This is a genomic window from Microtetraspora sp. NBRC 16547, from assembly GCF_030268965.1.
GTDB lineage: Bacteria > Actinomycetota > Actinomycetes > Streptosporangiales > Streptosporangiaceae > Microtetraspora.
This window is the reverse complement of the sequence record NZ_BSSE01000038.1, coordinates 1-57,671: the sequence shown is the minus strand read 5'-3', so window position 1 is coordinate 57,671 and position 57,671 is coordinate 1. Positions and strand designations below refer to the sequence as shown.

The 57,671-nt window shown below is 70.6% G+C and carries 46 protein-coding genes and 1 pseudogene (1 of these 47 running past the window's edge); 16 read left to right on the top strand and 31 right to left on the bottom strand.

Translation table 11 applies throughout. From position 1 onward, the window contains the following. A protein-coding gene (locus QSK17_RS32655; protein ID WP_285709830.1) for a Uma2 family endonuclease crosses the window boundary here: on the top strand, window positions 1–451 show its 3' portion. Its footprint begins 137 nt before the window's first position; only the last 451 of its 588 coding nucleotides appear in the window; its start codon lies beyond the left edge, outside the window; its stop codon occupies window positions 449–451. 82 nt (window positions 452–533) lie between these two features. Here QSK17_RS32655 and QSK17_RS32650 read toward each other — a convergent pair whose 3' ends face one another. The 3 genes from QSK17_RS32650 to QSK17_RS32640 all read right to left on the bottom strand — a co-directional run bounded on the left by QSK17_RS32650 (window position 534) and on the right by QSK17_RS32640 (window position 3,795). Beyond that, window positions 534–1,625: a branched-chain amino acid aminotransferase gene (locus QSK17_RS32650; protein ID WP_285709828.1), complete on the bottom strand. Its 1,092-nt coding sequence runs from the start codon at window positions 1,623–1,625 to the stop codon at window positions 534–536. A gap of 138 nt (window positions 1,626–1,763) precedes the next feature. After that, window positions 1,764–2,810 (bottom strand): 3-isopropylmalate dehydrogenase, encoded by a 1,047-nt coding sequence (locus QSK17_RS32645; protein WP_285709826.1) that lies wholly within the window; start codon window positions 2,808–2,810, stop codon window positions 1,764–1,766. Between the two features lie 46 nt (window positions 2,811–2,856). Continuing rightward, entirely contained in the window at window positions 2,857–3,795 is a 939-nt protein-coding gene (locus QSK17_RS32640; protein ID WP_502889335.1) for an ROK family protein, read from the bottom strand. A gap of 434 nt (window positions 3,796–4,229) precedes the next feature. Between QSK17_RS32640 and QSK17_RS32635 the strand changes: the two genes are divergently transcribed. The 3 genes from QSK17_RS32635 to QSK17_RS32625 are packed head-to-tail and all read left to right on the top strand — an operon-like array spanning window position 4,230 to window position 7,231. After that, a complete protein-coding gene (locus tag QSK17_RS32635; protein WP_285709820.1) occupies window positions 4,230–5,324 on the top strand; it encodes a sugar ABC transporter substrate-binding protein in 1,095 nt (364 codons plus the stop codon). Then, the gene (locus QSK17_RS32630; RefSeq protein ID WP_285709818.1) at window positions 5,325–6,044 is read left to right on the top strand and encodes an ATP-binding cassette domain-containing protein; all 720 of its coding nucleotides are present in this window, start codon (window positions 5,325–5,327) and stop codon (window positions 6,042–6,044) included. It begins immediately after the preceding gene. Beyond that, window positions 6,041–7,231, top strand: coding sequence for a sugar ABC transporter permease (locus tag QSK17_RS32625; protein ID WP_285709816.1), 1,191 nt, complete (start codon window positions 6,041–6,043; stop codon window positions 7,229–7,231). Before QSK17_RS32630 ends, QSK17_RS32625 begins: the two co-directional genes overlap by 4 nt. Before the next feature lie 474 nt (window positions 7,232–7,705). Here QSK17_RS32625 and serA read toward each other — a convergent pair whose 3' ends face one another. After that, window positions 7,706–9,295, bottom strand: a complete 1,590-nt coding sequence (serA, locus tag QSK17_RS32620) for a phosphoglycerate dehydrogenase (RefSeq protein WP_285709814.1) — start codon at window positions 9,293–9,295, stop codon at window positions 7,706–7,708. A gap of 261 nt (window positions 9,296–9,556) precedes the next feature. On the opposite strand from serA, the gene QSK17_RS32615 reads away from it, so the two are divergent. The 3 genes from QSK17_RS32615 (at window position 9,557) to QSK17_RS32605 (ending at window position 13,073) form a co-directional block, all read left to right on the top strand. After that, the gene (locus QSK17_RS32615) at window positions 9,557–10,459 is read left to right on the top strand and encodes a hypothetical protein (protein ID WP_285709812.1); all 903 of its coding nucleotides are present in this window, start codon (window positions 9,557–9,559) and stop codon (window positions 10,457–10,459) included. Between the two features lie 307 nt (window positions 10,460–10,766). Continuing rightward, complete coding sequence (locus tag QSK17_RS32610) at window positions 10,767–12,122, top strand: MFS transporter (RefSeq protein ID WP_285709810.1); 1,356 nt, start codon at window positions 10,767–10,769, stop codon at window positions 12,120–12,122. 156 nt (window positions 12,123–12,278) lie between these two features. Continuing rightward, window positions 12,279–13,073, top strand: coding sequence for a class I SAM-dependent DNA methyltransferase (locus tag QSK17_RS32605; protein WP_285709809.1), 795 nt, complete (start codon window positions 12,279–12,281; stop codon window positions 13,071–13,073). A gap of 63 nt (window positions 13,074–13,136) precedes the next feature. Here the strand turns inward: QSK17_RS32605 and QSK17_RS32600 are convergent, their stop codons facing one another. Genes QSK17_RS32600 through QSK17_RS32590 form a run of 3 tightly spaced genes read right to left on the bottom strand, consistent with a single transcriptional unit; the run spans window position 13,137 to window position 17,004 of the window. Further along, entirely contained in the window at window positions 13,137–15,758 is a 2,622-nt protein-coding gene (locus QSK17_RS32600; RefSeq protein WP_285709806.1) for an FtsX-like permease family protein, read from the bottom strand. After that, window positions 15,755–16,492, bottom strand: coding sequence for an ABC transporter ATP-binding protein (locus QSK17_RS32595; RefSeq protein ID WP_285709804.1), 738 nt, complete (start codon window positions 16,490–16,492; stop codon window positions 15,755–15,757). The genes QSK17_RS32600 and QSK17_RS32595 overlap by 4 nt, the downstream gene beginning before the upstream one ends. Continuing rightward, the gene (locus tag QSK17_RS32590) at window positions 16,489–17,004 is read right to left on the bottom strand and encodes a PadR family transcriptional regulator (RefSeq protein WP_285709802.1); all 516 of its coding nucleotides are present in this window, start codon (window positions 17,002–17,004) and stop codon (window positions 16,489–16,491) included. The genes QSK17_RS32595 and QSK17_RS32590 overlap by 4 nt, the downstream gene beginning before the upstream one ends. A 267-nt stretch (window positions 17,005–17,271) precedes the next feature. Here QSK17_RS32590 and QSK17_RS32585 point away from each other — a divergent pair, with 267 nt between their 5' ends. Together QSK17_RS32585 and dacB are read left to right on the top strand one after the other, a co-directional pair. Next, window positions 17,272–17,811: an FHA domain-containing protein gene (locus tag QSK17_RS32585; RefSeq protein WP_285709800.1), complete on the top strand. Its 540-nt coding sequence runs from the start codon at window positions 17,272–17,274 to the stop codon at window positions 17,809–17,811. A 294-nt stretch (window positions 17,812–18,105) separates the two neighbouring features. Continuing rightward, complete coding sequence (gene dacB, locus QSK17_RS32580; RefSeq protein ID WP_285709798.1) at window positions 18,106–19,653, top strand: D-alanyl-D-alanine carboxypeptidase/D-alanyl-D-alanine endopeptidase; 1,548 nt, start codon at window positions 18,106–18,108, stop codon at window positions 19,651–19,653. Between the two features lie 172 nt (window positions 19,654–19,825). Here the strand turns inward: dacB and ilvC are convergent, their stop codons facing one another. The 3 genes and pseudogenes from ilvC to QSK17_RS32565 form a co-directional block, all read right to left on the bottom strand. Beyond that, on the bottom strand, window positions 19,826–20,812 hold the full coding sequence (gene ilvC / locus QSK17_RS32575; protein ID WP_285709837.1) for a ketol-acid reductoisomerase: 987 nt from the start codon (window positions 20,810–20,812) through the stop codon (window positions 19,826–19,828). Window positions 20,813–20,847: 35 nt separating this feature from the next. Continuing rightward, the gene (gene ilvN, locus QSK17_RS32570; RefSeq protein WP_285709796.1) at window positions 20,848–21,372 is read right to left on the bottom strand and encodes an acetolactate synthase small subunit; all 525 of its coding nucleotides are present in this window, start codon (window positions 21,370–21,372) and stop codon (window positions 20,848–20,850) included. Further along, a pseudogene (locus QSK17_RS32565) lies at window positions 21,372–23,138 on the bottom strand (acetolactate synthase large subunit); the annotation flags it as partial. The gene ilvN and the pseudogene QSK17_RS32565, both read right to left, overlap by 1 nt. Before the next feature lie 286 nt (window positions 23,139–23,424). Here QSK17_RS32565 and QSK17_RS32560 point away from each other — a divergent pair. Next, entirely contained in the window at window positions 23,425–23,655 is a 231-nt protein-coding gene (locus QSK17_RS32560; RefSeq protein ID WP_285709835.1) for a hypothetical protein, read from the top strand. A gap of 3 nt (window positions 23,656–23,658) precedes the next feature. Here the strand turns inward: QSK17_RS32560 and QSK17_RS32555 are convergent, their stop codons facing one another. Both QSK17_RS32555 and QSK17_RS32550 read right to left on the bottom strand, forming a co-directional pair. Further along, entirely contained in the window at window positions 23,659–26,292 is a 2,634-nt protein-coding gene (locus QSK17_RS32555; RefSeq protein ID WP_285709793.1) for a putative bifunctional diguanylate cyclase/phosphodiesterase, read from the bottom strand. 181 nt (window positions 26,293–26,473) lie between these two features. Next, entirely contained in the window at window positions 26,474–27,382 is a 909-nt protein-coding gene (locus tag QSK17_RS32550; RefSeq protein ID WP_285709792.1) for a 2-hydroxyacid dehydrogenase, read from the bottom strand. Between the two features lie 60 nt (window positions 27,383–27,442). On the opposite strand from QSK17_RS32550, the gene QSK17_RS32545 reads away from it, so the two are divergent. After that, window positions 27,443–28,573, top strand: a complete 1,131-nt coding sequence (locus tag QSK17_RS32545; protein ID WP_285709790.1) for a PQQ-dependent sugar dehydrogenase — start codon at window positions 27,443–27,445, stop codon at window positions 28,571–28,573. Here QSK17_RS32545 and QSK17_RS32540 read toward each other — a convergent pair. From QSK17_RS32540 to QSK17_RS32505, 8 genes are all read right to left on the bottom strand, one after another. Continuing rightward, on the bottom strand, window positions 28,562–30,535 hold the full coding sequence (locus QSK17_RS32540; RefSeq protein WP_285709787.1) for a VanW family protein: 1,974 nt from the start codon (window positions 30,533–30,535) through the stop codon (window positions 28,562–28,564). The genes QSK17_RS32545 and QSK17_RS32540 overlap by 12 nt on opposite strands. Before the next feature lie 200 nt (window positions 30,536–30,735). After that, entirely contained in the window at window positions 30,736–32,241 is a 1,506-nt protein-coding gene (gatB, locus tag QSK17_RS32535; protein WP_285709785.1) for an Asp-tRNA(Asn)/Glu-tRNA(Gln) amidotransferase subunit GatB, read from the bottom strand. A 30-nt stretch (window positions 32,242–32,271) separates the two neighbouring features. Beyond that, a complete protein-coding gene (locus QSK17_RS32530; RefSeq protein WP_285709783.1) occupies window positions 32,272–32,421 on the bottom strand; it encodes a hypothetical protein in 150 nt (49 codons plus the stop codon). A gap of 40 nt (window positions 32,422–32,461) precedes the next feature. Further along, entirely contained in the window at window positions 32,462–33,955 is a 1,494-nt protein-coding gene (gene gatA, locus QSK17_RS32525; protein ID WP_285709781.1) for an Asp-tRNA(Asn)/Glu-tRNA(Gln) amidotransferase subunit GatA, read from the bottom strand. Further along, window positions 33,952–34,251, bottom strand: coding sequence for an Asp-tRNA(Asn)/Glu-tRNA(Gln) amidotransferase subunit GatC (gene gatC, locus QSK17_RS32520; RefSeq protein WP_285709778.1), 300 nt, complete (start codon window positions 34,249–34,251; stop codon window positions 33,952–33,954). Before gatC ends, gatA begins: the two co-directional genes overlap by 4 nt. A 110-nt stretch (window positions 34,252–34,361) precedes the next feature. Continuing rightward, the gene (locus tag QSK17_RS32515; protein ID WP_502889334.1) at window positions 34,362–36,485 is read right to left on the bottom strand and encodes a putative bifunctional diguanylate cyclase/phosphodiesterase; all 2,124 of its coding nucleotides are present in this window, start codon (window positions 36,483–36,485) and stop codon (window positions 34,362–34,364) included. A 335-nt stretch (window positions 36,486–36,820) separates the two neighbouring features. After that, window positions 36,821–39,001 (bottom strand): NAD-dependent DNA ligase LigA, encoded by a 2,181-nt coding sequence (gene ligA / locus QSK17_RS32510; RefSeq protein WP_285709773.1) that lies wholly within the window; start codon window positions 38,999–39,001, stop codon window positions 36,821–36,823. Between the two features lie 109 nt (window positions 39,002–39,110). Further along, entirely contained in the window at window positions 39,111–40,142 is a 1,032-nt protein-coding gene (locus QSK17_RS32505; RefSeq protein WP_285709771.1) for a methionine synthase, read from the bottom strand. An 18-nt stretch (window positions 40,143–40,160) separates the two neighbouring features. Here QSK17_RS32505 and QSK17_RS32500 point away from each other — a divergent pair, with 18 nt between their 5' ends. Then, on the top strand, window positions 40,161–40,793 hold the full coding sequence (locus tag QSK17_RS32500; protein WP_285709769.1) for an MBL fold metallo-hydrolase: 633 nt from the start codon (window positions 40,161–40,163) through the stop codon (window positions 40,791–40,793). 112 nt (window positions 40,794–40,905) lie between these two features. Here QSK17_RS32500 and mnmA read toward each other — a convergent pair whose 3' ends face one another. Then, window positions 40,906–41,979 (bottom strand): tRNA 2-thiouridine(34) synthase MnmA, encoded by a 1,074-nt coding sequence (gene mnmA, locus QSK17_RS32495; RefSeq protein ID WP_285709766.1) that lies wholly within the window; start codon window positions 41,977–41,979, stop codon window positions 40,906–40,908. A 384-nt stretch (window positions 41,980–42,363) separates the two neighbouring features. Here mnmA and QSK17_RS32490 point away from each other — a divergent pair, with 384 nt between their 5' ends. After that, on the top strand, window positions 42,364–43,401 hold the full coding sequence (locus QSK17_RS32490) for a DUF695 domain-containing protein (RefSeq protein ID WP_285709764.1): 1,038 nt from the start codon (window positions 42,364–42,366) through the stop codon (window positions 43,399–43,401). Between the two features lie 20 nt (window positions 43,402–43,421). Here QSK17_RS32490 and QSK17_RS32485 read toward each other — a convergent pair whose 3' ends face one another. Continuing rightward, window positions 43,422–44,576 (bottom strand): cysteine desulfurase family protein, encoded by a 1,155-nt coding sequence (locus QSK17_RS32485; protein WP_285709761.1) that lies wholly within the window; start codon window positions 44,574–44,576, stop codon window positions 43,422–43,424. 103 nt (window positions 44,577–44,679) lie between these two features. Here QSK17_RS32485 and QSK17_RS32480 point away from each other — a divergent pair, with 103 nt between their 5' ends. The 3 genes from QSK17_RS32480 (at window position 44,680) to QSK17_RS32470 (ending at window position 47,394) form a co-directional block, all read left to right on the top strand. Next, the gene (locus QSK17_RS32480) at window positions 44,680–45,171 is read left to right on the top strand and encodes a TetR/AcrR family transcriptional regulator (RefSeq protein ID WP_285709758.1); all 492 of its coding nucleotides are present in this window, start codon (window positions 44,680–44,682) and stop codon (window positions 45,169–45,171) included. Between the two features lie 284 nt (window positions 45,172–45,455). Then, window positions 45,456–46,643 carry an MFS transporter gene (locus QSK17_RS32475; protein ID WP_285709756.1) on the top strand — a complete coding sequence of 396 codons (1,188 nt, stop codon included), beginning with the start codon at window positions 45,456–45,458 and terminating at the stop codon, window positions 46,641–46,643. Between the two features lie 73 nt (window positions 46,644–46,716). Then, window positions 46,717–47,394 carry a rhomboid family intramembrane serine protease gene (locus QSK17_RS32470; RefSeq protein WP_285709754.1) on the top strand — a complete coding sequence of 226 codons (678 nt, stop codon included), beginning with the start codon at window positions 46,717–46,719 and terminating at the stop codon, window positions 47,392–47,394. A 109-nt stretch (window positions 47,395–47,503) separates the two neighbouring features. Here QSK17_RS32470 and QSK17_RS32465 read toward each other — a convergent pair whose 3' ends face one another. From QSK17_RS32465 to QSK17_RS32430, 9 genes are all read right to left on the bottom strand, one after another. Beyond that, window positions 47,504–48,457 (bottom strand): electron transfer flavoprotein subunit alpha/FixB family protein, encoded by a 954-nt coding sequence (locus QSK17_RS32465; protein ID WP_285709751.1) that lies wholly within the window; start codon window positions 48,455–48,457, stop codon window positions 47,504–47,506. 10 nt (window positions 48,458–48,467) lie between these two features. After that, window positions 48,468–49,247 carry an electron transfer flavoprotein subunit beta/FixA family protein gene (locus QSK17_RS32460; RefSeq protein WP_285709749.1) on the bottom strand — a complete coding sequence of 260 codons (780 nt, stop codon included), beginning with the start codon at window positions 49,245–49,247 and terminating at the stop codon, window positions 48,468–48,470. A 566-nt stretch (window positions 49,248–49,813) separates the two neighbouring features. Then, window positions 49,814–51,091 carry a serine/threonine-protein kinase gene (locus QSK17_RS32455; RefSeq protein WP_285709747.1) on the bottom strand — a complete coding sequence of 426 codons (1,278 nt, stop codon included), beginning with the start codon at window positions 51,089–51,091 and terminating at the stop codon, window positions 49,814–49,816. A gap of 70 nt (window positions 51,092–51,161) precedes the next feature. Further along, window positions 51,162–53,135 (bottom strand): serine/threonine-protein kinase, encoded by a 1,974-nt coding sequence (locus QSK17_RS32450; protein ID WP_285709745.1) that lies wholly within the window; start codon window positions 53,133–53,135, stop codon window positions 51,162–51,164. Window positions 53,136–53,147: 12 nt separating this feature from the next. Then, window positions 53,148–55,340 carry a serine/threonine-protein kinase gene (locus QSK17_RS32445; protein ID WP_285709743.1) on the bottom strand — a complete coding sequence of 731 codons (2,193 nt, stop codon included), beginning with the start codon at window positions 55,338–55,340 and terminating at the stop codon, window positions 53,148–53,150. A gap of 106 nt (window positions 55,341–55,446) precedes the next feature. Then, on the bottom strand, window positions 55,447–55,959 hold the full coding sequence (locus QSK17_RS32440) for a YbaK/EbsC family protein (RefSeq protein WP_285709742.1): 513 nt from the start codon (window positions 55,957–55,959) through the stop codon (window positions 55,447–55,449). A 127-nt stretch (window positions 55,960–56,086) separates the two neighbouring features. Continuing rightward, complete coding sequence (locus tag QSK17_RS32435) at window positions 56,087–56,941, bottom strand: M55 family metallopeptidase (protein WP_285709741.1); 855 nt, start codon at window positions 56,939–56,941, stop codon at window positions 56,087–56,089. After that, window positions 56,926–57,027, bottom strand: coding sequence for a hypothetical protein (locus QSK17_RS36340; protein ID WP_352231884.1), 102 nt, complete (start codon window positions 57,025–57,027; stop codon window positions 56,926–56,928). Before QSK17_RS36340 ends, QSK17_RS32435 begins: the two co-directional genes overlap by 16 nt. Window positions 57,028–57,100: 73 nt before the next feature. Then, window positions 57,101–57,466, bottom strand: a complete 366-nt coding sequence (locus QSK17_RS32430; protein ID WP_285709740.1) for a hypothetical protein — start codon at window positions 57,464–57,466, stop codon at window positions 57,101–57,103. Window positions 57,467–57,671: the final 205 nt, after the last annotated feature.

Genomic DNA, 57,671 nt, shown 5'->3' with positions numbered 1-57,671 from the left:
GGTGCCCACAGGAGAGCACAACGACGTCATATCCCGTCTGATCCTTCAGATCGCAAGCATCGTCGCCGACCGCGGCTGGGGCCTGTGGACCAACATCAAACTGTTCCTCGGCGCCCAGGTCGACCGCTACGTCCCGGACCTGACGATCGTCCCGAAGAACCGCCGCATGTGGGGTGACGACGAGGTCTACGGGGACAGCACGCTGCTCATCGTGGAAGTGGTCTCCAAGAGCAGCGTCCGGGACGACCATGTCGTCAAGCCGCGGAACTGCGCTTTGGCGGGGGTTCCGCTCTATCTGGTGATCGACACGTTCAAGGGCGTCGCCAGGCTGATGAGCGAGCCGGGCGAGAAGGGCTACCAGCACCAGGTGGAGGTGACGCTGGGTAAGCCGTTGCCGCTGCCTGAGCCGTGGGATCTCGCCATCGACACCGCCAAGCTTGTCGAGGCGTGAGCGTGCGATCCGCTGCCCCCGACCGTAGGAACGCGTAGGAGCCCGGCGAAGGCGAGGTCGCCGGGCTCCTGTCGTGCGCGCGTCAGCAGATCTTGTGGATCCAGTTGTGGGTGTCGGGACGGCTGCCGAACTGGATGCCCATCAGCTCCTCGCGGATCTTCTGGGTGACCGCGCCGGGGGTGCCGTCACCGATCGTCCAGGCGCGGTCCACACCCTTGACGAAGCCCACCGGGGTGACCACGGCCGCGGTGCCGCAGGCGAAGACCTCGGTGATCTCACCCGACTCGCACCCGGCCTGCCACTCCTCGATCGAGATCCGGCCCTCCTCGGCCCGCAGGCCCAGGTCGGCGGCGAAGGCGAGGATCGAGTCGCGGGTCACACCGGGCAGGAGCGTCCCGGTCAGGGCGGGGGTGAGCAGGCGGTCGCCGAAGACGAAGAACAGGTTCATCCCGCCCATCTCCTCGACGTAGCGGTGTTCGTTCGCATCCAGCCAGACCACCTGGTCACAGCCCTGTTCGACGGCCTGGCGCTGGGCGACGAAGGCCGCCGCGTAGTTGCCGCCGCACTTGGCGAAGCCGGTGCCCCCGGGAGCGGCCCGGGTGTACTCCGTGGACAGCCACACGGAGACCGGCTTGATGCCACCCGAGAAGTACGACCCCGCCGGAGAGGCGATCACCATGTAGCGGTACGTCTTGGACGGGTAGTTCACGCCGAGCCCGACCTGGGTGGCGATGATGAACGGCCGCAGGTAGAGGCTGTGCCCCTCGGTCGTCGGCACCCACTCCTTGTCCGTCTGGACGAGCAGCTCCAGCGACTCGACGAACGCCTCCTCGGGCAGCTCGGGCATCGCCATGCGCTCCGCGGACTTGTTGAACCTGGCGGCGTTGGCGTACGGCCGGAACGACACGATCGAGCCGCCCGCCTGGCGGTACGCCTTGAGCCCCTCGAACAGCTCCTGCGCGTAGTGGAACACCGCCGTCGCCGGGTCCAGGACCAGCGGCCCGTACGGCTCCAGCCGTGCGTCGTGCCAACCGCGGCCCTCGGTGTAGTCGATGGAGATCATGTGATCTGTGAAGATCTGCCCGAAGCCGGGGTTCGCCAGTACCTGCGCACGCTCGGCCGCGGTGCGGGCCTGCTGGTTGAGCTGCACGTCGAAGCTGAGCTGGCTGGTCATTTGCCGCGATCCTTCTCTCTACGTCATCACATTCATTGTGCGACCTATGGGAAACCTAAGGCATGCAAGAGGGTATGAAAAAGCGCATGGCGGCCCGAGTCGGGCCGCCATGCGCAAAGACGGGGTGAGCGGCCCGGCTCAGCCGGCTACTCGGGCGGCGATGTCGTCGCCGATTTCGCGGGTCTTCCTGGCCGTCCGCGCGCCCTGGCGCTCGGCGAGGTCCTCGGCAACCGCCTGCTCGACCTTCTGCGCGGCCTCGGTGAAGCCGATGTGGTCGAGGAGCATGGCGATGGACAGGATGGTGGCGGTCGGGTCGGCCTTGCCCTGGCCCGCGATGTCGGGGGCGCTGCCGTGGACCGGCTCGAACATCGACGGCGCGGTCCGGTCCGGGTTGATGTTGCCACTGGCGGCCAGGCCGATGCCGCCGGCGACCGCCGCGCCGATGTCGGTGATGATGTCGCCGAAGAGGTTGTCGGTGACGATCACGTCGAACCGCTCGGGCTGGGTGATGAAGAACATCGACGCCGCGTCGATGTGGCAGTAGTCGGTCTCGACCTGCGGGAACTCCAGGCCGACCCGGGCGACCGTGCGGGCCCACAGGTCACCGGCGTAGGTCAGCACGTTGGTCTTGTGGACCAGGGTGAGCTTCTTCCGCGGCCGCTGGGCCGCCTTCTCGAACGCGTACCGGACGACCCGCTCGACGCCGAAGGCGGTGTTGAGCGACTCCTGGGTCGCGATCTCGTGCGGCGTGCCGCGGCGCAGCGTGCCGCCGGCCCCGGCGTACAGCCCCTCGGTGCCCTCACGGACGACGACCATGTCGATGTCCTCGGGGCTGGACTTGCCGAGCGGGGTCTCCACACCGGGGAAGAGCTTGACCGGGCGCAGGTTCACGTAGTGGTCGAGTTCGAACCGGAGCCGGAGCAGCAGGTCGCGCTCCAGGATGCCCGGGGGGACGCTGGGGTCGCCGACGGCGCCGAGCACGATGGCGTCATAGCCGCGCAACTCGTCCAGCACAGCGTCGGGAAGGACCTCACCGGTCGCGTGGTAGCGCTTCGCGCCCAGGTCGTACTCGGTGGTCTCAACCTTGACACCGGCCGCGTTGAGGACCTTGAGTCCTTCGGCGACGACCTCGGTGCCGATCCCGTCACCGGGGATCACTGCCAGACGGATGTTGCTCGAATCCATGCATGTACCTTACCGGTCCGTCTCGTAGATCGAACGCACGGTCTCACTATCCGGGCGGTGTCACGGCGACCGCGCGCTCGAAAACCAGATCGCGGGCCGTGGCGAGGCCGAACGCGAGCGCTCCGAGCAGGACGGCGTCCACCCCCAGTGTGGACGCCTCGATCCGGGGCGGCCGCAACGCCACGAGTCCGGGAAGGCGCTCGGTCACGGGACCGATGAGCAGGTCGGCCGCCTGCGCTCCGATGCCGCCGCCCAGCACGACCAGCTCGGGATCGAGCACGGCGACGATCCCGGCGAGCGCGTGCGCCACGTGGTCGGCCTCGGCGGAGACGACCTTGAGCGCGGTCTCGTCGCCCGCCCTGGCCGCGTCGAAGACGTCCTTGGCGGTGGCCGCGATCATACCCAGGCGGGCGGCCGCGGCGATCACGCCGTCGGCCGAGGCGACCGACTCGAACATGCCGCGTCCGGGGTCGGCACGGGGGTCGCCCTCGCCGACCGGGAGATAGGAGATCTCACCGGCCGCTCCGCGCGAGCCCCGGTAGAGCTTGCCGTCGATCACGACGCCCATGCCGATGCCGGTGCCGACGGAGACATAGACGAAGTGCGGGACGCCCTCGCCCAGACCGTACGCGCCCTCCCCCACCGCGGCGAGGTCCACGTCGTTCTCCAGGATGTACGGAGATCCGGTGACGTCGGCGAGCCGTTCCACCGCGCCGGGCAGCTCCCATCCGGGCAGGTTGTGGGCGAGCCGCAGCACGCCCGTCTCCTTGTCGTGAATGCCCGGCGTCCCGAAAACCGTGAGTGTGATGTCCCCAGGGGAGAGACCGGCCTCGGTGGTGAGCTTGTCCGCCAGATCGGAGAGCTGGGCGAGCACCGCGTCGTAGCTCTCGGCCCGGGACGGCTCGTCCTTGCGTGCGACGATCTCGCCCACCAGGTCGGCCAGCGCCAGCCGCACGTAGGCGCGGCCGATGTCGACGGCCAGCACCCAGCCGGCCTGCGGGCGGATCTCGTAGAGCAGAGCGGCACGGCCCGCGTTGCCCGTACGCAACCCGACCGGGCGGACCAGCCTGGCACGCTCCAGATCCGCCAGGGCGACGGAGATCGTCGGCTTGGACAGGCCGGTGGCCTGCGCCAGCTCCGGCCGGGAGACCTTACCGAGGCGGAAGATCTCCGCGAACACCGCACGCTCGTTCATGACCCGGAGCAGGCTGGTCGTGTTGGCGGTCCCGCCGCCCATGCTCACCACATTCCCCAGAGTGGCATAGACGCTACGGAAGGCGGGCCAGTTGATCAGCGGTGGATCGCCCCGCACCATCAGCCCCTCCATGATGTGATCTCTCTCACCCTCTGGTCATACAGCTGATAGTAAATTACCTTTCTTATCAACCCTCGGGGTCATGAGAAAGGAAACGTGTGCCGATGCGACGAGGAATGCTGGCTGTCTCCGTCGCGGCGCTTCTGTTCGGCGCCGCCTGCGGTAACGGCTCCACGACGGAGGCGAAGCCTTCCGAGTCCGGAGCGGGTGACGGCGGCGGCAAGACCATCGCCCTGTTCCTGCCCGAGTCGAAGACGACGCGCTACGAGGCGTTCGACCGTCCGCTGTTCGAGGCCAAGGTCGGGCAGCTCTGCCCGGACTGCAAGCTCCTCTACTCCAACGCCGACCAGGACGCCGCCAAGCAACAGCAGCAGGTCGAGGCCGCTCTCACCCAGGGCGCCGACGTACTCGTGCTCGACGCCGTGGACGCCGCGGCCGTCGCGCCACTGGTCAACAAGGCCAAGCAGAAGAAGGTCCCGGTGATCGCCTACGACCGGCTGATCTCCGGCATCGGCTACGAGTACTACGTCTCGTTCAACAACGTACGCGTGGGCGAGATGCAGGGGCAGGCGCTGCTGGACGCGCTGAACGCCGACGGCACGGCGAGCAAGGGGGAGATCGTGATGATCCACGGCTCGCCCACCGACCCCAGCTCGGCCGACTACAAGAAGGGCGCGCACAACGTCCTCGACGGCAAGGTCAAGATCGGGCGGGAGTTCGACACGCCCGACTGGAGCCCGGACAAGGCCCAGCAGGAGATGGAGCAGGCGATCACGGCGATCGGCCGCGACAACATCGTGGGCGTGCTGTCCGCCAACGACGGCATGGCCAGCGGCGCCATCGCGGCGATGAAGCGGGCCGGTTACAAGACCATGCCGCCGATCACCGGGCAGGACTCCGAGCTGGCGGCCGTGCAGCGCATCCTCAGCGGCGAGCAGTACATGACGATCTACCTCGACATCCGGGCCGAGGCGGAGAAGTCGGCGGAGCTCGCCGTCGCGCTGGCCAAGGGCGAGAAGCCGGCGGCGCCCGACAAGGCGAACAACGGCACGGCCGACATCCCGGCGTTCCTGCTCGATCCCATCGCGGTCACCGCGGACAAGATCGCGGGCACCATCATCAAGGACGGCTTCTACAAGGCGTCCGACGTCTGCACGCCCGAACTCAAGGACGCGTGCGCCAAGGCGGGCATCCAGTAGATGATCTCGGCGAGAGACATATCCAAGCGATACGGCGCGGTCCAGGCTCTCCAAGGGGTGAGCCTGGACCTCCCACCCGGCGAGGTGGTCGCCCTGGTCGGGGACAACGGAGCGGGGAAGTCGACCCTGGTCAAGGTCATCGCGGGCGCCGTCAGCCCCGACTCGGGGGGAATCGTCATCGACGGCCGTCCGGTGCACATCGGCAACCCGCACGACGCCCAGCGGCTGGGCATCTCGACCGTCTACCAGGACCTCGCGCTGTGCGAGAACCTCGACGTCGTGGCCAATCTCTTCCTCGGCTCCGAACGACGGAGGTTCTCGGTCCTGCGCCACATCCGGATGGAACGATCCGCACGGGATCTGCTCACCTCGCTCGATGTGCGCATCCGCGACATCCGGGTGCCGGTGGCCATGCTCTCCGGCGGCCAGCGCCAGTCGGTGGCCATCGCCCGCGCGCTGATCGGCGAGCCGCGGCTCGTCATCCTCGATGAGCCGACCGCCGCCCTGGGCGTCGAGCAGACCGCCCAGGTCCTCGATCTCATCAGGCGGCTGCGCGAACGCGGCCTGGCGGTGCTGCTCATCTCCCACAACCTCGCCGACGTACGCGCGGTCAGCGACCGCGTCGTTGTCCTGCGCCTGGGCCGCAACGCCGGCGAGTTCCGTACGGCCGACACCTCGCAGGAGTCGATCGTGGCCGCGATCACTGGAGCCGCCGCATGATGAACGCCGCCACATCGGTGCGTGAGCCGTACACGCCGAAGGAGGCCGTCGAACGACTGCGGCACGGAGACCTCGGCGCGTGGCCGGTGGTCGGCGGGCTGATCGCGATCGCGATCGTCTTCGGATCGCTCAACGAGCACTTCCTGTCGCCGGAGAACCTCACCAACCTGGCCCTCCAGATGGCGGCGACCGGGACGATCTCGCTCGGCATCATCATGGTGCTGCTGCTCGGCGAGATCGACCTGTCCGCGGGCTCCGTCAGCGGCCTGTGCGCGGTGATCATGGCCATCTTGTCCGAACGACTGCACTGGAACCCGCTCCTGGCGATCCTCGTCGCCCTGGTCGCGGGCGCCCTCATCGGGTCGCTGCACGGGCTGATGTTCACCCGGCTCCGGATGCCGTCGTTCGTGGTGACGCTGGCGGGACTGATCGGCTGGCAGGGCCTGCTGCTCTACCTGCTGGGCTCGGGCGGCATCATCAACCTGCCCTTCGACGGATTCGTCGCGAAACTGAGCGACACGTGGCTGCCCTCGTGGGCGGCCTGGGCCGTCACCGCGGTGCTGGTGGCCGTCTACGCGGCGTCAGGGTTGATCGGCCGGCGGCGGAGGATCGCCGCGGAGCTCCCGGTGACCGCCGCATGGTGGCTGGCCACCAAGGTGGGGGGCCTCGCGGTCGTGCTGGCAGGAGCCGTGCTCGTGATGTCGGCGGACCGGGGCGTTCCGCTCCTGCTGGTCATCTTCGGCACGCTGGTGGTGGCCCTCGACCTGGTCCTGCGGCACACGACCTTCGGCCGGTGGATGTACGCCGTGGGAGGCAACGTCGAGGCGGCCCGCCGGGCGGGCATCAGTGTGACGCGGATCCGCGTGCTGGCGTTCGTGCTGTCGTCGGTGCTGGCTGCCTTCGGCGGCATCCTTTCGGCCAGCCGGCTGTCGGCGGTCAACCAGGGTTCGGGCGGCAGCGACATCCTGCTCATGGCCATCGCCGCGGCGGTCATCGGCGGCACGTCCCTGTTCGGCGGCCGAGGGCGGACGTACGCGGCGCTGCTCGGCATCCTGGTCATCCAGTCGATCACCAATGGCATGTACCTGCTGAGCGTGGACTCCTCCGTGCGGTACATGGTGACCGCCGCGGTCCTCGCCCTCGCCGTCGCCATCGACTCCCTGGCCAGACGCGGCAGCGCCACGTGAACGGGGGCGGGGGCCGCGTCAGCGCTCCGGCGATCCCCCGTTGTCACGCCGGTCGAGCGCGGTCTGCAACGCGTCGGCGGCCTCGTCTCGGACGTCCTCGGAGCTGTTCCAGGGATACATGTCGTACATGAGCGATCTCATTCGTGCGTACGGAAGACGGAACGGAACGGGATCCGGTCGTGGATCCGGAAGACAGGGCGCCGCCGAAGGCGCGGATCGCACGCCCATGGGCAACAGGGAAGCTCACGACCGGCACGACGCCGGGTCGGCCGGCCTTCCCTTGGTCTGGCCCCGTCGCGGCAGGTGATGAGTACGGACACCTGGCGCCATCAGCGCAAGGCTACCCCAGAATCTCGTAGGACGACCTAGTATCTCAATATTCGAGACGCTGAATGCCGTGCCTTCGGCACGGCAAAAGAAGAGGCCCGCTCCACCAGTGGAGCGGGCCTCTTCGACGCGTGATCGGAAGACGGATCAGTCCTCGAGGTCGACCGTACGGCCGCTGTCGGCGCCGATCTCGTTCACGATCTGGTCGATGACGTCACCCGGGATGGCCGAGTCGACGGTCAGCGCGGTCAGCGCCTTGCCGCCCTTCTCGCCGCGGGCGACCTGCATGGACGCGATGTTGACGCCGTGCTGGCCGAGCACCCGGCCGACGATGCCGACGATGCCGGGACGGTCGGTGTAGGTGAAGAACGCCAGGTGGTCGGTGGGCTCGATCTCCATCGCGAAGCCGTTGACCTCGACGATCTTCATGACCTGCCGGGGGCCCGAGAGCGTACCGGAGACCGAGACGGTGCGGCCGTCGGCCAGCACGCCGCGCACGGTGATGACGTTGCGCCAGTCGGGGCTCTCGCCGCTGGTGACCAGCTCGACCACGGTGCCGCGGTCCTTGGCGAGGAGCGGAGCGTTGACGTAGGTCACCGTGTCCTCGACGACGTCGGTGAAGACGCCCTTGAGCGCGGCCAGTTCGAGCACGCGCACGTCGTGACCCGCGATCTCGCCGCGCACCTCGACGTCGAGCTTGGTGGCGACCTCGCCGGCCAGGGCCGTGAAGATGCGGCCGAGCTTCTCGGTGAGCGGCAGGCCCGGCTTGACGTCCTCGGCGACGGCGCCGCCCTGGACGTTGACGGCGTCCGGCACGAACTCGCCGGCCAGGGCCAGCTTGACGCTGCGCGCGACCTGGGTGCCGGCCTTCTCCTGGGCCTCGTGCGTGGACGCGCCGAGGTGCGGGGTGGCCACGACCTGGTCGAACTCGAACAGCGGGCTGTCGGTGCAGGGCTCCTTGGCGAAGACGTCGATGCCGGCGCCCGCGACGCGACCCTCCTTGAGCGCGGAGTACAGCGCGTTCTCATCGATGATGCCGCCGCGCGCGACGTTGATCAGCCGGACGGACGGCTTGACCATGTGGAGCTCGCGGTCGCCGATGAGGCCGACGGTCTCCTTCGACTTGGGCAGGTGCACCGTGATGAAGTCGGCCTGCCGGAGCACCTCCTCCAGCGACTCCAGCTTGACGCCCATCTGGGCGGCGCGGGCCGGCTGCAGGTAGGGGTCATAGGCGATCAGCTCGACACCGAACGGCTGCAGGCGCTGGGCGACCAGCTGACCGATCTTTCCGAGGCCGAGGATGCCGACGACCTTCTGGTCGAGCTCGACACCGGTGTACTTGGAACGCTTCCACTCGCCGCCCTTGAGAGCGGTGTGGCCCTGGGCGACGTTGCGGGCACTGGCCAGGATCAGCGCGACCGTGTGCTCGGCGGCGCTGGTGATGTTGGATGTCGGAGCGTTGACGACCATGACACCGGCCTTGGTGGCGGCCTCGACGTCGACGTTGTCCAGGCCGACCCCGGCGCGGGCCACGACGCGCAGCTTGGGCGCGTGCGCGATCGCCTCGGCGTCCACCTGCGTGGCGCTGCGGACGATCACCGCGTCCACGTCGGCGAGCGCGGGCAGCAGCTGGGATCGGTCGGCTCCGTCGGTGTGACGGACCTCGAAGTCCGCGCCGAGCACGGCCAGACCGGCTTCGGACAGCTCCTCTGCGACAAGGACGACGGGCTTGTTCACTGGCGATCCTTAGAAGTGCGGCTGCACGGACACGCGTGAGTCTATCCGCCGCTTGTGAAAGCTCTCACGAGCGACCGGCATGCGAGACACGCGGCTTTCGGACTCATCACGAAATCGTGAGATTCACTCACATGTTCGCTAACTGATGGCATTACCCAAGATGGACCGGTCCCATCCAGAGAGGCTCTATCTTGGTATTGATTGCACGCATTCTTCACGATTAGCCTGATAAGCCATGGTTCGCTACCTATCGTTCAGCCTATGAGCATCGGGAACCCTTCTCTCGGCGACGTGCTCGCGCAGCACGGTAGCCCGCAACGTCTGCTCGCGGCCCTTGCCGAATGGGGAATCCTGGTGGCCGTCCGGCCTGACCGTTCCGTCGTGCTCGGCACGACGCAGAGCGGCGAGCGCGTGTTGCTCGGTTACACCGCACCGGCGACCTACGCCCGGCATCGGGGCAGCCACTCCCTCTCGGCCTGCGACGCCGAGACCATCCTCGACATCCAGCGCGTCACCGGCGTGCGCGAGATCGTGATCGACGCGGCCGGCCCGTCGGCGGCCGCCGTGCCGATCGAGGATCTCCAGCGCTATCTCACGTCGGCGCGAAGCGGAGCCGCCCACGCCCTGTCCGCGCCGAGATCCGCCCCGGCCCCCACCGCGTACGCCACGGGCGCGATGGCCACCGTCGCGCGGGCGCAGGTGACCCAGGCGCCTCCGACTCCGGCGCGCGCTCCCGCCCCGGCCGCCACGCCCTCCCCCTCGCCCGGCCCCCTGCCGCCGGCCTGGATTCCGGCGCCGCGGCAGCACCTGTCGGGCGCCATGCAGGTGGTCGATCCCGGGTACCGCCGGACGCACCATCCGATCCTGCCCGCGCTGCGGGTGGCGCTCGCGGAGATCCTTGGCGACCTGCCGCTCGTCCACCACGTGTGGATCTCGGAGGCGCGCACCGTCTCCGGCTCGTCCGGCCTCATGCTGCACGTCAAGGTGCACACGTCGGCGGCCGAGGACATCGTGCGGGACATCCACCGCGGGGTCCGCGCCCGGCTGCCGCAGCTCGCGGCCAGCGAGGCGCCCGTCCTCATGGCACGGGTGGCGGACGCCCACACGGAACGCCGGATGATCGAGATCGGCGCGCACGTCGTCTGCGCGGACGTCCGCGGTTAGCCCGGACGTCCAGCCCATCCAGCGCAGACGTCCAGCCCGGACGTCCAGCCCGGACGTCCAGCCTGGACGTCCGGGGTGGACGTCCGGGGTGGGACTCCGCGGGCGCCCTGCGTTTGCCCATGCATCCTTGTGCGTTCGCGTGTGTTCGCGTGTGTTCGCGTGTGTTCGGTGTACGCCTTCCGGCGGCTTCCGGCGGCGCGCTCTCGCGGTTGACGGGACCGTTTACGGCATCGGTTGTCGCACCTGAGGCTTCATCGTTCCCCGCGCGTGTCTTTCGGCCGGGCGCTTGCTCGGCTTGAATGTCGCCATGGTCTTCCCGGCGGCGACGCCCTCCCCCCTGACCGTGTCCCGTGGCGTTCGGCTCGGCTATGCCGTCGGGTCGTTCTGCACCGCCAACTTCTCCGCGATCCCCGGCCTACTCCTGCTGATCTACATGACCGACGTGCTGGCGGTGCCCGCGCTGCTGGCGGGGGTCATCGTCTTCCTGCCCAAAGCATGGGATCTCGTCATCAACACCCTGGTCGGCCAGTGGTCGGACCGTACGGTCTCGCGCTGGGGGCCGCGCCGCCCGTGGATGCTCGCCGGGTCGATCATCCTGCCGCTTTCCTTCGCGCTGATGTTCATCGGGCCGCCGCTGACCGGCACCGCCGCCGCACTCTTCGTGGGGGTGACGTTCCTGGTCGCCGCCACCGGATACGCGCTGTACGAGGTGCCGTACAAGGCGATGCCGGCCGAGATGACCACGGACTACCACGAGCGGACGTCGCTGCTGCAGTGGCGGATGGTCTTCATCGCGATCGCGATCGCGATGAGCGGGATCCTCGCGCCCGCCCTCGCCGGGAAGTCGATCGAGGGCTACCGGCAGATGGGCCTGATCTTCGCCGCCGTCCTGCTGGTCTCCATGTTCGGCTCGTTCTTCGGCACCGCGCGCGCCCCGTTCACCGGGCCGCAGAAGGCCGAGGGCACGCTGCGCGGCCAACTCGCCGCCGCGCGCACGTCGAAGCCGTTCCTGTGGCTGCTCGCCCTGTGCAGCGCGCAGACCCTCGCGGCGGGCGTGATGCTCGCGGGCGCGCCCTACTTCGCCGCGTACACGCTGGGCGACACCGGTGCCACCAGCACCCTGTTCGCCGCGCTCGTCGGCCCGATGCTGGTCACGATGCCGCTGTGGGTGTGGCTCGCCCGCAGGCTGGACAAGCGCGGCGCCATGATCCTCTCCGGCGCGCTGTTCACCGTCGGCGCGCTGCTCGCCGTGGCCACCCCGCTACTCGGCTCGCTGTACGCGCACCTGTGCGTGGTGATGGTCGGTGTGGGTTACGCGGGGCTGCAGCTGCTGGGGTTCTCCATGCTCGCCGACGTCATCGCGTACGACGGCGCGGTCAGCGGCAAGCGCCGCGGCGGCGTGTTCACCGGCCTGTGGACGGCGGTGGAGAGCGCGGTGCAGGCGTTCGGCGTGACGATCTACGGCGTGGTGCTCACCGTCGGCGGCTTCATCTCCTCCGACCCGGCGAACCCTGTCACTCAGCCGGACAGCGCGTACACCGCGGTGATCGTCGGTCTGACCGTCGTCCCTGCGCTGATCACGCTGGCCGGCGTGCTGATGACGCTGAAGTACGACCTGACCGCCGAGCGCATGGCGCGCGCGACCGCTCTCTCGGCCACCTGATGCCCGACCGCCCGCGTCACGGCGCGCCACCCGACCGGCGGCGGCGGTCCGGGAAGGTCGTCCGATCCGTCCCGTCCGGTAACCGTGCGTGACCGGTCGATTACTGACATCCTCGACGGGACCAGCGCGACCACGCCGAGCCAAACGGAAACCACGGTGCACAACAAGGATCGTTCAAGTCTCGTCCGCCAGGCCGTCTACGCCATCCGGCACCCGGGCAGGGTCCCGCGCCACGTCCGCCGCCTGGCGAGAGACACCTGGCTGCGCCTGCGCAGCCCCGACCACACGAGCTACTACCGGGCCGTGATGCGGTCGGACACCGCGCGCAGCCCTTACTCGGCGGTGGGCAGCAGGTCACGCGAACGCTGGATCAAGATGGGGCGCACGCAGTTCGACTACCTGCTCAAGCACGGCCTGCGGCCGGAGCACCATGTCCTGGAGATCGGCTGCGGCAACCTGCGCGCGGGCCGGTTGCTGATCGACTATCTGGACACGGGCCACTACTTCGGCATCGACATCTCGCCCGACATCCTCGTCGCGGCACAGAACACGATCGTGGAGTACGGCCTGCGGGAGAAGCTCCCCCACCTCACGCCGGTCAGGGACCTGAAGTTCACGTTCCTGCCGGACCAGCACTTCGACGTGGTCCACGCGCACAGCGTGTTCTCCCACTCTCCGCTGCACGTGATCGAGGAGTGCCTGGCGCACGTGGGGCGTGTCCTCAAGCCCGGCGGCTGGTTCGACTTCACCTTCGACCGCACCGAGGGCAAGGAGCACCAGGTGCTCCGCGAGGACTTCTACTACCACACCGAGACGCTGGTGGATCTGGCCGCGCGGCACGGCCTGGTGGCGACGTTCATGGAGGACTGGGAACGGCTCCCGCCCAAGCAGTCCAAGATCCGTGTCACCCTGCCGGGCGGCAACGGCCACGCCAGGCCGCGCACGCGGTGAACAGGGGGACGCCGACTCTCGCGGCGTCCCCCGTATCCGCCGAAGGGCGGCGTCATCCCAGGCTCATGCCACCCGGCGGGAGAGCCGCACGCGGGTGCGGGCGAACGCGCCGGCCACGAGAGCGGCCACCAGCGGCAGCCCCACGGCCACGACGGCGAAAGTCAGCCACGGCACGGTGACCCCGATCTCCAGGGGCGGCAGCCGGTAGCCGTTGAGTGCCATGTCAGGAGGCAGTCCTCCGAGCTGGATCGCGGTCCGCGTGGCGAGGGCCGCCCCGGGCGCCAGCCCGGCGACCAGGCCGGCCGGGACACCGAGACCGGCGATGAACGCGGCCTGCCCGGCGACCACCGCCCGGCGGGTCCGCGGCCGCGCGCCCGTGGCGGATAGCGTGTCCAGATCCCTTCGCGAGTCCGCCGCCGCGAGAGCCGTCGCGGTGAAGGTCGCGCCGAGCACGATCACGCCCGTCGCGATCGCGTACACCAGCAGGGCAGGTGGCGTTCCCGGATCCCGACTCTCCATGATCTTCACCTTCGACGTCACCGGCAGGACGGAGTCGTGCAGCCGCTGCTCGTCGGTCGGCGTCAGCCGCTTGACCCGTGGGTCGACGAGGAGGTGCGTGAGCTTCACCCCGTACCCGCGCGAGGTGAAGGCGGACGCTGGAGCCACCCCGGCTACCACCGTGGGGCCGTCCACCCGCACGAGCGTCGCGGGCAAGGACACCGGAACCGGCTCCTCGTCCGTGAGTGGGTTCGCGGTGATCAGGGTGAGCCGCACCTCGTCGTTCCTGACGGCCGCGGGGTTGAACACGACGGCCCGACCCGCGGCCAGCGCCGCCTCAGCACCCGGGTCCGTGCGGCCCAGCACATAGCGCAGCAGATCGGAACCGCCCAGGGGGAGTTCGCCCAGCGGGCTTCCCAGCACGCGACATTCGTCGCATCCCCGGTCCGGCAATTGGATGGACAGCGGACCCCTCTTGACGTCCACGGGCACGAGGGCCTCAACCAGCGGCACGCCCGGCAGGGTCTTCTCCACGACGGGTCGGATCGCGCGCCACGACTCCTCGGTCACGTCGTCTCCATAGACGGCGGTCGTAACCGGCACGTGCGCACGGCCAGAGATTTGCACCCAGAGGGCGACCTCGCTGGCCATCGCGACCGAGACCGTGCTGAACGCGGCGGTCGCCGCCATGACCGCCACGACGGCGGGTGCCGTACGGCCGCGGTTGCGGACACCGTCGCGGACGGCCAGCCGGAGCGGCAGTGGGAGGCGCCCGGCCACGGGACCGATGCGGCTGATCAGCCATGGCGTGACCATGATGAGGCCGAGCTGGCCGAGCAGCGCCCCTGCGAGGACGGCGTTGTACCCCTTCCAGGTGCCGTACGTGAGGGCCGCGAGGCCCACCATGACGAGGAGCGTTCCCAGCAGGGGCCGCCCGGCGCGGTCACGACGCCTGTCGTGCCGTCCGGCCAGGGTCGCGGCCACGTCCCAGCGGGCCGCCTGTACGGCCGGCACGACTGCGGCGGCCAGCCCGCTCAGCGTGCCCAGCACGACGACGAGGGCGACCTGACCGACGGGCACATCGAACGGCCCCAAGTCGCCGCCGGGCCACTGGCCGAGAACGGAGACGACGACGCGGGCCACGCCCACGCCCAGAACCGCTCCGAGCACGGAGGCGCCTGCTCCCAGGACCAGGCCGTCGAAGATCACGATCAGCTTCAGCTGGCGGGCCGACCCGCCCTGGGCGGCGATCAGCGCCAGTTCCCGGCGCCGACGCCGCAGCCCGACCGCGAAGGCCGGCCCGGCGAGCAGGACGACCTCGATCACAAGGATCGCGGTGAGCAGTGCCGCCGCCTGGGCGTTCTGCAAGTCGGGGCCGGCCCCCTCCAGCGCGTCGTCCGGCCGGGCTCCGGTCGGCGGCGGATCGTCGAGTACGGCCCTCGACAGCACGGTGAGCCCTTTCAGGTTCGCCTGGCGCACCTGGTCCCACGTCACGGGCCCCGGGGAGTCGACGAGCCAGCGGCTCTGGCGGCCGGGATCGTCCATGCTGCCCAGCAACGTCCCTGGCAGGGCGATGATCTGGCGGCGCTCATAGCCGGCGGCGGAGGGGAAGGCCGCCACGACGCCGACCACCTGCTTCGCGACGCCGGCCCTGGTGACGCGCAGCGTGCTTCCCACCGGCACGCCGACGCTGTCGCTCACCGCGACCTCACCGGGCTCCTGTGGGAACCGGCCGCTGAGCAGGTGGAACATGCCCCGCGTCATGGGATCGCGCGCGTCCACCTCGAGAACCAGCGCCCCCAAGTAGCCGTCGCGATCCTGATAGTCCACGTATCCCTGCGACAACGGGATCACGCGGGCGCCCGGGCCGAGCACGGCCTCGATCTCGGCCTTCGTCATCGGAGGCCGGTCATTTGGCTCGGCCTTGTCGGGCACGAACCAGACGGGCTGCGTGGCGCTCTGCCTGATGGAGTCGGCCAGGCCCGTGTCGGTCACCAACGCGGCGGCTGAGCCCATGTCCCAGGCGAGCCGCTCGCGCGGATCCAGCTCACTGGTCGCCCAGTACGTGCTCGCGACAGTGACGGCGAGCACCGGCAACCCGATCATGATCATGATGAGGAGGCTGCGGCCCTTCGCCCGCCAGGCGTCGCGGCGGGCGATCCGCAACGCGGCGCGAAGCGAGCTCATCTGGCGCTCACCAACCCGGTCTCGGCGGAGTCGACGATCTCCCCGTCTTTCAGGAACACCACCCGGTCGGCCCAGGCGGCGTACCTGGGCTCGTGGGTGACGACCAGGACGGCGGCTCCGGCGTCCGCCCGTCCCCGGAGAAGCTTCAGGATCTCGTCACCGATGAGAGTGTCGACCGCGCCGGTCGGCTCATCGGCGAGGAGCAGCCGCCGCTCCCCCACGAGCGCCCGGGCGATCGCCACCCGCTGCCGCTGGCCGCCGGACATCTCCTCCGGGAACCGGTCCGCCAGGTCGCCCGCGCCGACCTCCTCCAGTACGGCCAGGGCCTCCTTGCGCGCCCTCGCCGTACGGACCCCGTCCAGCTCGCGGGGAAGCATGACATTCTCCACGGCGGTCAGCGACGGGATGAGGTTGAGGTCCTGGAACACGTATCCGACGCTCCGCCTGCGCAGCGCGGCCAGGCCGGCGGCGGACAGCTCTCCGAGTTCGACGCCTTCGACCTGGACGGTTCCCGACGTCGGGCGGTCGAGGCCGCCGGCGAGGTTGAGGAGGGTGGACTTGCCCGATCCGGACGGTCCCATCACCGCGACCAGCTCTCCCGCCGCGACGTCGAGGCTCACCCCCTTCAGCGCGTGCACGGCTCCGGCGCCCTCGCCGTGCACGCGGCTCACCTCGATGAGCCGCGCCACGACGACGGCGGCGGCCGTATCCGAATCTGGATCGTGTGGTGTCATGTGCCCTCCTTGGGGGACGCGGCGAGGACGGCCTCGCAGTGCGCGAGCCAGCGTTGCTCGGCCTCGGCCTGGAAGATCATGGAGTCGAGGACGAGCCGCTGGGCGATGGCCGCACCGCGCTTGGCCCGCGTGAGCTCCTGCAGGGTCCGCATGGTCGCGGAACGCTGGGCCTGCACGACCCGCGCGACGTCGACCCCCGGAGCGGTGATGGCCATGGCGAGCTTGATGACCAGCTCGTCACGCGGCCGGTCGGCCTGGGCGACCGGTGTGGCGAACCATCGGTCGAGCTCGGCCCGGCCCTTCTCGGTGATGGCGTAGACCACGCGGCCCTGATCGTCCTGCTCACCGGGGGCGACCAGCCCGTCCCGCTCCATGCGCGAGAGCGTCGTGTAGACCTGGCCGATGTTGAGCGGCCAGGTCGCCCCTGTGGACGCCTCGAACTCCGCGCGTAGCTGGTACCCGTACCGAGGCCCCTGGGTGAGCAGCGCCAGCAGGCCGTGCCGGATCGTCATGAATACTGAGTATGCATACTCAGTATGCTCTCGGCAACTCGCGATTTTTCCCGGCAAATCGGGATCGATCCACAGTGGAGAGCCCGGGACACCTGCAGAACAGGCTGAACTGCGCCTACGCGCACATCGGCGCCGGCCACGCGGCGGCGGGCGGGCCGTACTGGACCCAGGACTTCGTCAGTGGCTGACAGGTACGAGTAATCCCAAACGGCGAGGAATGTGCCGGTCGGCTGGACACCCTATGTTTCCCCATCGGATACTCCTGACATGAGCTCGTCGCACCCTCCGGTTCGCGCATCCGACGGGGACCGCGAGCGCGCGCTCAGCGAGCTCCGCGACCGCGCCGCCGAGGGGCGGCTCTCCATGGAGACCTTCGTCGGGCGCGTTGACATGGCGCTGCGCGCGCGCAGCAGGGGCGAGCTCGACGAACTCATCTCCGACCTGCCCCAGCGCGGCCGCTGGCGCCGGCGCATCACCGAGGCCGTCTCCTCGGTGTCGGACCTCACCACCAAGATCGAGGCCGCCTGGCGCCGCCCCCGGCTGCCCCGCCTGGCCCTCCCGGCCGACAGCCGGATCCGGTACGTCGTCGGCCGTGGCTCCGCCTGCGACCTGGTGCTGTCGGACGTGACGGTCTCCCGCGTGCACGCCGAGCTACGCCGCGAGGACGACTCGTGGCTCCTGGTCGATCTGGGCTCGCTCAACGGCACCCGGCTGAACGGCTGGCGGCTGGTCGGACCCGCGCGGGTGCGTCCCGGAGACGAGATCGCCTTCGGTGACTGCACGTTCCTGGTGTCCAGCCCCGTCTGACGTCCCCGTCTGGCGTCCTGCCCTGGATCCCCACCCGACGTCCTGCCTCAGGCGCTGACGTCCTGCCCTGGATCCCCGCCCGACGTCCTGTCTGACGTCCTGCCCGGGACCCCCGCCGTACGTCCTGCCCATGGCCTCAGGGCCCCACCTGACGCGCTTCCCCCAGCACGCCACCACATATACGCACATTTCCGTATTGATGCTGCCGCTCCGGTTCCCCATGATCGCGGAAAGCCCACTCATGCTGGAGCGACTGTGCGCTTATCACGACGAACCTCGATCATGCTGGCCTCCATGGTCCTGATCAGCGGGGTCGCGGGCTCGGGAATCCCCGCCCACGCACTCGACCCCGCCCCCGGCGTCACCGACCTGATCCACGACATCGACCAGATCCTCAGCGACTCCCGGCTCACGATGGCGCGCGCGGGCGTGGTCGTGCGGAATGCCGACACCGGGGAGGAGCTGTACACACTCGACGGGGGCAAGCTGTTCGCCCCCGCCTCCAACACCAAGCTGCTCACCTCAGCCGCCGCGATGGAGACGCTGGGCGCGGACTACCGGTTCACGACCGATGTCCTCTCCAAGGGCAAGGACCTCTACCTCAGGGGTACCGGCGACCCGACCATGCTCACCGCCGACTACGACGCGCTCGCCGCCAAGGTGGCCGCGTCCGGAGTCAAGGTGGTCACCGGGCGGCTGATCGCCGACGACACCTGGTTCGACGACGTACGGCTCGGCACGGACTGGGCGTGGGACGACGAGCCGTACTACTACGCGGCCCAGATCTCGGCGCTGACGGCGTCACCCGACACGGACTACGACGCGGGAACGGTCAAAGTCTCGGTCGCTCCCGGCGACGGCCCCGGCAAACCGGCCAAGGTCACGACGACCCCCGACACGGACTACCTGAAGATCGTCAACAAGGCGGTGACCGGGGACGACACCGACGTGCTGGTGGAGCGGGAGCACGGTGGCAACACCGTCGTGATCACCGGGACCGTGGCCGACCCGTACAACGAATGGGTGACGGTGTGGGACCCGACGCTCTACGCGGCCTCGCTCTTCCGGAAGGGGCTGGCCGCCCACGGCGTGCGCGTCATCGGCCCGACCGCCCACGGCGCCACCCCGTCCGAGGCGAAAACGGTGGCCACCCGCGAGTCCATGCCGCTCAGCCAGCTGCTGACCCCCTTCATGAAGCTGAGCAACAACATGCACGCCGAGATCCTCACCAAGGCGATGGGCCGGAAGGTCTCCGGCGAGGGCAGCTGGTCCTCCGGGCTCGCCGTGACCAAGTCCTTCGCCAAGGCCAACGGCGTGCAGACGCTGAGCCTCCGGGACGGCTCGGGCCTGTCCAGGATGGACGGGCTCACACCGTCGGGCATCGCGTCACTGCTCGTCGCCGCGAAGGGCAAGCCGTGGTTCCCGGCCTGGTACGACGCGTTGCCGGTCGCGGGGCAGGCGGACCGGATGGTCGGCGGGACCCTGCGCAGCCGCATGCGCGGCACTCCGGCCGCCGGGAACGTGCACGCCAAGACCGGCTCGCTGACCGGCGTCACCGCGCTGTCGGGCTATGTGACGAGCGCCGAGGGCGAACCGCTGGTCTTCTCGATCCTGACCAATGGCTACCTCTCCGGGGCTCCCCGGGATCTGGAGGACCGGATCGCGGTCAGGCTCGCCCAGTTCACCCGCTCCGCCCCGGCGGACGTCGCGGCGGACGCCGGGGCCGGGACGCCCGACGCCGAAACCCTCCGTACCGAAACCCCCAGTGCCGAAACCCCCAGTGCGGAGACACCACAGGGCGACGACCTCGAATGCTCCTGGCGCAAGCCGGCGGAGTGCTGAGCCTCTCGAAATGCGGACCGCCTCGCTGATCCGCACGAGAGGCGACGCGCTGACCAGCGCGTGAAGGACACGCTGATCCGCGCGAGATGCGGCACGGCCCGCCGGACCGTGTGAGAACGCGAATCGGCGCCGTCCCCGGTGACGGGGGCGGCGCCGATTCGTGTGCTGAGGACTACTGGGACTTGAGCCAGCTCATCATCGGACGGAGCTTGGCACCGGTCTGCTCGATCGGGTGGCCGGCGAGCTCCTCGCGGTACTTGTTGAAGTCGGCCTGGCCGGAGTCGAACTCCTCGACAAGCTCGCGGGCGTACTGGCCGTTCTGGATCTCGTCCAGGATGCGGCGCATCTCCTGCTTGGTCTCCTGGTTGACCACGCGCGGGCCGCGGGTGTAGCCGCCGTACTCCGCGTTGTCGGAGACCGACCAGTACATCTTCGAGATGCCGCCCTCGTACATCAGGTCGACGATCAGCTTCATCTCGTGCAGGCACTCGAAGTACGCGACCTCGGGCTGGTAGCCCGCCTCGATCAGCGTCTCGAAGCCCGCCTTGATCAGCTCGGAGACGCCACCGCAGAGGACGGCCTGCTCACCGAACAGGTCGGTCTCGGTCTCCTCGGTGAAGGTCGTCTTCAGCGCGCCGGCCCGGGTGCCGCCGATGCCCTTGGCGTACGACAGGACGAGCGGCCAGGCGTTGCCGGTCGCGTCCTTCTCGACGGCGACCAGACACGGCACGCCGCGCCCGGCCGAGAACTGACGGCGGACCAGGTGGCCCGGGCCCTTCGGGGCGACCATGGCGACGTCGACGCCCTCGGGCGCCTCGATCAGGCCGTAGCGGATGTTGAAGCCGTGGCCGAAGAACAGGGCGTCGCCCGCGACCAGGTTCGGCTGCACGTGCTGGGCGTAAAGGTCACGCTGGACGTGGTCCGGCGCCAGGATCATGGTGAGGTCGGCCTCTTCCACGGCCTCCGACGGCGTGAGCACGCGCAGCCCGTCGGCCTCGGCCTTCTCCCGGCTCTTGGAGCCCTCGAGCAGGCCGACGCGCACGTCCACACCGGAGTCGCGCAGGCTCAGCGCGTGCGCGTGACCCTGGCTGCCGTAACCCAGCACGGCCACGTGCCGCCCCTGGATGATCGACAGGTCGGCATCGTCGTCGTAGAAGATCTCAGTCACTTGCTTGCCTTTCAGTGATTTTTCGGCTACGCGGTGCGGTCCAGCGCACGGAGCGAGCGATCGGTGATGGAGCGGGCACCGCGGCCGATGGCCACCATGCCGGACTGCACGAGTTCCTTGATGCCGTACGGCTCCAGAACCCGCACGAAGGCCTCCAACTTGTCCATCGTGCCGGTGACCTCGATGGTCACCGCGTCCGGCGCCACGTCGACGCACCGCGCGCGGAACAGATTGACCAGTTCGAGGACATGCGACCGGCTGTCCGCGTCGGTCCTCACCTTGATCAGCATCAGCTCGCGCTGCACCGACTGTGCGGTGTCCAGCTCCACGATCTTGAGGACGTTCACCAGCTTGTTGAGCTGTTTGGTGACCTGCTCCAGCGGGAGTTCTTCCACGCTGACCACGATGGTCATCCGGGAGATGTCGTCGTGCTCTGTCGGCCCGACGGCCAGCGAGTCGATGTTGAAGCCTCGCCGGGAGAACAGGCTGGCGACTCTGGCCAGCACACCGGGCTTGTTCTCGACCAGCACCGACAGCGTGTGCGTGCTCATCAGTCCTCGATCTCCCACTTCGGCGCCATGTCTCGGGCGTACTTGATGTCGTCGTTGCTGGTGCCCGCGGCGACCATCGGCCAGACCATCGCGTCCTGGTGGACGACGAAGTCGACCACGACGGGAACATCGTTGATCTCCATGGCCTTGCGGATCGTGGCGTCGACGTCCTCCGGCCGCTCGCAGCGCAGACCCACACAACCGTACGCCTCGGCCAGCTTGACGAAGTCCGGGATCCGCCGGACGGTCTGCAGGTCGGTGTTGGAGTACCGCTGGTTGTAGAACAGGGTCTGCCATTGGCGAACCATGCCGAGATTACCGTTGTTGATGACGGCCACCTTGATCGGCACACCCTCGATGGCGCAGGTGGCCAGCTCCTGGTTCGTCATCTGGAAGCAGCCGTCGCCGTCGATCGCCCACACCGTGGACTCGGGACGGCCCATCTTGGCGCCCATCGCGGCGGGCACCGCGAATCCCATCGTGCCCGCGCCGCCCGAGTTGATGAACGTCCCCGGGTTCTCGTAGCCGATGAACTGCGCCGCCCACATCTGGTGCTGGCCGACTCCCGCCGTGTAGTACGCGTCGGGACCGACGATGGCGCTCAACCGCTCCATGACGTACTGCGGGGCCAGCGAGCCGTCGGCGAACTCCTCGTAACCCAGGGGGTAGGTCCGCCGGTAGCCGTCGAGCAGGGTCCACCACTCGTCGTAGTCACCCTTGCGACCCTCGGCGTGCTCGTGCTCGATGGCCGCGATCAGGTCGGTGATGACCTCGCGGCAGTCGCCCACGATCGGGACATCCGCGTGCCGGTTCTTGGAGATCTCCGCCGGGTCGATGTCGGCGTGGACGACCTTGGCGTTCGGCGCGAAGCTGGACAGGTCGCCGGTCACCCGGTCGTCGAAGCGGGTGCCCAGCGCAATGAGCAGGTCGCTGCGCTGGAGCGCTCCGACGGCCGAGACGCTGCCGTGCATGCCCGGCATGCCCATGTGCTGGCGGTGGCTGTCGGGGAAGGTGCCGCGCGCCATCAACGTCGTGACCACCGGGATGCCGGTCAGCTCGGCCAGCCGCAGCAGCTCGGGGGCCGCGCCCGCCTTGTGGACGCCGCCGCCGACGTAGAGGACGGGCCGCCTGGACTCCACGATCAGCCGCGCCGCCTCGCGGATCTGCTTCGAGTGCGGACGGGTGACCGGGCGGTAGCCGGGGAGCTGCATGACCGGCGGCCACGAGAAGGTGGTCGTGTTCTGCAGCGCGTCCTTGGCGATGTCGACCAGGACAGGGCCGGGACGGCCGGTCGAGGCGATGTGGAACGCCTCGGCGATCGTCCTGGGGATGTCCTCGACCTCGGTGACCAGGAAGTTGTGCTTGGTGATCGGCATCGTGATGCCGGAGATGTCCGCCTCCTGGAAGGCGTCCGTGCCGATCATGGGCGTCGCCACCTGGCCGGTGATGGCGACCATCGGCACCGAGTCCATGTACGCGTCCGCGATGGCGGTGACCAGGTTGGTCGCACCCGGTCCGCTGGTCGCCATGCAGACCCCCACCTTGCCGGTGGCCTGCGCGTATCCTTCGGCCGCGTGGCCGGCACCCTGCTCGTGGCGTACAAGCACGTGCCGGACCTTGGTCGAGTCGTAGAGGGGATCGTAGGCCGGGAGGATGGCGCCGCCCGGGATCCCGAACACCGTGTCGACCCCGACGTGCTCCAGCGCCCTCACGAGGGCCTGGGCACCTGTCATCTCTTCGGTCATCGGCTCGTTCCTTGTGGCTGAGCTGTCTGTCTGCTGGCATAAAAAATGCCCCGACCGCGAATGCGGATCTGGGGCGCGCGCAGGACCGAGTGCTTCGTCAGGCCGCGCGCCTGCGAAGTACTACGAGGATCCCACTGCGATGCATGGCTACACGATGTCCGATCCACGCGCCCCTCGTCAAATTATCTCGGACACCGGTCTCACTATATGAGATCAACTTTCCCGCTCAGTACCACGAACAGGACCGGTGCCATGAGCGCCGCGAGGGCCGCCTCCAGCGCGCCCCGACCCCGTCGACCTTCCTGCTCTGCGCGGGGTCATCTGCCTGCACAGTGGCCGGGACGGCGAGTTGCTCGCGCTGCTCGACTCGGCGACCATCACCGCTTGGCGGACCGGCCTGGCCGCGGCGTTGGGCACCCACGTCCTGGCCGCCGCCGATCCTGAGGGTGGGGCCGTTCTCGGCGTCATCGGAGCGGGCGCTGCTGCCGGGTTGCCGGCGGAGGCGGCCCACGCCACTCTCGGCGAGATCCTGCGTTGAGGACTATGCGGTGTTCTGGAGGGTCGTACGCATGAGGTGGTCGACTCCGCGTGCGGCCATGGGGCGGGCGACGAGGTAGCCCTGGCCTCGCGTGCAGCCCATCTCCCGCAGAAGTTCGAGCTGCTCGGGGCGTTCGATGCCCTCGGCGACGACGATCAGGCCGAGGTCGTGGCCGAGGCGCACGATCGTGCGGGTGAGCAGGGTGAGAGTCTCGTCACGGCCGAGCCCTGAGACGAACGACGGATCGATCTTGATCATGTCCACCGGCAACTGGCGGAGAAATGCCAGCGAGGCGTACCCGGTGCCGAAGTCGTCGATCGCGAGCCGCACTCCGAGGGCACGGAGCTCCGACAGCTTCGCCACTGTGTCCTCGGCGTCCTCGACGAGCATCTCCTCGATGACCTCGAGCGTGAGCGCGCTGGCGGGCAGCCCGCTCTCGGTCAGCGCCTCCGAGACCGTCTCCACGAACCGGGGAGCGGTGATCTGCCGCGCCGACAGGTTGAGGGAGAGGCCGATGTCCCAGGAGGACTCGCGCCAGCCGGCCACCTCGCGGCAGGCCTCTTTGAGGATCCACTCGCTGAGCGGCACGATCAGCCCGGTGTCCTCGGCGGGGCCGAGGAACTGCTCGGGCGGCACGAACGTGCCGCCGCGCCACCAGCGGACGAGCGCCTCGACGGCGGTGACCCGCGAGGTGGCGAGGTCGACGACGGGCTGGTACTCGACCGCGAACTGCTTCTCCTGGAGGGCGCGCTGCAGGTCCGCCGCGAGCTCGAGGCGGCGTACGACGTCGGCGTGCATGTGCGCGGCGAACACCTCGACCCGCCGGCCGCCCAGCTCCTTGGCCCGGGACATCGCGACGTCGGCGTTCCGCAGGAGGTCTCCGGCGGGCATGCCGTCCTCGGCGAAGGCCACGCCCACGCTGGCGGTCAGCGGCATGTCCCGGTCCGCGACGCGGAAGGGCTCGGAGGAAACCGTGCGGGCGAGCCGCTCGGCCAGGTCGATCGCGGTCTGGGCATCCGTGCTGCTGGAGGCACCGCCCTCGACCAGCACAGCGAACTCATCCCCACCCCACCGGGCCAGCGTGTCGTCGGCGCGAACGGCGGCGCGCAGCCGGCGGGCCGCCTGGCCGAGGAGGTAGTCGCCGCTGGCGTGGCCGACGGAGTCGTTGACCCCGGTGAACCCGTCGAGGTCCAGGAAGATCACGGCGGCGCGGCCGCCACCTGGCCGGGCGAGGACCTCGCGGGCGCGCTCCTCGAAGTACGCACGGTTGGGCAGCCCGGTGATCCCGTCGTGGAAGGTGAGGTGGGTCACCTGGTTGCGCAGGGCCACCTGGTCGCTGACGTCGCGGACCGTGACGAGGACGAGATCCTCTTTGTGGACGTGCCGGGTGGCGACCGACTCGGTAGGCCGCCAGGTGCCGTCCGACGCGCGGACCCGGCAGGCGATCCGGCAGCTCTCGTGGCGTTCCAGGATCTCGCCGTCGTTGTCGAGCCTCCGGAGCAGGGCCTGGACCCCTGGCACGTCCTCGGGGTGGATGTAGTCGATCAGCGGGCGCGCGACGAGGTCGGCGGCGCGGTAGCCGTACGTCGCCTGGACGCTGGAGCCGATCTCGCGTATCACGCCGTCGTGGTCGCACAGCAGCACGACGTCGCCGGTGTTCTCGGCGAGCCGGCGCAGCTGCCGCTCTCCGACGTCCACCAGGCGGCGCATCCCCGCCGTCTCGATCAGGAGCAGGAGCAGCCTGCCGATGAGCACCAGGACGATCGCGGCGCCCAGGCCCGGAAGGACCGGGTCCCGGCCCGCGGTGAACGAGTGGAACGCCACGGCCACCGTGGCGGCGGCGACGAGGAGGAGCGGGATCGCGGCCGCCAGGGCGACGGGCAGCGGCCGCCGTCGGCGCCGGGCCTTCACCCACGGAATGCCGGCGAGGACCACGAACGCTGCGGGGGCCACCAGGCTCACGGCCAGCGGCGGTGTGTCGCCGTCCAGTCTGGCGACGGCCGTCGCGAACTCCGCGACCGTGATCGCGCCGAGCACGCCGACGCCGGCCAGGCCGACCGAACGGTCGACGGACCTGGACCCGATGACGGCGGGGGCCACCACGCAGGCAGTCAGCAGGCAGACGACGGGCAGCGCCAGCGTGGAGAAGATCGTGGTGGCGTCGTCCACTCCGCGGAACATCGGGCCGAGGGACCACACCCAGGCCACGGTGAAGATCGACGCCGCGACCAGGAAGGCGTCCGTGGCCTGCCTGACCACGCCTCTGCTGTACGGAGGGGGCTTCGCCGTGAAGGCGCAGCCGATCATCAGGAGTAACGAGCTGACGAGAAGCAGCAGGTCGGCGAAGGTCAGCACGAAGGGCGTGCCGTCGGCGACCGGTCTCAGCCCGATGCCGACGAGCCAGGTCACGGAGCCGGCCTCCAGCCAGCGCCAGGCCGCGGCCCGCCGGCGTTGTCCCGGGGCGACCCGCGAGGAGGCCAGCATCAGCGAGATCACGGCGAGCAGACCGGTGACGACTCCCGCCACCGCGACCACCATCGAGGACGCACTTCCGGCGATGAGGACCGCCGCGATCGCCGCCGCGCCGAGACCGGACACGGCGGTGAGCGGGACCCTGGGGTCACGCCTGCGATTCACGCAGTCCCTCCCGCCATCGACTCGGCTTTACTCTCCCTCTCACGACGCCAGTTTGCGCGCGACCGTCGATCTGAGCGAAGACAACGGCCGAGTCGTCACCGATCCGATAACCAGCTGCGCGATGACCTCACCGTACGGACCGCAGGTCACGGGGCAGCCACTTTCCGGAATCCTTCGCGGGTCAGTAGAGCCCCGTGATGATGTTTTTAAGGGGTTCGCCGGAGATGTACCGCGCGATCTGGTCGTGGACCAGCTTCCGCGTCCGCCGTATGGACGCCGGGGTGCTACCCGCCACGTGCGGGGTGATGAAGACGCCGGGGACGGTCCACAGCGGGTGGTCCGCCGGGAGCGGCTCCGGCGAGGTGACGTCGAGCGCGGCCCGCAGCCGTTCCTTCTGCAGCTCGGCCAGCAGCGCGTCGGTGTCGACGACCGAGCCGCGCGCGGCGTTCACCAGCACCGCGCCGTCCTTCATCCGAGCGAGGAACCGGGCGTCGACCATGCCCGCCGTGTCGGCCGTCGCCGGGACCAGCAGCACGACGACGTCGGCGCGGGGCAACAGGTCGGGAAGCTCGTCCTCGCCGTGCACGTCGCCTCGCGCACTCCGCGCGACCCGGACGATCTCCACCTCGAACCCGGAGAGGCGGCGTTCCAGCGCCTCGCCGATCGAGCCGTACCCGACGATGAGGACGGTCGCGTCGGCCAGCACCCCGGTGTAGTGACGCGCCCACGTGCTGCGCGCCTGGGCGGCGGCGAACTCCGGGAAGTCCCGCAGCACCGCGATCATCGCTCCCACGGCCCACTCGGCGGTTCCGGCGTCGTGGACGCCCCGGGCGTTGCACAGGGTCACGTGGCCGGGCAGATGCGGCAGGTACGGGTCCACGCCGGCGGTCACGGTCTGGATCAGGCGAAGCTTGGCCATCCCGGCCAGTAGGCCGGGGACGTCCGGCACCGGCACGAGCGGCGGCACCCAGACCTCCACCTCGTCGATCCCGGCGGGCGGCGCTCCCGTGCCGTCGTAAACCGCGATGTCCAGTCCCGGCAGGCCGGCCAGCCCGTCGGCGATGTCCTCCGATGCGACCCAGATCTTCACGGGACCAACCTAAAGGAACCCGCCGATCCGGGCACCAATAGGGATACGAAGGAGGTCGCGATGATGGGTCGTACGGGACTGGCGATGCTGGTGGTCGCCGTGTTGATGGGATGCGCTCCGGCGACGGGCACCGGAGGCGGAACCGCCGCCGCGGCGGACGGCGCTCCGGCCACCCAGGCGAGAGGCGGGCCGGCCCCGGAGCCTCCGGCGGGCACGGCGCCGCCACGACCGCCGGGCACGCCGCGGACGCTGGTGGAGGGCCTCACGGTGCCGTGGGCGATCGCGTTCCTGCCCGGCGGGGACGCGTTGATCACCGAGCGGGATTCGGCCCGACTGCTCCGGATCACGCCACAGGGCCGGAGCTCCGGGGTGGGCGTGATCGACGGGGTGTCCCCCCGGGGCGAGGGCGGCCTGCTCGGCGTGGCGGTCTCCCCCACCTACTCGAAAGATCACTTCATCTTCGTCTATTTCACGGCGAACGACGACAACCGGGTGGTCCGGTACCGCTACGACGGCGGCCTCTCCGCCCCCACCCCGATCCTGACCGGCATCCCGAAGGGGAGCATCCACAACGGCGGGCGGCTGGAGTTCGGCCCCGACGGCTATCTGTACGTCTCCACAGGCGAGACCGGGGAGGAGAGGCTCGCTCAGGACAGGAACTCCCTCGGCGGCAAGATCCTCCGGATGACCGCCGACGGCAGGCCCGCACCCGGGAACCCGTTCGGGACGCTCGTGTGGACATACGGCCACCGCAACGTCCAGGGCATGGCCTGGGACCCCAAGGGGCGCATGTACGCCACCGAGTTCGGCCAGGACAAGTACGACGAGATCAACCTGATCGAGAAGGGCCACAACTACGGATGGCCCGAGGTCGAGGGCGCCGGCGGCGGAAACCGGTTCACCGACCCGCTGCTGACCTGGATACCCAGCGAGGCGTCGCCGTCCGGCCTCGCGTACGCGGGCGGCTCGCTGTGGGCCGCCGCGCTGCGCGGGCAGCGGCTCTGGCAGATCCCCCTCCGCGAGGACGGCGCCGTCGAACGGCCGGTCGCCCGCTTCACCAGGGAGTACGGCAGGCTCCGCGCGGTCGCCACGGCCCCCGACGGGACCCTGTGGTTGACCACCAGCAACAGGGACGGCCGCGGCTCCCCCCGCCCCGGCGACGATCGCGTTCTGGTGGTCTCAGTCCGCTGAGGCGCAGACGACTGTCGTATGCGGCTCGTACGTGGTCGTGAACGTCTGGCGGCCGGCCACCTTGTCCCCCTGCCGCAGCGTCCGCGTGACCTCCACGGTGAACCCCGCCTGCCCGGCGCTCCGCACACATCCCGGGCCGCTTTCCGTACGGACCGGGGGGTTGACGTGCTTGCTCCGCACCGGATCGGTGAACTCGACCTCGAACCGCCGCGTGCTCCAGAGCTCGACGGACACCGAGGTGTCGGTGGCGGAGGTGCGCACCAGCACGCCGTACGGGGAGTCGTTCTTCCACTGCAGGTCAGGGTCGGGATAGGACACCGCCGCGTCCATGCCCGCCGGGTACTGCCAGACGTAGTGGTCGTGCGGCGTGTGCGCCACGTCCTCCATCCCCGCGCGCATGGCGGCGTTGAACATCGTGGTCGCGAACTGTGTGATCCCCGCGACGTCGACCCCGGCCGTCCCGTCGATCCGCGTGGCCACCGCTCCACCCGTGTACCCCGCGGACGGCTCCCGCCGTCCGATGATCTGGTTGAGCGAGAACGTCTCCCCCGGCGCGACCAGGTGGCCGTCGAGCGCACGAGCCACGGTCTTGATGTTGGTGACCCGCGGCAGGCAGCACGCGAAGGAGGTGGTGAAGTGGCCGACCCGCTCGGTGATGCCCATCCGCTGCGCCTCGGCGTCGGTCACGCCCGGCCGCCCGTCCGTAAGGAAGACCCGCACCGTACGACTTCCCGAGGTGAGCGCCTTGACGACGTCCGCGGACAGGCGCTCGGTGTCCAACACCTGGCCGGCCTTCGCGCGCACCATGACGGGCTTGCCGTCGGTGATCGTGAACGTGGCGTCGCGGGGCAGGCGGCGGGGGTCGATGAGCTGGTCCTCCAGGCCGGTCAGCGCCTTGGCCGCGTCGAAGACGGGCCGTAACTCGCGCTTTGCGTCCACGGTGAACGAGAGGTTCGCCGCCAGAACCTCGGGTGGTATCCCTACCGAGCCCTTCTCGCTCGTCACGGTGACCGGAGCGCCGACGGCGCGCCGCGCCCAGGCGAGCGCGCGGCGTACCTCCGCCCTGGTCACCTGGGGCTCGTCGGCCCGCACGGTGACCTCGACCATCGCGTCCTGGCTGAGGTACGCCCGCTGGATGTCGGCGGCGACCTGGGCGTGATCGATCATGCGCCCTGCATGCGGATATGTCGGGACCGGTGTCAGCCCGCGGAAGCGGACGTCGCCTTCCTGGGCGGGGCTCGCGAAGACCACCGCCACGTCCCTGGCCACGGCCATGTCCAGCCGCGCCTTGTCAACCGTGATCTTCGGAGGGACCTCGCGGCCGGTCGTCAGAGCGTTCCAGACCTCCATGGGACCCGGGAAACCCTCCGCCACCTGCCGGACCGTCGCCTCCGCGTCGAAGGAGAGCCCGGCCTGCTCCGGGTTCACCGAGGCACGTTCCAGGCCCCGCTTCACGATCACCGGAGACCGCGCCAGGCTCGACAGCCTCTTCTCCAGGATCCGTACGGCCTCCGCCTGGGTCTGGCCCCCGATGTCCACGCCCAACACGGTGGTGCCGGGTAGCACCCGGCCCGCCATGAGCGCGGCGGGAACCAGATAGGCCAGCAGGAGCAGCACGAGAACCGCCGGCAGGCCGAACATGAGAAGGCGCCGGCGGGGTTCCGGCTCGGGCTCGGGAACGGGAACGGGAACGGGAACGGGGACCGGCGGCGGCTCCTGGCGGACCTTCCGATCCGGCACCGGCCACGGCGCGACCGCCGGAGGCGCGGCGGGCGGCAGCACACCCGGCGGTTGCCCCTTGGGGGTGGACTCCGGGGACCCGACGCCGAGGATGTCGGCGGAAACTCCCGGAGGCAATGCCCCCGAAGCGGGCCGTACGGGATGCTTCCTGGGTAAATCAGGCGGAGATCCCGCCGCGAACGGATCCGTCGGCGGGTCGATGGACGCTTCCGCGTTCCGCACGCCCAAGTCTCCTCCGGCTCAGGGGCATCTCCGCTCAGTTAACCCTAAAGCACCCGCTTCTGGATATGCCGAAACTCCCGCCACAGTGCTTATTTGCCGCGCCTACGGCACGGCGGGCTCGGGGCGCCCTAGAGACGACGCGCCCCTCGCGTACCCCGCCGCGTCTCGAGCACGAGAGCGGCGGGGGAAGCGGAACGCGGTCAGGAGACGCCGAGCTTCTCCAGGATGAGCTCGCGTGCCCGGGCCGCGTCGGCCTTGCCGCGGCTGGCCTTCATGACGCCGCCGACCAGTGCACCCACCGCGGCGACCTTGCCGGAGCGGACCTTGTCCGCCGCGTCGGCGTTGTCCGCGAGGACCTTGTCGATGATCGCCGACAGTTCGCCCTCGTCGTTGACGATCTGGAGGCCGCGCTTCGCGACGACGTCGTCCGGGGAGCCCTCCCCGGCGAGCACGCCTTCGAGCACCTGCCGAGCCAGCTTGTCGTTCAGCGCGCCCGACGCCACCAGCTCGGTCACCCGCGCGACCTCGGCGGGCGTGATGGACAGCTCGGCGAGGGCCGTACCGGCCTCGTTGGCCCTGCGGGCCAGCTCGCCCATCCACCACTTCCGTGCGTCGGCCGCGGGAGCCCCGGCGGCCACGGTCGCCTCGACGAGTTCGATGGCATCGGCGTTGTGCATGGCGGCCATGTCCAGGTCGGACACGCCCCACTCGGCCTGGAGCCGACTCCGCCGCACCGACGGAAGCTCGGGCAGCGCGGCCTTGAGCGCGGCGACCCACTCGCGATCGGGGGCGATGGGCAGGAGGTCGGGCTCCGGGAAGTAGCGGTAGTCCTGCGCCTCCTCCTTGGACCGGCCGGACGTGGTCCGCCCGGTTTCCTCGTGGAAGTGCCGGGTCTCCTGGGTGATCCGGCCGCCGTCGGCGAGGATCGCCGCCTGGCGCTCGATCTCGCCCCGCACCGCGCGCTCGACGCTGCGCAGCGAGTTGACGTTCTTGGTCTCGGTCCGGGTGCCCCACTCGGAGGAGCCGCGCGGCATCAGCGAGACGTTGACGTCGCAACGCATGGAGCCCTCCTCCATGCGGACGTCGGACACGCCGAGCGTGCGCACGAGCTCCCGCAGCTCCGTCACGTACGCACGGGCGACCTCGGGAGCCAACGTGTCCGTGCCTGCGATCGGCTTGGTGACGATCTCCACCAGCGGGATGCCCGCCCGGTTGTAGTCCACGATCGAGTAGTCGGCGCCGTGGATGCGACCCGTGGAACCGCCGACGTGGGTCGACTTGCCGGTGTCCTCCTCCAGGTGGACCCGCTCGATCTCGATCCGCACGGTCCGCCCGTCCACGACGACGTCGAGGTATCCGTCGGTGCACAGCGGCTCGTCGTACTGGCTGATCTGGTAGTTCTTCGGCATGTCCGGATAGAAGTAGTTCTTCCGGGCGAACCTGCACCACTCCGCGATCGAGCAGTTCAGCGCCAGACCGATCCGGATCGTCGACTCGATCGCCTCGGCGTTCGCGACCGGCAGCGAACCGGGCAGCGCCAGGCAGACCGGGCAGACCTGCGTGTTCGGCGGCGCTCCGAACTCGGTCGGGCAGCCGCAGAACATCTTCGACGCGGTGCCGAGCTCGACGTGCGTCTCCAGCCCCAGCACCGGCTCGAAGCGCTCCAGCGCCTCGTCGTACGGCATGAGCGTCTCAGTATCGGCCATGCTGGTTACCCAGTCCTTCCAGAGCCTCGATCATGTCATTCCACCATTGCTGGAAGGCGCACCTTCCGCAGTTCGCTGATGCCGGCGGCCTCGGCCACCGGTGGGGGCGCGGAACGGCGGCACGTCGACCGCCACGCTCTCGAAGGGCGCGAAGCCGTCGATCTCGACGTGGGTGATCACGCCGCCGTTCCTCCCCTCTGATGTGCGGGCGTCCTGCTCCTTAAAGCGCGGGCGCCTTGGCCAGGAGCGGGCCGCCCCAGCGGTCCTCCAGCGCCTTCTCCACCGCGGCGCCGACCCGGTAGCAGCGGTCGTCCCCGAGCACCGGCGCCATGATCTGCAGGCCGACCGGCAGGCCGTCCTCGTCGGCCAGGCCGCAGGGCACGGAGATCGCCGCGTTGCCGGCGAGGTTGGTCGGGATCGTGCACAGGTCGGCGAGGTACATCGCCATCGGGTCGTCGGCCCGCTCGCCGATCGGGAACGCCGTAGTCGGCGTCGTCGGCGAGACCAGCACGTCCACCTGGTGGAAGGCCGCGTCGAAGTCCCGCGCGATCAGGGTGCGGACCTTCTGCGCCTGCCCGTAGTAGGCGTCGTAGTAGCCCGACGAGAGGGCGTAGGTGCCGAGCATGATGCGCCGCTTGACCTCGGGCCCGAACCCGGCCGCCCGGGTCAGCGCCATGACCTCCTCGGCGCTGCGGGTGCCGTCGTCGCCGACGCGCAGGCCGTACCGCATGGCGTCGAAGCGGGCCAGGTTGGACGAGCACTCCGAGGGGGCGATCAGGTAGTACGCCGGGAGCGCGTAGCCGAACGACGGGCAGGAGACCTCGACGACCTTGGCGCCGAGGGACTCCAGCAGGTCGACCGCCTCGCGGAACCGGGCGAGCACGCCCGGCTGGTAGCCCTCGCCGCCGAACTCCTTGACCACGCCGACGCGCAGGCCCGCGATGTCGGCCTGCCTGGCGGCCTCCACGACGGGCGGCACCTCGGCGGCGATCGAGGTCGAATCCATCACGTCGTGACCCGAGAACGCCTCGTGCAGCAGCGCCGCGTCGAGCACGTTCCGTGCGAAGGGGCCGGGCGTGTCCAGGGACGACGCGAACGCGATCAGGCCGTACCGGGACGAGCCGCCGTAGGTCGGCTTCATGCCGACGATGCCGGTGACCGCCGCCGGCTGGCGGATCGAGCCACCGGTGTCCGTGCCGGTGGACAGCGGCGCCTCATACGCGGCGACCGCGGCGGACGAACCACCCGACGAGCCGCCGGGGATCCGGGAGAGGTCCCACGGGTTGTGGGTCGGTCCGTACGCCGAGTTCTCCGTGGACGAGCCCATGGCGAACTCGTCCAGGTTGGTCTTGCCCAGGATGACCAGCCCGGCCTCGCGCAGGCGGCGCGTCACCGTCGCGTCGTACGGCGGGAGCCAGCCTTCCAGGATCTTCGACCCGGCGGTGGTGGGCATGCCGGTGGTGGTGAAGACGTCCTTGTGCGCGACCGGCACGCCCGCCAGCGGGCCGAGCTTCTCACCGCGGGCGATCCGCTCGTCCACCGCGCGCGCCTGCGCGAGCGCGGCGTCGGCGTTCACGTGCAGGAACGCGTTGACCTTGGGCTCGACCTCGGCGATGCGGTCCAGATGGGCCTGGGCGACCTCGGCGGCGGAGACCTCGCGCGCGGCGATCAGTCGGCCCAGCTCTTCGGCCGTCTTGCGGAGCAGCTCTGTCATGCCTCCTCCCCCAGAATCCGGGGAACGCGGAAGCGGTCGTCCTCGACGGCGGGCGCGCCGGAAAGGGCCTGCTCCGGGGCCAGGCTCGGCCGGATCTCGTCGGGACGGAAGACGTTGGTCAGCGGAAGCGCGTGCGAGGACGGCGGGATGTCGTCGGCGGCGACCTCTGCGACGCGGGCCACCGCGCCGACGATCTGGTCGAGTTGGGCGGCGAAGTGGTCGAGCTCCTCGTCGGCCAGCGCCAACCTGGACAGCCGTGCGAGGTGAGCGACCTCGTCGCGGGTTATGGCGGACATGAGTCGTCGAACCCGTTTCTGGATGGAGAGTGGACACTGCCATCCTAGGGCTCGTCACCAAGCGTGCCCGACGTTATCCACCGCCGGCAGCGCGCCGCCGCCCCCCTCTGTCAGCCGCCGGGCGCGAGCCGTACGACGTCCTTGGGGCGGGCGGTGAAGGCGGGACTGAGCCGGGCGCGCAGCCAGACCGTGGCCTCGTCGGCGGGCATGGGCTCGGCCAGCCACCAGCCCTGACCGGAGTGGCACCCCATTTCGCGCAGCCGCGCGGCGATGTCGCCGGACTCGACGCCCTCCGCGACCGATCTGAGCCCCAGCGAGCGGACCAGGTCGATGATCGAGCGCACGATCCGCTCATCGTCGGCCGACTCTCCCAGCCGCCGCACGAAGGACCCGTCGATCTTGACCTCGGACACGGGCAGCCGCTGGAGCCGGACCAGGGACGAGTATCCGGTGCCGAAATCGTCGAGGGCGAGCTGCACGCCCAGCCCGGCCAGCGTGCGGATCGTGTCGGCGGTGTATGCCTGGTCGGTCATCAGGATGCGCTCGGTGACCTCCAGGCGGATCGCCTCCGCCGGCAACTCCAGCCTCTCAAGCCCGGCTTCGAGCTGGTCGGGGAGCCCCGAGTCGAGCAGGTCGCGCGCGGAAACGTTTACGGAGATCGGGACGTCCACGCCGGCGTGCCACCACTCCGCCGCCTGCCTCAGCGCCTGGTCGATGACGTGTTTGGTGAGCTCGCGCATGAGGTATGACTGCTCGGCCAGCGGGACGAACTCTCCCGGAGAGATCGGGCCGCGTACCGGATGCCACCAGCGCAGCAGCGCCTCCACGCCCTCGACCTGGCCGTCGTCGAGGCTGACCTTGGGCTGGTAGTGCAGGTCCAGCGCGCCGGTGTCGATCGCCTGTCGCAGGTCGCCGAGCAGGCCCAGCCGTTCCGGCGAGTTGCGGTCCTTGTCGGCGAGGTAGAACTCGACGCCGGTGCGGTTCTCCTTGGCGACATACATGGCGACGTCGGAGCGCTGGAGCAGCAGCTCGAAGTCCGGCGCGTCGTCGGGGAAGAGCGCGATGCCGATCGAGGCGTCCATGTCGAAGGTCATGCCTTCGAGACGGACGGGCTCGGTGAGCGCCACGCGCAGCCGCGAGGCGACCTCCTTGGCGGCGTGGGCGTCCCTGATGGACGGCAGCAGCACGGCGAACTCGTCGCCGCCGAGCCGGGCGACGACGTCACCGGGCCGGACGCTGTGGGTGAGCCGGTGCGCGACAATCTGCAGCAGGTGGTCCCCGACGGGATGCCCGAGCGTGTCGTTGACCTCCTTGAACCGGTCGAGGTCGAGCAGCAGCAGGCCGACACGCTCCTGCTCGCGGGCCTCGGCCAGCGCCTCCTCGGTGCGCAGGATCAGCATCTTGCGGTTGGGCAGACCGGTCAGGCCGTCGTGCATGGCCTGGTGATCGCGGCGCATCGACAGGGTGGCGGTGAAGTAGACCGCGGCCAGTGGCGCCACGAACAGCGGCACCAGCGCCGGCGAGTGGGTCATGACCACGACGACCAGCGGCGCCAGCCCGAGCAGCGCGCTGTACACGAGGGCCTGCGGCCCGATGGACCCCCTGATCACCCGGAGCACGGGCCGTCGCTCGTGGAGGGCGACCGCGGCGGAGACGAGGAAGCCGCGCACGGCGAAGTAGGCGACGCCGGAGAGGACGATGGCGGGGATGTCGGGACCATGCGGCGTCCACGGCACGAGGGGGGTCGGATGGATGCCGAACACGCCGAGCATCACGGCCGCGGCCGTGCAGGCCAGGGTCACCTGCGCGATGTTGAACGCCACCCGGTGCCAGGCCCTGCGGTTGACCAGGCCGCTCACGATCACCGCGACCGCCTGGAGCAGCGCCGCCATCGGCAACCCGTGGTGCATCAGCACCGCGAAGGTGAACATCGTCGACGTGGGGGTGCCCCCGACCAGGGAAGAAGAGCTCACCATGACTGGCCGCAGCTCACCGAGCACCACCAGGACGGCCAGCATCCAGAACAGCGGTGTGCGACCGATCTGGAGCAGCTCGTCCGCGCCCAGCCGTACCTGGGCCACGACCAGCGCGGTGCAGCCGACGGCGATGACACCGGCGAGGTAGCTCCACAACGGCGAGCCGGGGCGCGGGCCGGTGTCGCGGGTGTTGGCCGGATAGGCGGTCGCGGGTGTCGGCCCCCGGCCTCCCGGCGGGGAGCTCACGGGCGACGGCATGCCGATCGGGACGCGGACGCGGGAAGACGGCATCGCGGAAGCCGGCACGCGATTACGGGAAGCCGCAGTCATCGGTATCAAACCCCCCAAGAGGCCACTATGGGAGGGTACGGCCTCTGGGCCACTTCGCGAAACCGGTTGGGCACGTTCCGTTACTACGGATTTCTTGCGCTTCTTCACCTTCGCGGCGTCAAGCAGGAGATGTACGACTTGCGGGTGAATAATTCACATCACCGTTACCCCTCGATTCCCCGGGCAAGGCGGGAGGCGCCGGGAGGACCCTCCCCATGCCTGGGGCCGAGGGATCAGCCCTCCCCATGCCTGGGGCCGAGGGATCAGCCCTCCCCGCGTGCGGCGACGGCCTCGGCGGCCTGGGGCCCCTGCTCTAGCAGGACCTGGAACCCCGCGTCGTCGAGGATGGGCACGCCGAGCTTCACGGCCTTGTCGTATTTGGAGCCGGGGTTCTCGCCTACCACCACGAAGCTGGTCTTCTTGGAGACCGAGCTGGTGACCTTGCCGCCCCGGCTGGTGATGGCCTCGCCCGCCTCGTCACGGGTGAACCCGGAGAGCGTTCCCGTCACCACGAACGCCAGGCCGTCGAGCGTCTGCGGGCCCTGGTCCGCCGGAGGCTCGTCGGCCATCCGCACCCCTGCGGCCTTCCACCGGTCGACGATCTCGCGGTGCCAGTCGACCGCGAACCAGTCCTTGATCGCGGCGGCGACGCGGGGACCGATGCCCTCGACGGCGGCGAGCTCCTCCTCGGAGGCACCGGCGATGGCGTCGAGCGACCGGAACTCCTCGGCGAGGGCACGCGCGGTCGGCGGGCCGATGTGGCGGATGGAGAGCGCGACGAGAACCCGCCAGAGCGGCTGGTCCTTGGCCCGCTCCAGCTGCTCCAGCATCTTCTCGGCGTTCTTACTGGGCACGCCGGACACCGTGGCGAAGAAGGACACCACCTTGGGCTCGCCGGTCTCCGGATCGACCTTGGCCAGGCCCGTGTCCGGATCGCGGACGACGGACTTGATCGGCAGCAGCCGGTCCGCGGTGAGATCGAACAGGTCGGCCTCGGTGCGCACCGGCGGCTCCTGCGGGGGAAGCGGCTGAGTGAGCGCGGTGGCCGCGACGTACCCCAGCCCCTCGATGTCGAACGCGTTCCGCCCGGCGGCGAAGAAGATGCGCTCACGGAGCTGGGCCGGGCAGGCGCGGGCGTTGGGGCAGCGCAGGTCGGCGTCGCCCTCCCGCTCGTAGGCGAGCTCGGTGCCACACTCCGGGCAGTGCGTCGGCATGACGAACGCGCGCTCGCCCCCCGTGCGGAGGTCGACCACCGGGCCGACGATCTCGGGGATCACGTCGCCCGCCTTGCGCAGCACCACGGTGTCGCCGATGAGGACCCCCTTGCGGACCACCTCGGACGCGTTGTGCAGGGTGGCCCGCTCGACGGTGGACCCGGCGACCACCACGGGCTCCATCACGCCGTACGGCGTCACGCGCCCGGTGCGCCCCACCCCCACCTGGATGTCGCGCAGCTTGGTGGTGACCTCCTCCGGCGGGTATTTGAACGCGATCGCCCACCGGGGGGCCTTGCTGGTGGAGCCAAGCCGACGCTGCACGATGACGCGGTCGACTTTGACCACCACGCCGTCGATCTCGTACTCAGGGTCGTGCCGGTGCTCGTTGTAGTACTCGATGAACTCGCGGATCTCGCCGAGGCTCTGGACCACCCGGTATCTGTCACTGACCGGGAGCCCGAGGCTGCCCAGCCGGTCGTACATCTGCGACTGGGTCACCGGCGGCTCGGCGCCCTCCCACGTGCCCACGCCATGGACGATCATCCGCAGCGGGCGCTGCGCCGTGATGCGCGGGTCCTTCTGCCGAAGCGATCCGGCGGCCGAGTTGCGCGGGTTGGCGAACGGCGGCCGCCCGGCGTCCATGAGCTGCTCGTTGAGCTTCTTGAAACCCTCGACCGGGAGGAACACCTCGCCGCGCACCTCGACCCGGTCGGGCACGTCGTCGCCGGTCAGGCGGTGCGGCACGCCGCGAACCGTGCGGACGTTGGGCGTTACGTCCTCACCGGTTGTCCCGTCTCCCCGGGTGGCCGCCCTGACCAGGCGGCCCTTCTCGTACAGCAGAGCCACCGCGAGGCCGTCGATCTTGAGCTCGCACAGGTAGGGCCCGGGATCGGCCTCGGCCAGCCGCTCGGCCCGCGCCTGCCAACCGGTGAGATCGTCCTCGTCGAACGCGTTGTCCAGGCTCTCCATCCGCTGGAGGTGATCGACCGCGGCGAACTCCGTCGAGATCGGCGCCCCGACCTTCTGCGTGGGCGAGTCGGGTGTGCGCAGGTCGGGATGCTCCTGCTCGAGCTCCCTGAGCTCGAGCATCCACGCGTCGTATTGCGCGTCGCTGACCGTCGGCGAGTCGAGCACGTAGTAACGCCAGTTGGCCTCCTCGGCCAGCTCCGCCAGCTCCGCGTGCCGCTCCCGCACCGCCGCCGGCGCGACCTCGACCTCGGCGTCCATGCGAACTCCCCCCATCACCGGCCCCTGGAAGAACGCTACGGGAGCATAGGGCGTGCTCCTACCTTCCCGGCGGGGCTCCACCCCGGCGCGTCATCACCCTGGAGAACGGCTACTCGCCGGGATCCTCCCGCAGCACACGGGCCGCCTTCGCACAGGCGACGAGCGCCGCCCGCGCGTAGGCCGGGGACGCTCCCGCCAGCCCGCACGCGGGGGTGAGCACCACCTGCTGAGCGAGTCGCGCGGGCGCGAACCCGAGCCTGCGCCACAGCTCGGTCGCGGGCCTGGCCACCACACCGATGTCCGGGAGCCGGGCGTCCCTCCCGGGGACGACCCCGAGCAGGAACGCCGTGCCCGCCTCGATCGCCTCGCCGATGTGGTCCTCGTCCCGGCGGCGCAGCAACGCGGCGTCGATGGAGATCCCGCGCACGCCTGCCGTACGGAGGACCTCGAAGGGGACCTCCGGAGCGCAGCAGTGCACGATCGTGAAGGGGCCGGAGCCGTTCTCATCACCTCGCGCGGGCCCGGCCGCGCGCAAGACTGTCTTGAGCCGTTCGGCCGCCGGCATCGGCTCGACGGCGGACAGCCGCCCGAAACCGGACGCCGTCCGCACGGTCCCCGCGAGCACCCCGGGCAGTCCCGGCTCGTCGAGCTGGAGGACGATCTCGGCACCGGGCACACGCTTGCGCACCTCCGCCACGTGCGCCGCCACGCCCTCGGCGAGCGACTCCACCATGTCGCGCACGGCTCCCGGATCGGCGAGCGTCTTGTCGCCGTGCCGCAGTTCCACCGCGCCGGCCAGGGTCCACGGGCCGCACACCTGGATCTTCAACGGACCGGTGTATCCCTGGGCGACCTCTTCGAGGGCGTCGAGGTCGCGGGAGAGGTGGTCGCGGGCGCGCTTGAGATCGCGTCCAGGCCGGTCGGTGAACCGCCATCCGGAGGGCTGGACCTCGACGGGCAGCTCGACCAGCAGCGACGCGGACCTGCCGATCATGTCCGCGCCCACTCCCCTGCCCGGCAGCTCGGGCAGGTACGGCATCGACAGCTCGCCGAAGATCACGCGGAGCGCCTCGACGTGGTCCTCACCCGGATGGGATCCGACACCGGTGGCAGTGGCCTCGGCCCATGGAAACTCGTGCACGCCACTAGCTTAGGGAGAATGAGACTCACCAAACTCGGGCACGCGTGCTGGCGGTTGGAGAAGGACGGCACCACCCTGGTCATCGACCCGGGCGCCTTCAGCGGGAACTCGCTGCTCGACGGGGCGAACGCCGTGCTCATCACCCACGAGCACTTCGACCACGTCGACGCGGAGCTGCTGAAGACCGCGAGCCCCGACCTGGAGATCTGGACCTGCCAGGCGGTCGCGGACCAGCTCGGCGAGATCCCGGCCAAGGTCCAGGTGGTGCGGGACGGCGACGCGTTCACCACGGCCGGATTCGGCGTGAAGGTGATCGGCGAATGGCACGAGGTCAACCACCCGGACATGCCCGTCGTGCAGAATGTCGGCTTCCTGGTCGACGAGGAGGTCTTCTACCCCGGCGACGCGCTGACCTCACCGGGAGTGGAGGTTCCGACCCTGCTCGTTCCCACGAACGCGCCCTGGCTCAAGCTGGGCGAGATGATCACCTATCTCCGCGAGGTGCGTCCCGCCCGGGCGTACTCCACACATGACGGCCTGGTCAACGAGATCGGCCAGAAGCTGATCGACAACTGGCTCGGCCTGGAGTCCGACAGGCAGAAGGCGGACATCCGCCGCATCCCGGTGGGCGAGTCGGTCGACGTTCCGTAGTCCGCCGACCCGCCGCGGCCCGTCCGGGCGGCCGGAGCGGCCCAGCCTGCTCCGGCCTGGTGCGCTCCGGCCCGAGGGAAAGCCCGACGGGAGAGGGCTCGGCGGCAGAGGCTCAGGAAGCCGCGGCGATCGTGGCGGAGCCGATCACGGTGTCGCCGTCGTACAGCACGGCACCTTGGCCCGCCGCGACACCCGTGGCCGGGGCGTCGAGCTCGATGTGCAGGTCGTCGCCGGAGAGCTGGGCGCGGCAGCCGTACACCTCGCCGTGCGCGCGGAGCTGCACCGTGCAGGCGATCTGCTCCCGCGGCTCGCCCGACGGGCCGTTCCAGATGGGCCGGGTCGCGACGATCGAGGTGACCTCGAGCGCGGTGCGCGGGCCGACGGTCACGGTGTTGGAGACGGGCTCGACCGACAGCACGTACCGCGGCCGCCCGTCAGGGGCGGGCCGGTCGATGTGCAGGCCCTTGCGCTGGCCGACGGTGTAGCCGTACGCGCCCGCGTGGGTCCCGACGACCTCGCCGGAGAGCGCGTCCACGATGGGGCCCTCGGAGGCGCCGAGGCGGTCGGCGAGGAACGCGCGTGTGTTGCCGTCGGCGATGAAGCAGATGTCGTGGCTGTCCGGCTTGTCGGCCACGGTGAGACCCCTGCGGGCCGCCTCCTCGCGCACCTGCGCTTTGGTGGAGTCGCCCAGGGGGAAGATCGCGTGCGAGAGCTGCTCGCGGGTGAGCACGCCGAGGACGTACGACTGGTCCTTGGCCGGATCGACCGACCTGCTCAGCACGCCGTCAACCAGGCGGGCGTGGTGACCGGTGGCGACCGCGTCGAACCCGAGCGCGAGCGCCCGGTCGAGCACCGCCTCGAACTTGATCTTCTCGTTGCAGCGCAGGCACGGGTTCGGCGTGCGGCCCGCGGCGTACTCGCTGACGAAGTCCTCGACGACGTCGCGGTGGAACCGCTCGGCCATGTCCCAGATGTAGAACGGGATGCCGATTACATCGGCCGCGCGCCGCGCGTCCCGGGAGTCCTCGATCGTGCAGCAGCCCCGAGCCCCGGTCCGATAGGACTGCGGATTGGACGAAAGCGCGAGGTGGACGCCCGTCACATCGTGACCGGCCTCGGCTATGCGGGCGGCGGCCACGGCGGAGTCGACGCCGCCGGACATGGCGGCCAGCACACGAAGAGCCATAGACCTCCAGGCTACCCGTCTTCGGTTCCCCCTCGATCGGCCGAGCCCGCCGAGCGCAGCGAGGCAAGTAAGCACAGCGAGGGGCGCGGCGGGGAAGTAACCGACGAGCGAGTGCGGAGCGAGGAACGAGCGACTCCGAGCGAGAAGGGCACGAGCCGCCTCAAGGGCGCCCCGAGCCCGCCGAGCGCAGCGAGGCAAGTAAGCACCGCGAGGGGCGCGGCGGGGAAGTAACCGACGAGCGAGTGCGGAGCGAGGAACGAGCGACTCCGAGCGAGAAGGGCACGAGTCGCCTCAAGAGCGCCCCGAGCCCGCCGAGCGCAGCGAGGCAAGTAAGCACAGCACCGCGTTGGCACCCGGAAGGGGGACCTGGAAGGATCGGCGGTCATGCGACTGTTCGGGCGCAAGAGCGAGCCGGCGGATCCGGCCGAGGCCATAACCGAGTTCTGGACGTGGTGGCGGGAGGCCCGCCCCGAGATCGACGCGGGGGTCGAGGCGGGGGACGCCGCGCGCCTCGACGAACTGATCGGCGGCGCCGTGACCGCGCTGCATCCGTCACTGATCTGGGAGATCGCCTCGGGGCTCACGGCGCCGCACGCCCTGGTGGTCAGCGCGTCGGGAGATCCCGAGCTGCGGTCCTTCGTGCACCGGTGGGCGCTGGCGGCGCCGGCGGACGCCGAGTGGGAGTTCCTTCCGTCGCGTCAGGCCGATCTTCAGGCGGCGGAGTTCACAGCCGAGGTCGCGGGCCGGCCGTTCGGCATCGATCGGATGGTGCTCGGCCTGCGGGTGCCGCCGGGGACGCCCCGCGTGGACGTTTCCGCCTTCCATCCGATATTTCCGGATGTGGATGACGAGACGCGGATGGAGGCCACCCTTCTCGCCCTCGACCGACTGCTCGGCGAGGACGAGGTTGCCCGCTGGATCGGCGACATCGTCGCGGCCGAGTTCGAGCCCATCGACGCGATCCCCGCGATCCACCTCCCCGCCGTGGTCGCCGACGTCGCCGACGGCTTCCGGGACGAGCAGTGGGCGCTGCTGGAAGGCCAGACGGCCGGCGGCCGCCGCCTGACCGCCGCCGCGCGGTATCCCCTCCGCCCGGTCGACCACCCGCTCTTCGACCAGCACATCGGCATCACGCTGCCGTACGGGTACGCGGACGAGGACGGCCTGCCCGCGGGGGCCTCGGTGGACGCGCTGCGCGACTTCGAGGAGCGGCTGGCCCGGCGGCTCGGCGCGGGCGGCTCAGCCGTCCTCGTGGCGCACCTGAGCGCCGAGGGCACCCGGGTGCTGCACGTGTACGCCGACTCGGCGGGCGACGTCGTACGGGAGATCGAGGAGTTGGTCTCCGGCTGGGGCGAGGGCCGCGCCCGGATCGACGCCGAGAGCGACCCGTCGTGGAGCGCCGTCGCGCACTTCCTTACCTGACCGGACCTGACCGCCGGGGATCAGGTGAGCCCGGCCCGGCGGGCGCGCTCGACGACGTTGCCGATCACCTCGGCCAGGCGGTCCACGTCCGCCTCGGTCGAGGTGTGACCGAGCGAGAAGCGCAGCGAGCCGCGGGCGCGCGCGCCGTCCTGTCCCATCGCGAGCAGGACGTGGGACGGCTGGGCGACCCCCGCCGAGCAGGCGGAGCCGGTCGAGCACTCCACGCCCTTGGCGTCCAGCAGCATGAGCAGCGCGTCGCCCTCACACCCGGGGAACGAGAAGTGGGCGTTCCCGGGCAGCCGATCCACGGGATCGCCGTTGAGTATGACGTCGGGAACGGCCTGCCGTACCCGGTCGATCAGGTCGTCGCGCAGGACGGACAGCCGTTCGGCGGTGGCGTGGCGGTGCTTCACCGCGGTCTCCACGGCCGCCGCGAACCCGGCGATCGCGGGCGCGTCGAGCGTTCCTGAGCGCACGTCGCGCTCCTGTCCGCCGCCGTGCAGCACGGGCTCGGGATCGACTCCGCGGGCCAGCAGCAGCGCGCCGACACCCATGGGGCCGCCCACCTTGTGCCCGGAGATCGTCATCGCGTCCACACCGGACTCGGCGAACGAGACCGGCAGCTGACCGAGCGCCTGCACGGCGTCGGTGTGGAACGGGATGCCGTGGTCGTGCGCGATGGCCGCGAGGACCTGGACCGGCTGGATCGTGCCGACCTCGTTGTTGGCCCACATCACGCTGACCAGGGCCACGTCGTCCGGGTCACGGGCGATGGCGGCGCGCAGCGTCTCGGGGTGGACCCGGCCGTACGCGTCGACCTCCAGCAGCTCGACCGTCGCCCCCTGCCGGTCGGCCAGCCACTGGGCCGGATCGAGGCCGGCGTGATGCTCGACGGCGCTGATCAGGATCCGACGTCGTTTCCTCGCCCAGAACAGGCCCTTGATCGCCAGATTGTCCGCCTCGGTTCCCCCGGACGTGAAGACGACCTCGCTGGGCCGGGCGCCCACCGCGCAGGCGATGGTCTCCCTGGACTCCTCCACGACCCGGCGGGTGCGCCGGCCGGCCGCGTGCAACGACGAGGCGTTGCCGACCTGGCCGAGCTGCGCGGTCATGGCCTCCACTGCCTCGGGAAGCATCGGCGTGGTGGCGGCATGGTCAAGATACGCGGTTCCCACGACCCCTCCCGATCTGTCCACAGCCAACTAAGCCTAACCGCGCCCGCGGAGAGGCCACCCCCCGGATTGCGAACTGAACCGTCCAGACGGTACAGTAACCAGAGTGAGAAGAGATGACTTGCTTGACGCGGCGGAGAGCCTGCTCTGCGACCAGGGGGCCCAGGGCCTCACCCTGGCCGCGGTCGCAGAGCGCGCCGGCGTCAGCAAGGGCGGTCTCCTCTACCACTTCGGCACCAAGGAAGCGCTGGTCAAGGGCCTGATCGAGCGGCTGATCGCCGACTTCGACGCGCTCGTCGAGGCACAGGGCGAAAGCGACTACACCCGGGCATACCTGAAAGCGACCTTCCAGGCCGTCGAGAGCGGCCGGCTGAGACGCTGGGCCGTGGTGACCGGCGCGGCGGGCGACCCCACGCTCCTCGTGCCGCTACGCGAGGCGATGGCCCGCTGGCACAGCCAGGATCTCGACCGCGAGCCCGACCCGATGACGTCCCGGATCGTACGGCTCGCGTGCGAGGGCGTCTGGGATGTCGCCACCCACGTGCCCGACCTGCTCGACCACGCCGAGCTGCGCCGCCGCCTGCTCGACCTTCTCTGACCGTCTTCTCCAACCATCCACCGGCGGACCGCACCCGCCTCGATCCTCGATCGCGGGCCGGGTGACGTTCGCCCGCATTCCACCGCGCGCTCGGACGCACGTAAACGTGCTCGCACCTGAACGTGATTGAACGTTCCTGAACGCGCGTCAAGGCGGGCCGGGGTGACCTCGGCCCGCCTGCCACCCGGCGCCGTGCCGCGCTCTCACACTCCCATCCCTCGAAACCTGAAACTTGCGAGACTCTCCACCCTGGAGACCCTCCCCACCCCTGAAAGGAGCCCATAATGACCCGCGCCCTGAGGACGGCCCGCTGGGGGGCGATCCTCACCTTCGTGCTCGGCGGCTTGCTGTGCGGGACGTTCACCGTGCGCATCCCCGCCCTGACCGACAAGCTCGGCATCCCCGAGTCATCGGTCGGCCTCGCGCTGCTCGCGTGGGGGCTCGGTGCACTGCTGTCCATGCAGTCCATGCGCGGGATCATGGCCAAAGCGGGCAGCGGAGGCGTGCTGCGCGTCGCCGCTCCCCTCTGCGCGGCGACGCTCCTGCTCGTCGGGCTCGCGCCGTCCTTCCCCCTGCTGGTCGGGGCCGCCCTGCTCTTCGGCATGACGTTCGGCGCCGTCGACGTCGCCATGAACGCCCAGGGCTCGACCGTCGAGCGCGCGTACGGCAGGCCGCTGCTGAGCGGCATGCACGCCGGCTGGTGCGTGGGAGCGATCTCGGCCGGGCTGATCGGCACCGCGGCCATCGCGGCCGGCCTGTCCCTGACCGCCCATCTGGCGATCGTCGCCGTGCTGGCGCTGCCCGCGTCGGTGGCGCTGAGCCGTACGTACCTGGCCGACGGGGTCGCCGCGGAGGCGAAGGGGCCGCGCCGCAGGCTGCCCGGTGTGGTCTACCTGCTCGGCGCGATCACGTTCGGCGCGTTCATGGTCGAGGGCGTCGTCGCGGACTGGAACGGGCTGTTCCTCCGCGACACCCTCATGGCGCCCGAGTCCCTGGCCGCGCTCGGCTACCCGATCTTCGAGGCGGGCATGCTGCTCGCCCGGCTCTCCGGCGATCGGCTGCGGATGCGGTTCGGCGCCGCGCGCCTGATGGGGTTCTCGGGCCTCGCCACGGCGGCGACCTTCACCGTCGTCGTCGTCGCGCCGTCGGCGATCGTCGCCCTGTTCGCGATGCTCTTCGTCGGGATCGCCGTGTCGACGATCTCCCCGCTGGCCCTGTCGCTGGCCGGAACCGCCACGGACACCCCCGGCCCTGCGATCGCGCAGGCGGGCGCCATGGGATACGCCGGGCTGCTGCTCGGCCCCGTGGTGATCGGCTTCCTGTCCGGCGCGACGTCCCTGCGCGTGGCGATGGTGACCGCGGTCGTCCTCGGCATCCTCATCGCCGTCGCGACCCGCTTCCTCGCCAGAGCCCGTACGGCTCCCGCCGAGGTCCGCGTGGAGACCGAGGAGCGGCTGCCGGTCGCGGCCTGAGGTGACATTTGTCCCGGGGAGACGGCCACATCTCCCCCTGCCGGGTTCGCGGGGGCTTTGACACGCTTTGAGGGTGAAGAAGTTCCCCGCCGCCACGGCGGCCGTGTTCGCCGTCACCGCGGTCCCGAGCCTGCTGCAGTTCGCCTTTCCCTCGCTGGAGACCACGCTGCGCCGCGATCCCGCTCGCATCGCGGACGGCGAGTGGTGGCGGCTCGGGACCTCACTCCTGGTCCAGGGCGGTGGCGCGGTCGGCGCCGCCTTCAACCTCGCCTCGCTCCTGGTGCTCGGCGTCATCGCCGAGCGCGCCCTCGGGCCCGCCCGCTGGATCGCCTGTTATCTGGCGGGCGCCGCCGCGGGGCAGGCGGCGGGCACGTGGCTCGGCCTGGTGGACGCGGGCAACTCCATCGGGGTGTGCGGCCTGGCCGGTGGGCTGGCCGTGGCCGTCGCGCTCGGGCGGGCGGACCGGTTCGCCGGATCCGTGGCGGCCTTCTACGTCCTGCTTCTGGTCGGCGGGCTCTTCGCCGGCTCCGTCACCGTGATCGTCGCCACGGTGGTCATCGGCGCGGCGGGAGCGCAACTGGTCGCCCATCGGGACCGGCTGCCGCTCCCGGTGTTCCCCGCGATCGTCGTGGCGACGGGGCTCGTGCTCGCCGTACTGGCGGACCTGCACGGCCCGGCCATCCTCGGCGGCGCGGCTATGGCGGGCGTCGTCGCGGTCGCCCGGGGAGCCGCCCCGCGCTCCGCCCGCTGAGGCCCCGCGCGTTTGACACCCTGCCGGTGTTCGCGGGCGGCGCGGAACGGGGGCCGACACGGCGACGGCGCCGCACGCGATGCGTGCGGCGCCGTTCCGTCGAGCGGTGTTACTTGCGCTTCTCGATCTCCTCGGTGAGCTGCGGGACGACCTGGAACAGGTCGCCCACCACACCGAAGTCGGCGATCTCGAAGATCGGAGCCTCAGGGTCCTTGTTGATCACGATGATCGTCTTGGACGTCTGCATGCCGGCCCGGTGCTGGATGGCGCCGGAGATGCCGGCCGCGATGTAGAGCTGCGGCGACACGGTCTTGCCGGTCTGGCCCACCTGGAACTGGTGGGGGTACCAGTTGGCGTCGGTGGCGGCACGCGAGGCGCCGACCGCCGCGCCGAGGGAGTCGGCGAGCTTCTCGATGATGGCGAAGTTATCGGCGGAGCCGACGCCACGGCCACCGGAGACCACGATCGCGGCCTCGGTGAGCTCCGGACGCGCGCCCTTCTCCTCCTTGACCCGCTCCACGATCTTCGCGGCGCGGGCCGCGTCGGACGGGGTGACCTCGACCTGCTCCTCGGCGCCCGCACCGGCGGCGGCCACGGGAGCGGTGGAGTTGGGACGCACCGCCACGATCGGGGTGCCCTTGGTCACCCGGCTGCGGACGTTGATGCCACCGCCGAAGATCGACTGGTCGGCGACGAAGCCCTCGCCGAGCCCGACGGCGTCGGTGATCACGCCGGAGTCCGTCTTGACGGCGAGCCGGCCGGCGATCTCCTTGCCCTCCGACGTGGCGGCGACCAGGACCGCGGCGGGCGACTTGTCCGCCACCAGCCGGGCGAGCAGCTCGGCCTTGGGTGCCACCACGTAGTCGACGATCTCGTCGCTGCCGGCGACGTAGACCTTGTCGGCGCCGTACTCGGCCAGCTTGGCCTTGGCCGTTTCCGAGTAGCCGGGGCCCGCCCACACCGCCGACGGCTCGCCCAGCGTGCGGGCCAGTGTCAGCAGTTCGAGGGTGACCTTCTTGACCTCTCCGTCGACGTGCTCGACGAGAACCAGGATCTCACTCATCTCGGGCCCCTCAGATGAACTTCTTCGACGCGAGGAAGTCGGCGGCCTTGACACCACCGTCGCCCTCGTCCTTGACAACCGTGCCCGCGGCGCGCGGCGGGGCCGCGGCGAACTCGGCGACCTCGCTGTAGGCGGCGGCCAGGCCGACCGCGGAGGCGTCGACGGAGGCGTCCGCGATGCCGAGCGTCTCGACCGGCTTCTTCTTGGCGGCCATGATGCCCTTAAAGGACGGGTAACGCGGATCGTTGATCTTCTCGACGACCGAGACGACGGCGGGGAGCGTGGCCTCGACCTTGTCGAAGCCGTAGTCGGTGAGCCGCTCGATCGTGATGGCCGATCCGTTCACCTCGACCTTCCGCGCCAGGGTGAGCTGCGGAGCGCCCAGCCGCTCGGCGAGCATCGCCGCGAGCACGCCCGTGCGGGCGTCGGTGGACTCCGAGCCGAGGATGACCAGGTCGAACCCGATCTTCTTCAGCGCCTGAGCCATGGCGTACGACGTGGACAGGGCGTCCGAGCCGTGCAGCGCGTCATCGCTCAGGTGGACGGCCTTGTCGGCGCCCATGGCGAGCGCCTTGCGGATGGTCTCGGTCGCCTTGGCCGGGCCCATGGTGAGAACGGTGACCTCGCCACCGTGAGCTTCCTTGAGCCGCAGCGCCTCCTCGACCGCGTACTCGTCGAGCTCGTTCACGACACCGTCGGCGGCGTCACGGTCGAGCGTCTTGTCATCGGACCTCAGCTTGCGCTCGGTCGCAGTGTCGGGGACCTGCTTCACGCAGACGACGATGTTCATGGCCGGTGGCCGACCTCCCGTTTCCGTACGGCTCTCGGTGGCCGCGCATGGGGTATGCGCGTGCCCCGCTCAGACTGCCAGGTGCCCGCGAGCGTGATGACAGCGGGTGCCTCGGGCTGAGAGCGGATTGCCCGGTGCCTCCACATGTTACCCACGGGTAGTTTCGCTGCAAACCTCCAGGATGTACTACTCCGTCCGGTGTGCGCTTCGTTACCGGAAGGCCCGCTCCCACACCATACCGAACTTTGTTCCACGCGCTTTGGCGGGGTACGGTCAGTGCCCTTTGGCCACGCCTCCGGCATGACGGGCTCGGGGCGCTCTTGAGGCGGCTCGTGCCCTTCTCGCTCGGAGTCGCTCGTTCCTCGCTCCCCACTCGCTCGTCGGTTACTTCCCCGCCGCGCCCCTCGCTGTGCTTACTTGCCTCGCTGCGCTCGGCGGGCTCGGGGCGCCCTTGAGGCGGCTCGTGCCCTTCTCGCTCGGAGTCGCTCGTTCCTCGCTCCCCACTCGCTCGTCGGTTACTTCCCCGCCGCGCCCCTCGCGGTGCTTGATTGCCGCGCCCCTCGCGATCAGCTGGCGAGGGCGATGATCGTCAGGAGGAAGAGGACGCCGCCCACCGCGAGCAGCAGGGTGAGCGTGCTGAAAACGCTGCTCAGCACCGCCCACAGGGCGACCACGCCGGCACCGCCCGCGAGATCGACGAGCACTCTCGTCCGCGACTTCGCCAGCAGCCCGAGCCCCGCGTCGATCAGGACGCCCACGCCGTACAGCACGAGGATCAGGAGGGAGAGCTCCGGGAGGTACTGGCTCGCGGCGGCCGCGACCAGCCCGGCGAAGACGCCCGACCCGATCACCCAGCGTCTGCGGATCCGCTCCCGGCGCCGGGCGCGGGCCTCCTCGATCGACCGCTGCCGGTTCACCCGCCGGGGCCTCCACTCCCTGGTCGCCTCGCCGGCGATCTCGGCCATCGCGGTCGGCGCCGCGTCCCTGCCGCGCCGTACCGGGGCGGCGAGGAGCGGCGCCGGGCCGAACGGCGCGCCGCCCGCGACCGACGGCGCGATCGAGTCGAGCCGCGCCACCAGCTCGGCGGCGGTCGGCCGGGATCCGGGATCGCCCTGAAGGCATTCCCGCAGCAGCGGCACGAGCCAGGCCGGCACGCCGGACAGGTCCGGCTCGTGGTGCACCACCCGGTAGGCGACGGCCGCGGGCGGCCCGCTCCCGTACGGCTGCCGCCCCGAGGCGGCAAAGGCGAGCGTCGCGGCCCAGGCGAACACGTCGGCCTCCGGCCCTGCCTCGGCGCCCTCCAGGACCTCGGGCGACAGGTAGCCGGGGGTGCCGATGACCGCGCCTGACGCGGTCACCGAGGCCACGTCCTGCGCGCAGGCGATGCCGAAGTCGATCACGAAGGGCTCGTGGTCGGCGAGGATCACGTTGGCCGGCTTGAGGTCGCGGTGGACCACGCCCGCCCGGTGGATCGACTCCAGCGCCTCGGCGAGGCCGCGCGCGAGCCGCAGCAGGTCCTCGCCGTGGACCGGTCCTTCCGAGACGAGCACTGAACTCAGCGGGCGGCCCTGGACGTACCGGGTGACGATGTACGGGTACTGCCCGCTCAGGGAGGCGTCGAGCACCTCGGCGATGTGGGGGCCGCGCACCCTCCGCATGGTCTCGACTTCGCGGGCCAGGCGGGTGAGGGCGAGCGAGTCGGCGGCGACGTGCGGGTGGAGGACCTTGACCGCGACGGTTCTCCCCTCGGTGTCGAGCGCCAGGTGAACCTCGCCGAAACCGCCCGCCCCGAGCTGGGAAAGCAGGCGATACGGCCCGAGCTGTCCACCGTTCGGCGACCCCATCCCGCTCCCTTCGCCCCCCATTCCATGGTGCCCCACCGGTACCAAAGGACTCCCTAAGGACTGGTTAGGTCTAGAAAGGGAGAACCGCCTGACCGATCCGCTTCGTGATGTCTCCGATCAGCCCGCCGATCAGGTTGACGACGGTGTCCTGTCCCCTCGCCTTCAGGGTGCGGACGATGTCGTCGATGGCCACGGACGGCGAGCGCCACGGGGCCCAGGACGGTTCCGCGGAGAGCGCCGTCATGACCGCGAAGAACGCCACCGTGCCGAGGATGAGCGCGACGACCATGCCCGCGCCGGGGCTGCGGATCGCGCCCGTCAGCGTGCGGGCGACCGCCTTGCGCGGCGCGCCGCCGCCCGGCAGGACGAACAGCCCGGCCACGAAGGCCCCCGCGGCGTAGGCCGCGGCCGGATCGGTGTGCATGTGGCCCAAGTAGACGAGCACGCCCCACACGCACATGCCGAACATCGCCGCGAGCGGCACCTGCACGAGCGTGGCGAACGCCGACTTGATCAGCGCCCATGGCGTGCCCAGCACGGCGAGGATCGGGTCGGCCCCGCTGCTGCCGCGTATCGAGCGTCGCTCGGCCAGGTCGCCGAGCAGGTAGTGCCCCACGCGGAGGCAGAGCGCGGCCACGATCGCGAACAGGCTCACGGTCACCGGCAGGACGCACGCCAGCGCCACCAGGATGGTGAGCAGCAGCCCGGCCAGGATCGGGTGCCTGGTGCGGTAGCGCGGCCGCTCCTCCTCCGGGGCGTACGGCCGGGCCTGCGCGGCCGGGTCGGTCGGCGCCGGAGGCATGATCCGGGGGCCGGGCGGCGCGGTTTGGACGGCCGGGCCGGTCGGCGCCGGCGGGTAGCCCGCCACCCTCTGGTCCGGGTACGGCGGCGGATACGTGGGCCCCGGCGGGTACGGCGCCGGATGGCCCGGGCCCGGCTGGTACGGCGGCGGATGGCCCGGACCCGGCGGGTACGCGGTGACGGGCGGCGGAACCCCCGCGGCGGGCGACTTCCTGGACTGGCGCGGCTCCCAGCGGGGACGCTCCGGCTCGACGTAGTTCACCGGAGGCAGCAGGTCGGAGTAGCTGTCGTCCTCCCGCGCCGCGGGCGGCCTGGTCTGCCCGACGGGGGTGACGGCGTCGTCGAGGACTCTGGTGCCGTCGTCCGGCACGTGCCCGTTCAGCGCCGACGCGTCGAGGATCCGGGTCCCGCCGTCGCGGGCGACCTCCTGGAGCACGGTCACGGACGGGTCCAACTCCCGCGACAGCCGCAGAAGGGACCCCGCACTGGGACGGGACGCGGAGTCGGTGGCCAGCGCCAGCCGGAGCCAGCTGTGCAGCCACGGCGGCGCGAGATCGATCTGCGCCTTGCCTTCGAGGATGTTGTAGCAGACCGACTCGAACGTGCCCGACCCGAACGGCGGCTTGCCGGACACCGCGAAGAAGACGGTCGCGGCCAGCGCGTGCACGTCGGCCGCCTGGGTGATCTCGGTGTCCCTGATGATCTCGGGTGCGAGGTAGCCGGGGGTGCCGACGAACATGCCCGTCTGGGTCAGCCGGGTGGCGTTCACCAGGTGCGCGATGCCGAAGTCGATCACCAGCGGCTCGCGGTCGACGAGCATCACGTTGGCCGGCTTGAGGTCGCGGTGGATGACGTCGGCGGCGTGGATGGCGACCAGCGCCTCGCACAGGCCGCGGGCCAGCCGGATGACGTCGTCGTCCGGCAGCGGGCCGTCCTCGACGACGGCCTGCTCCAGCGTCCGTCCGGGGGCGTACCTCGTCACGATGTACGGCGTGTCGCTGATCAGGTCGGCGTCGAGCACCTCGGCGACGCGGGGGCTGCGTACCCTCCGCATGGTCTCGACCTCGCGGGTGAGCCGATCACGTGCCTTGAGGTCGGAGGCCACGTGCTGGTGCAGCACCTTGACGGCGACCTCGCGCCCCTCCTCGTCCAAGCCGAGGTGGACCACCCCCATGCCGCCCTCGCCGAGTTGGCGGAGCAGCCGGTAAGGGCCGATCCGCTCTGGAGCCTCAGTCGCCGACATGTCCGTCCCCCGTCACTGATTCCCTGCTTTGTTACGCAACTGGTTCAGGTCCTGCACCACCGAGGGCACGTTGACGGGACCCATGAAGTGTCCCCCTACCTGTTTACCCATCAGCCCGGTCAGCGCAATCGCCGTCACCACCGTGGCGACGGCCCCGGCCCCCCAGGCCAGCGCCATCGCCGCACTTCTCGTCGGCACCAGCGACGCGAGCGTGCGCCGCATCTGCCGGCTCGGGCCCTCCACACCCGGTCCCGCGCACACCGTCCACAGCGCCACGGCGATCCCCCAGCTCAGCGCGTCGAGCGTGGACATCTTCGTGACGAGCACGGTGAGCAGCAGCGTCACCGGAAGACCGAGGACCACCCCGTACGGCACCAGCGCGATCGTGATGCCGATCGACTTGAGCAGCACGGCCGGCTGGCCGAGCACGCGCAGCACGTCCGTCGCCGCGGCCGCCGGCGGCCTGCGGCCGTTCAGCTGCGGCTGCGCGATGTCGGCCGCACGGAGCAGGATCGTGGCCGGCAGCGCCACCAGGGTGACGAGCAGCGGCGCAATGACCGCGAGGGCGACCACCAGGATCAGCAGCATCGCACCGGCCACGCCGTACGCCTTGGAGCGCTGGAGCGGCGTGGCCGGCGCCGACCCGGCGGCGGCCACAGGAGGAGGCGGCACGCGCACCGTCGGCTGGAAGGGCGCCGGATGGGGCTGGTTGACCTGCGGCGTCTGCTCGTAGATCTCGGGTGCCTGCTCGTAGAACGCCTGTTGGGGATAGGCGCCCCGGAGCTCCTCCGGCCTGACCCGGCGGGTGGGCACGTCCGTCTCGCCGGTCGTCGGAGCGGGCGGCCAGGGCGTCTGGGACGGCGGGCTCACGGGAGGCGGCGTCACAGGGGGCGGTGTCACCGACGGCGGCGGCACAGGCTGCCGCGTCACGGGGTGCGAGGTCACGGCGGGCGGGGTCATGGCGGGCGGGGTCATGGCGGGTGGGGTCACAGGCGGCGTCCCGGACGGGGTCCTGGGCGGGGCCATGCGCGTCGGCGCGTCGTCGGGGTGGATCGCACCACCGGAGGAGAGGCCCGCCCGGCGCAGGTCCTCGCCGGTCACCCGCACGGTGGGAAACGGGTCGCCGGGCGACGAGGAGTCGCCGAGCAGCGAGACGAACTCCTCCGCCGGAGGCGTGGCCGGAGCCGGAGTGGCCGTCACCGGGGCGGGCGGGCCCGAGGGCGGGACCGAGGGCGAGGCGGGGGACGGCGTGGGCGGCCGCCATCGCGGCGTGCCCGGCTGCGCGCCCGAAGGCGACGTGCCCTGGCCCGGGCCGGGCTGCCCGGGGACGCCGATGACGGGCACCGGCCGGCCGGTCGTCTCGTCGACGTTCGGGACCGTGACAATCTCGTCGGGCACGCGCGGCCTGTCGCCGCGCGTCATGAGCTGGGCGATCTGCCGGGTCAGCTCGGCGGCGGTCGGGCGCTTGGCCGGATCGCGCTGGAGCGCCGCGCGCAGCACCGGTTGGATCAGCGCGGGAGCGGCGCTGACGTTGGCCTTGCCGGAGGTGATGTTGTAGAAGATCATCTCCAGCGTGCCCTTGCCGAAGGGCGGCAGGCCGGTGGCGGCGTAGAGCAGGGTGCCCGCCCAGGCGTGCACGTCCACCTCGGGGCCGGCCTCGTGCCCTTCGATGATCTCGGGCGCGAGATAGCCGGGCGTCCCGATGAACATGCCGGTCTGGGTGAGTCGCGTGGCGTCCACCGCCTGGGCGATGCCGAAGTCGATCAGGACCGGCCACCCGTCGAGCATGAGCACATTGCCGGGCTTCAGGTCACGGTGGATCACTCCCGCGCCGTGCACGGCGGCGAGCGCCTCGGCCACGCCGCTCGCCACCCGCAGCAGGGCGTCCACGGAGAGCGGGCCGTCCTGCTTGACGACCTCGTCCAGGGGACGGCCCGGCACGTACCGCGTCACGATGTAGGGCCGGGGGCCGGTCACGTCCGCGTCGAGGACCTCCGCGATGTACGCGCTGCGCACCCGCCGCATAGTCTCGACCTCGCGCGACAGTCTCCTGCGCGCGAGGTCGTCCTGGGTGACCTCCGGGCGCAGGACCTTGACGGCCACCTGCCTCCCGTGCGGGTCAAGGGCGAGGTGGACCACGCCCATGCCGCCCTCACCGAGCCGCCGTAGCAGCCGGTAGGGGCCCAGTCGGTCGTCCTGATTCATGGCGTAAGCACCATACCGACTAAAGCACCGCCCATGACTGAACCAACGCGCCACATTCCTGCTCGTGACAACGCATGGAACAGCCATTCGGTTTCCCGCGCGGACGTCACATGGCGAGGGAGAGCACCTCCGCACCGGTCGCCTCGACCAGCGCCTTGCCGGAAAGCGCCAGCTTGGAGCGGCGGACGCCGCTTCCGATCACGATGAAGTCACGCCTGGTCACGTTTTCGTCCACGAGCACCGGCCAGTCCGCCGGAAGCCCGATCGGGGTGATGCCGCCGTACTCCATGCCGGTGAGTTCGACGGCCTCCTCCTGCGGGGCGAAGGAGACCTTGCGGACGTCCAGGTGCCTGCGGACGACGCCGTTCACGTCCGCCCGGTCGTCGGCGAGGACAAGGACCGCGGCGTACCGGATCTCGCCGCCCCGCTTACCCGCGACGATCACGCAGTTGGCCGAGTCCTCCATGGCCACGCCGTACCGCGCGCAGAACGCGGCGGTGTCCGAGAGCGCGGGATCGATCTCGGCGACCTTCAGGTCCACGCCGACCTCCGGCACGGCTTTCGCCACGGGGGCAGCGAGCAGGTCGATCCGGTCGGCGACGGGCACCCAGTCGAGCATCAAGGACTCCTTCAACACGCGTTCGTCTCGTGCGGTTGGGTGACCACCTTACGGGCGGACTCGAACGCTCCCGGCATATCGCGCCCGCGCCTCCGGCGGCGCCGAGCCGGCCGCCAGCAGGTCCGCCTCAGCCGTAGATGCCGCTGCCACATGCGACCGATCCGGCGATCATGGCGAAGATGCCGAAAAGCGCCATGATCTCGTGGTAGTCGTCCGTGCTGAACTCGGTGTGCCGGGGACCGACCTGCCGGGTGCCGGGCACCAGCCCGCAGCCCGCGGCGATCGCGGTCGAGTTCCACTCGACCCCCAGCGTGTACGGCGGAGCCACGACGTACGGCCGGAAGTCGGCCAGCCTGCCGACCGCCCGCGTCGCCGCCTCCCTGATGCGGCCCTGGGCGACGCTCGGCGGCAGCAGCTCGGCGGAGAAGCGGTCCACGCCCTTCTTGACGGCCACGGTCTCCACGTCGCCGAGCAGCTCGCGCGCCTCCTCGCAGACGGCCTCATCGCCGGTGACCAGTGCGACGGGGACGCCCAGCGAACCGGCGAAGCCCGCGACCAGCCGGGTCTCCCCGCAGATCTCGCCGTTGAGGTAGACGTTCTGGATCTCCTTGCCCATCCAGGTGTGGTTGAGCACGCCGTGCTGTACGCCGGCCCGCGCGTGGTACCCGGCGAAACAGGCGGCGGCGAAGTCCGTGGTGAGCCCCTGCCCCATCCGGTGCGGCTTGCCCGGGCCGCGGATGAGCGTCGCCCGGGGGTCGATCAGGTCGATCCGCAGGTTCTTGGTCGACCCGTGGGCGTCATTGATGAGAACGGATTCGGCGCCGGCGTCGAAGGCGCCCGCGACGACGGCGTTGGCGTCGCCCGTCATCAGCTCGCAGCCGCGCTCGTATCCGCGGCCGCCCGCGCGCATCTCCTCGGGGTCCGTGAGACCGGTCACGCCTTCCATGTCCACGGACAGATAGATCTTCAACTGGCCCCCCATTTCTCCGCCCGGGCGCTCTCGTCCGGGGTCATCAGGCCGATGCCTTCCATATAAGCGGAAACCCGCTCCCGCCACGGCTCCGGGATCTCGTCGATCGCGGGGGGACAGCAGTGGCCCTCACGGTCAGAGTGTTCGGCCAGGTGACGCGCACCGCGGCCGCTACTCCGCGTCCGCGGCCACGGTCGCCCGGGCCCGGAACTCGGTCCTGAGCTCGGCCCTGAGCGCGTCGATCGCCTGCCACACGAGTATCTCGTTCTGCAGGAGGCGGTCCAGGGCTTCGGCGGTCTCGGTCGCGAGCCGGTGCGCGTCCGCTCCCCTGGGATCGGGTTCGGGTGCCTTCGGCGGAGTGATGATCGCCTGCCGGAGCCGATCGACCTCACCGCGCAGCGACACGACCTCTCTGCGCAGCAGCTGGACCTCCCACAGGGTGTCCTTGATGTCCTTCCGGTGTTCCGCCTTGGTGACGTATCGCGCATCTATCCGGGAACGCACCGCCCGGCGGAGTCGTGAAGGAATCAGGCGCATGACAAACCGCATAAACCGACACCATAGCGGCAAAGTCTGGCAATTTTCGGAGTCTATTTATTTGCCGGCCCGCGCCGACTTAGTGGTCATGTCCGTAAATCCCTCGGGGGTTACGCCGCGACGTCGAGCACGTCAGGCTGTTGCTCGCAGTGATCGTGCTGCTGGGAGTCGAACTCTTTCTGTTCGTGTCGCTCGATCCGGGCCA

Coding starts and splice junctions, on each gene's coding strand:
- QSK17_RS32650 (WP_285709828.1), bottom strand. CDS start 1,625: ATGACCAGCCAGCTCAGCTTCGACGTGCAGCTCAACCAGCAGGCCCGC.
- QSK17_RS32645 (WP_285709826.1), bottom strand. CDS start 2,810: ATGGATTCGAGCAACATCCGTCTGGCAGTGATCCCCGGTGACGGGATC.
- QSK17_RS32635 (WP_285709820.1), top strand. CDS start 4,230: ATGCGACGAGGAATGCTGGCTGTCTCCGTCGCGGCGCTTCTGTTCGGC.
- QSK17_RS32630 (WP_285709818.1), top strand. CDS start 5,325: ATGATCTCGGCGAGAGACATATCCAAGCGATACGGCGCGGTCCAGGCT.
- QSK17_RS32625 (WP_285709816.1), top strand. CDS start 6,041: ATGATGAACGCCGCCACATCGGTGCGTGAGCCGTACACGCCGAAGGAG.
- QSK17_RS32615 (WP_285709812.1), top strand. CDS start 9,557: ATGAGCATCGGGAACCCTTCTCTCGGCGACGTGCTCGCGCAGCACGGT.
- QSK17_RS32610 (WP_285709810.1), top strand. CDS start 10,767: ATGGTCTTCCCGGCGGCGACGCCCTCCCCCCTGACCGTGTCCCGTGGC.
- QSK17_RS32600 (WP_285709806.1), bottom strand. CDS start 15,758: ATGAGCTCGCTTCGCGCCGCGTTGCGGATCGCCCGCCGCGACGCCTGG.
- QSK17_RS32595 (WP_285709804.1), bottom strand. CDS start 16,492: ATGACACCACACGATCCAGATTCGGATACGGCCGCCGCCGTCGTCGTG.
- QSK17_RS32590 (WP_285709802.1), bottom strand. CDS start 17,004: ATGACGATCCGGCACGGCCTGCTGGCGCTGCTCACCCAGGGGCCTCGG.
- QSK17_RS32585 (WP_285709800.1), top strand. CDS start 17,272: ATGAGCTCGTCGCACCCTCCGGTTCGCGCATCCGACGGGGACCGCGAG.
- dacB (WP_285709798.1), top strand. CDS start 18,106: ATGGTCCTGATCAGCGGGGTCGCGGGCTCGGGAATCCCCGCCCACGCA.
- ilvN (WP_285709796.1), bottom strand. CDS start 21,372: ATGAGCACGCACACGCTGTCGGTGCTGGTCGAGAACAAGCCCGGTGTG.
- QSK17_RS32545 (WP_285709790.1), top strand. CDS start 27,443: ATGATGGGTCGTACGGGACTGGCGATGCTGGTGGTCGCCGTGTTGATG.
- gatB (WP_285709785.1), bottom strand. CDS start 32,241: ATGGCCGATACTGAGACGCTCATGCCGTACGACGAGGCGCTGGAGCGC.
- gatA (WP_285709781.1), bottom strand. CDS start 33,955: ATGACAGAGCTGCTCCGCAAGACGGCCGAAGAGCTGGGCCGACTGATC.
- gatC (WP_285709778.1), bottom strand. CDS start 34,251: ATGTCCGCCATAACCCGCGACGAGGTCGCTCACCTCGCACGGCTGTCC.
- QSK17_RS32515 (WP_502889334.1), bottom strand. CDS start 36,485: ATGCCGTCGCCCGTGAGCTCCCCGCCGGGAGGCCGGGGGCCGACACCC.
- ligA (WP_285709773.1), bottom strand. CDS start 39,001: ATGGACGCCGAGGTCGAGGTCGCGCCGGCGGCGGTGCGGGAGCGGCAC.
- QSK17_RS32500 (WP_285709769.1), top strand. CDS start 40,161: ATGAGACTCACCAAACTCGGGCACGCGTGCTGGCGGTTGGAGAAGGAC.
- mnmA (WP_285709766.1), bottom strand. CDS start 41,979: ATGGCTCTTCGTGTGCTGGCCGCCATGTCCGGCGGCGTCGACTCCGCC.
- QSK17_RS32490 (WP_285709764.1), top strand. CDS start 42,364: ATGCGACTGTTCGGGCGCAAGAGCGAGCCGGCGGATCCGGCCGAGGCC.
- QSK17_RS32475 (WP_285709756.1), top strand. CDS start 45,456: ATGACCCGCGCCCTGAGGACGGCCCGCTGGGGGGCGATCCTCACCTTC.
- QSK17_RS32465 (WP_285709751.1), bottom strand. CDS start 48,457: ATGAGTGAGATCCTGGTTCTCGTCGAGCACGTCGACGGAGAGGTCAAG.
- QSK17_RS32460 (WP_285709749.1), bottom strand. CDS start 49,247: ATGAACATCGTCGTCTGCGTGAAGCAGGTCCCCGACACTGCGACCGAG.
- QSK17_RS32455 (WP_285709747.1), bottom strand. CDS start 51,091: ATGGGGTCGCCGAACGGTGGACAGCTCGGGCCGTATCGCCTGCTTTCC.
- QSK17_RS32450 (WP_285709745.1), bottom strand. CDS start 53,135: ATGTCGGCGACTGAGGCTCCAGAGCGGATCGGCCCTTACCGGCTGCTC.
- QSK17_RS32445 (WP_285709743.1), bottom strand. CDS start 55,340: ATGAATCAGGACGACCGACTGGGCCCCTACCGGCTGCTACGGCGGCTC.
- QSK17_RS32440 (WP_285709742.1), bottom strand. CDS start 55,959: ATGCTCGACTGGGTGCCCGTCGCCGACCGGATCGACCTGCTCGCTGCC.
- QSK17_RS32435 (WP_285709741.1), bottom strand. CDS start 56,941: ATGGGGGGCCAGTTGAAGATCTATCTGTCCGTGGACATGGAAGGCGTG.
- QSK17_RS32430 (WP_285709740.1), bottom strand. CDS start 57,466: ATGCGCCTGATTCCTTCACGACTCCGCCGGGCGGTGCGTTCCCGGATA.